The organism is Burkholderia sp. Bp9143 (assembly GCF_003853645.1).
Lineage (GTDB): Bacteria > Pseudomonadota > Gammaproteobacteria > Burkholderiales > Burkholderiaceae > Burkholderia.
The window spans coordinates 1-43,447 of sequence record NZ_QTPO01000063.1 but is presented as its reverse complement, the minus strand read 5'-3'; the positions used below and the strand labels follow the sequence as shown (position 1 = coordinate 43,447).

General features: G+C 65.1%; 29 protein-coding genes and 2 pseudogenes. 21 read left to right on the top strand and 10 right to left on the bottom strand.

Annotated elements, in window-relative coordinates; genetic code table 11:
• Positions 1-208 precede the first annotated feature (208 nt).
• The 4 genes from ansP to aspA form a co-directional block, all read right to left on the bottom strand.
• Positions 209-1,699, bottom strand: a complete 1,491-nt coding sequence (gene ansP / locus DIE23_RS33875; protein ID WP_124616597.1) for an L-asparagine permease — start codon at positions 1,697-1,699, stop codon at positions 209-211.
• A 679-nt stretch (positions 1,700-2,378) separates the two neighbouring features.
• Positions 2,379-3,080, bottom strand: a complete 702-nt coding sequence (locus DIE23_RS33870; protein ID WP_124616595.1) for a DUF6781 family protein — start codon at positions 3,078-3,080, stop codon at positions 2,379-2,381.
• Entirely contained in the window at positions 3,065-4,963 is a 1,899-nt protein-coding gene (locus tag DIE23_RS33865) for a phosphate acyltransferase (RefSeq protein WP_124616593.1), read from the bottom strand. Before DIE23_RS33865 ends, DIE23_RS33870 begins: the two co-directional genes overlap by 16 nt.
• 154 nt (positions 4,964-5,117) lie before the next feature.
• Positions 5,118-6,518, bottom strand: coding sequence for an aspartate ammonia-lyase (gene aspA / locus DIE23_RS33860; protein ID WP_409364267.1), 1,401 nt, complete (start codon positions 6,516-6,518; stop codon positions 5,118-5,120).
• 1,067 nt (positions 6,519-7,585) lie between these two features.
• On the opposite strand from aspA, the gene DIE23_RS33855 reads away from it, so the two are divergent.
• The 11 genes from DIE23_RS33855 to DIE23_RS33805 all read left to right on the top strand — a co-directional run bounded on the left by DIE23_RS33855 (position 7,586) and on the right by DIE23_RS33805 (position 25,376).
• Positions 7,586-9,154, top strand: a complete 1,569-nt coding sequence (locus DIE23_RS33855) for a sugar ABC transporter ATP-binding protein (RefSeq protein WP_124616589.1) — start codon at positions 7,586-7,588, stop codon at positions 9,152-9,154.
• 28 nt (positions 9,155-9,182) lie between these two features.
• Positions 9,183-10,211, top strand: coding sequence for an ABC transporter permease subunit (locus DIE23_RS33850; RefSeq protein WP_124616587.1), 1,029 nt, complete (start codon positions 9,183-9,185; stop codon positions 10,209-10,211).
• 78 nt (positions 10,212-10,289) lie between these two features.
• Positions 10,290-11,234 (top strand): ABC transporter substrate-binding protein, encoded by a 945-nt coding sequence (locus DIE23_RS33845; RefSeq protein ID WP_124616585.1) that lies wholly within the window; start codon positions 10,290-10,292, stop codon positions 11,232-11,234.
• 134 nt (positions 11,235-11,368) lie between these two features.
• On the top strand, positions 11,369-12,280 hold the full coding sequence (locus DIE23_RS33840; protein WP_124616583.1) for a carbohydrate kinase: 912 nt from the start codon (positions 11,369-11,371) through the stop codon (positions 12,278-12,280).
• Between the two features lie 23 nt (positions 12,281-12,303).
• Positions 12,304-13,929: an alpha-glucosidase gene (locus DIE23_RS33835; RefSeq protein WP_124616581.1), complete on the top strand. Its 1,626-nt coding sequence runs from the start codon at positions 12,304-12,306 to the stop codon at positions 13,927-13,929.
• A 113-nt stretch (positions 13,930-14,042) separates the two neighbouring features.
• A complete protein-coding gene (glgB, locus tag DIE23_RS33830) occupies positions 14,043-16,211 on the top strand; it encodes a 1,4-alpha-glucan branching protein GlgB (protein ID WP_124616579.1) in 2,169 nt (722 codons plus the stop codon).
• A 4-nt stretch (positions 16,212-16,215) separates the two neighbouring features.
• Entirely contained in the window at positions 16,216-18,276 is a 2,061-nt protein-coding gene (glgX, locus tag DIE23_RS33825; RefSeq protein ID WP_124616577.1) for a glycogen debranching protein GlgX, read from the top strand.
• 75 nt (positions 18,277-18,351) lie between these two features.
• A complete protein-coding gene (locus DIE23_RS33820; RefSeq protein ID WP_124616575.1) occupies positions 18,352-19,983 on the top strand; it encodes an alpha-D-glucose phosphate-specific phosphoglucomutase in 1,632 nt (543 codons plus the stop codon).
• A 65-nt stretch (positions 19,984-20,048) separates the two neighbouring features.
• Entirely contained in the window at positions 20,049-21,320 is a 1,272-nt protein-coding gene (gene glgC / locus DIE23_RS33815; protein WP_124616573.1) for a glucose-1-phosphate adenylyltransferase, read from the top strand.
• 53 nt (positions 21,321-21,373) lie between these two features.
• Positions 21,374-22,837 carry a glycogen synthase GlgA gene (gene glgA, locus DIE23_RS33810; protein ID WP_124616571.1) on the top strand — a complete coding sequence of 488 codons (1,464 nt, stop codon included), beginning with the start codon at positions 21,374-21,376 and terminating at the stop codon, positions 22,835-22,837.
• A 79-nt stretch (positions 22,838-22,916) separates the two neighbouring features.
• A complete protein-coding gene (locus tag DIE23_RS33805) occupies positions 22,917-25,376 on the top strand; it encodes a glycogen/starch/alpha-glucan phosphorylase (protein ID WP_124616601.1) in 2,460 nt (819 codons plus the stop codon).
• Between the two features lie 67 nt (positions 25,377-25,443).
• On the opposite strand, the gene DIE23_RS33800 is transcribed toward DIE23_RS33805, so the two are convergent.
• The 3 genes from DIE23_RS33800 to DIE23_RS33795 are packed head-to-tail and all read right to left on the bottom strand — an operon-like array spanning position 25,444 to position 27,961.
• A complete protein-coding gene (locus tag DIE23_RS33800; RefSeq protein WP_260436307.1) occupies positions 25,444-26,430 on the bottom strand; it encodes a succinylglutamate desuccinylase/aspartoacylase family protein in 987 nt (328 codons plus the stop codon).
• Positions 26,418-27,029: a hypothetical protein gene (locus DIE23_RS40520; RefSeq protein ID WP_260436306.1), complete on the bottom strand. Its 612-nt coding sequence runs from the start codon at positions 27,027-27,029 to the stop codon at positions 26,418-26,420. Before DIE23_RS40520 ends, DIE23_RS33800 begins: the two co-directional genes overlap by 13 nt.
• Positions 27,026-27,961, bottom strand: a complete 936-nt coding sequence (locus DIE23_RS33795; protein ID WP_124616569.1) for a hypothetical protein — start codon at positions 27,959-27,961, stop codon at positions 27,026-27,028. The genes DIE23_RS40520 and DIE23_RS33795 overlap by 4 nt, the downstream gene beginning before the upstream one ends.
• Positions 27,962-28,392: 431 nt before the next feature.
• Here DIE23_RS33795 and DIE23_RS33790 point away from each other — a divergent pair, with 431 nt between their 5' ends.
• Both DIE23_RS33790 and DIE23_RS33785 read left to right on the top strand, forming a co-directional pair.
• Entirely contained in the window at positions 28,393-28,896 is a 504-nt protein-coding gene (locus DIE23_RS33790; RefSeq protein WP_185646592.1) for an Lrp/AsnC family transcriptional regulator, read from the top strand.
• 246 nt (positions 28,897-29,142) lie between these two features.
• A complete protein-coding gene (locus DIE23_RS33785) occupies positions 29,143-30,909 on the top strand; it encodes an EAL domain-containing protein (RefSeq protein WP_124616565.1) in 1,767 nt (588 codons plus the stop codon).
• A gap of 47 nt (positions 30,910-30,956) precedes the next feature.
• Here DIE23_RS33785 and DIE23_RS33780 read toward each other — a convergent pair.
• Positions 30,957-31,507: pseudogene (locus DIE23_RS33780) on the bottom strand (YitT family protein).
• A 469-nt stretch (positions 31,508-31,976) separates the two neighbouring features.
• On the opposite strand from DIE23_RS33780, the gene DIE23_RS33775 reads away from it, so the two are divergent.
• From DIE23_RS33775 to DIE23_RS33740, 8 genes are all read left to right on the top strand, one after another.
• Positions 31,977-33,227, top strand: coding sequence for an ROK family protein (locus tag DIE23_RS33775; protein WP_124616563.1), 1,251 nt, complete (start codon positions 31,977-31,979; stop codon positions 33,225-33,227).
• Complete coding sequence (locus tag DIE23_RS33770) at positions 33,214-34,767, top strand: sugar ABC transporter ATP-binding protein (protein WP_124616561.1); 1,554 nt, start codon at positions 33,214-33,216, stop codon at positions 34,765-34,767. Before DIE23_RS33775 ends, DIE23_RS33770 begins: the two co-directional genes overlap by 14 nt.
• 42 nt (positions 34,768-34,809) lie before the next feature.
• Complete coding sequence (locus tag DIE23_RS33765; protein ID WP_124616560.1) at positions 34,810-35,820, top strand: ABC transporter permease subunit; 1,011 nt, start codon at positions 34,810-34,812, stop codon at positions 35,818-35,820.
• A gap of 102 nt (positions 35,821-35,922) precedes the next feature.
• Complete coding sequence (locus DIE23_RS33760) at positions 35,923-36,870, top strand: ABC transporter substrate-binding protein (RefSeq protein WP_124616558.1); 948 nt, start codon at positions 35,923-35,925, stop codon at positions 36,868-36,870.
• A 33-nt stretch (positions 36,871-36,903) separates the two neighbouring features.
• Entirely contained in the window at positions 36,904-38,511 is a 1,608-nt protein-coding gene (pgi, locus tag DIE23_RS33755) for a glucose-6-phosphate isomerase (RefSeq protein ID WP_124616556.1), read from the top strand.
• Positions 38,512-38,523: 12 nt separating this feature from the next.
• Positions 38,524-39,456 (top strand): carbohydrate kinase, encoded by a 933-nt coding sequence (locus tag DIE23_RS33750; protein ID WP_124616555.1) that lies wholly within the window; start codon positions 38,524-38,526, stop codon positions 39,454-39,456.
• A complete protein-coding gene (gene zwf / locus DIE23_RS33745; protein ID WP_124616553.1) occupies positions 39,453-40,925 on the top strand; it encodes a glucose-6-phosphate dehydrogenase in 1,473 nt (490 codons plus the stop codon). The genes DIE23_RS33750 and zwf overlap by 4 nt, the downstream gene beginning before the upstream one ends.
• Positions 40,926-40,967: 42 nt before the next feature.
• Positions 40,968-41,987, top strand: a complete 1,020-nt coding sequence (locus DIE23_RS33740) for a hypothetical protein (RefSeq protein WP_124616551.1) — start codon at positions 40,968-40,970, stop codon at positions 41,985-41,987.
• Positions 41,988-42,131: 144 nt separating this feature from the next.
• Here the strand turns inward: DIE23_RS33740 and DIE23_RS33735 are convergent, their stop codons facing one another.
• A complete protein-coding gene (locus DIE23_RS33735; RefSeq protein ID WP_124616549.1) occupies positions 42,132-43,067 on the bottom strand; it encodes a LysR substrate-binding domain-containing protein in 936 nt (311 codons plus the stop codon).
• A 242-nt stretch (positions 43,068-43,309) separates the two neighbouring features.
• Positions 43,310-43,447: pseudogene (locus DIE23_RS33730) on the bottom strand (choline ABC transporter permease subunit); the annotation flags it as partial.

Genomic DNA, 43,447 nt, shown 5'->3' with positions numbered 1-43,447 from the left:
TGCCTGTCCTGCGGAACACGCCTTCCGCGTCGTGGGCCTTCTGGGCGAGGCTGGCAGGGTTCTGCGTGTCGAGCCACGCCTTGACTCGCGAGTAGGGCTGGCGAACCTGATCGCCCGCCAGCATTTCGTCAAACGGTGCCATGGAATTTTTCTCTTTTATCGCGTTCGGCTGTAACCTTCATTGGTCCGGATACCGTTGCGTGTCGTATTAGTTGTCGCCCTTTTCGAGCACGTTCTGCGTGAGCGTGACCGACGGAATCGTCGGCTTGAGCAGCACACGACGTGCACGGCCGCTCACCCAGCGCCAGCCGATGACAAGCAGCAGTGCGACTACCGGGATCGACGCCACGGTGCAGGTTCCATTCGGATAGTCGAACGCCATCAGCACCAGCACGCCGAGCAGGAACAGCAGCGTGAGCCACGACGTGACCGGTGCGCCGGGCATCTTGAATGGCACGTCGTCCACGTCACCGCGTTTGACGGCCGCGCGGAACTTCATCTGGCAGACGATGATGAAACCCCACGTGCTGATGATGCCGAGCGACGCAACGTTGAGCACGATCTCGAACACGCTCGACGGCACGAGATAATTGAGCAGCACGCCAACCACGTAGATCGCGACCGTCACGAGAATGCCGACATAGGGCACCGACTGCGCGCTCATCCGCGACAGCGCCGCGGGCGCGGAGCCGCCCATCGCGAGCGAGCGCAGCACGCGCCCGGTCGAATACAGCCCGGAGTTGAGACTCGACAGCGCTGCCGTCAACACCACCAGGTTCATCACCGAACCGACGCCCGGCACGCCGAGCGCGCCGAAGAACGTGACGAACGGGCTCTGGCCCGCCTTGTAGGCACTCCACGGCAACAGGCAGACCAGCAGGACGACCGACGCGACGTAGAAGATCGCGATGCGCCAGATCACGTTGTTGATCGCGCGCGGCAGCACCTTGCGCGCGTCCTTGCATTCGCCGGCGGCCGTGCCGACCAGTTCGACGCCCGCGAACGCGAACACCACGCCCTGCACCAGCACCAGCGCCGGCATCAGTCCGTGCGGAAAGAACCCGCCGTTGTCGGTGATCAGATGCATGCCGGTGTCGTGGCCGGCGACCGGCATGCCGGTGCCGAGGATCACCGAACCGATCGCGAGAAACAGCACGATCGCGGCGACCTTGATCAGCGCGAACCAGAACTCCATCTCCGCGAACCACTTCACGCCGATCAGATTCATCGTCGCGACGATGCAGAGCGCGACGAGCGCGAAGATCCATTGCGGCACGCCCGCGAACGGCGCCCAGTAATGCATGTAGAGCGCGACCGCGGTGATGTCGACGATGCCGGTCATCGCCCAGTTCAGGAAGTACATCCAGCCTGCTACGAACGATGCCTTCTCGCCGAGGAATTCGCGGGCGTACGACACGAAGCTGCCGCTGCTGGGGCGATGCATCACGAGTTCGCCGAGTGCGCGCAGGATCAGAAACGAAAATGCGCCGCACACCAGATAGACGATCGCGAGCGACGGTCCGGCGGCCTGCAGCCGGGCGCCGGCCCCGAGAAACAGCCCGGTGCCGATGGCCCCGCCGATCGCGATCATCTGCACCTGTCGATTGCCGAGGGTCTTGTGATAGCCGGCTTCGTGTGATTCGAGCCAGCTGCGTTTGTCGGTTTCACCCGTTGTCGACGGTTCGGGAATCGATGCCATGACTGTATCCTCCAGTAATCCAGGAAATTCAATTCTTAAAGGTGCCGGCCATTTTTCCTATCATCATAGGTAGACGCATACAGCCGGATTTGCACCGTCATATCGTGATTGAGGCACGTGGACAGTCGCGAGCAGGAACATCTTATTGAAGCCTATTCAGTCGAAATTCGCCCCACAATTCCTATGCAAAAAATGACTGAACTGCTTTGAAATCCGGCATAGCGAATATCCGGAAGGCGACCCGAAGGCACGCGATCAACAGCGGTCTGGCGGCCTGTTGGCCGCAACACGGAGCATCCGATCGAACGAAATGTCCGCCGCCGCATTCGATCCGGCAATGTAAAGAGCGAACTTCGCGCCCTTCCCGGCAACGCGAAATTTGCATATGGCGTTATACCGATCAATATGGAATCAATCGGACGACAAGATCTCGTCGAGCCTTGATCACATTGAAAGAAAGGAGCGCCTCGAACCTGATCGAGAGGCCATCGAGCTTTACCCCTCCCGGGGAGCACGACGAGGCGAAAGTGACGATGCTTCGATCGATCGCCGTGCCTGAGCGACGTGACGGTATCGGCAACACGCGTCCCGATGCGCAGCGAATCGGCGGTCAGTGATATCAGGAAAAGAAGCACGCCTGCACTGGCGTGCATTCACCCAGGGATTCGCTCGTGACCACTCACGCCGCACTCGACCTGGGCAACGGCGGATCGCTCAACCCGATCAGCACACCGCTCACCAGGTGCGTGTAGTAGTCGAGCATGGTCTGTCCGGCGCGATTGGTCGCATGGAACCTTTCCGGTCTGCTTCGTGCCTGTTCGGCCAGTTGATACAACCCCGCAGCCGCCGTCGCTCCGGACGCGGATCCATTGAGCATCCATGCGTGAAACGCCTGGCTCCACGGCGCCTTGATCGATTCCTCTGCGGCATCGACGGCCCGATCGATCGCATCGATCAGCACGGCGTCAAGTTTTTCGACGACTTCCACGGCATGCCTGAACTGAGACGCATGCAAATCGACGCCATGCGCAATGAGCTGCCGCAGTGCGCGACAGTTCGCCTCGACGATCTGCGCGACTGCAGCATCCATTCCTTCGATCGCCTTTTGCAGCAATGTCCCAATCGTGACCACGCCGTGGCAATTCCGCGACGCGCCAACCAACGCGGCTTGTGCGACCGCGTCCAGCGCTGTACCGACACGCTTGACCGAAAATTCGAGCCCAAGCACCCTTCCGAGAATCGCCACCCGGACTGCTCGACTCAATGCATCGCCTTGGTTCGTGCCGGCCACGGAGAACTGGCAAATCAATTCCCGATGTTCATCCCCGCCAGGCCCCGCCGCTCGTCCCATCGGAAATTCGCCTTTTATGAACGTGTCCAATTGGACACATCGTCACCCACGGCAAGTGCAGTCGCGTTGACGATTTGCCGGATCGTCGCCGCCGGTGTCAGGATGTGAACACGCCACCGCGCGCCGAGGACAGCCTGGCCGGCCGAGATTCCCTGACCCGTTGAAATGCGCATCACATTGCGAATGACGTCGGCCATTTCACCATCATGCATCACGAGCATGTTGGCACTTGCGTCGACATTCAACTCGGAGAGAGTCTGATCGAAGGTTGCGCATGGGAACGCCGAGCCGCTCGGCTCCCCTCCGCCGCTCGCCATTCCTGAAACGCGCTCATGGATCAGGGTCAGCGCTTCGCGCATCTTCTTTTCGCACGTCGCCTCCCCCGCGCTCGAACCCAGTCTCGGCACCAGCATGACCTGCGGCGAGATTCCCAAGCGGCGCACTTCATCGACCCCGAGCCACGCGATGTCGGCGATTTGCCCGGCACCTGGATTGCTGTTCAAAAGTGCATCGCAGATGAACAAGGGGCGCTCCGGTAACATGAGGGTCTCCATTACCGCGAGCGTGTCGACGCCTTTGCGACGTCCGATCACGTCTCGCACGGCAATCAGATGACCCGCTCGGCGTCCGGTCGTCCCGCACAGCATCGCGTCTGCGCGCCCGCTCCTGAGCAGCATCGCGGCAAGCAGCGTGCGGCAGCTGCGCAGCTCGACTGCTGCAAGGACGGGCGAGATGCCGTCGCGCCGACGCAGCATGCAGTAGCGTGTCACGGCATCGTCGTGGATATCGGGATCAAGCGGGTCGACGATCTCGCAGTTCACCCCCGGATCGAGACCGAGCCGGCAACGATCGATCACGTGCGCGATCACATCCGGCCTGCCAAGCAACACCGGCCTGGCGACGGACTCGTCGATCGCGCACTGGGCAGCACGCAACACGCGCTCGTCCTCGCCCTCCGCGAATATCACTGACTTCACGTTGGCGTGCCGACCGGCAATCGCCGTCGGCGCCGTTGGACTCGAACTGCCCACGACCTGCGAGAGACTTCGCCGATAGGCTTCCATATCCGCTATCCGTCGCCGTGCGACACCGCTTTCGGCAGCCGCCTTCGCAACGGCAGGCGCGACCACCTCGATCAACCTTCGGTCGAAGGCTTTCGGAATCAGGTAGCGGGGCCCAAAGCGCAAGTCATGCGCATCCTCTATTGCGGCAACCTCCTTCGGTATCTCCGCTTGCGCGAGCGACGCGATCGCGTGGACCGCGGCCAGCTTCATCTCCTCGTTCACCGTCATGGCGCCGGTATCGAGCGCGCCCCGGACAATGAACGGCACGCACATCGCGCCGCTGATGTGGTTCGGGTGGCGCGCGTGACGGGTCGCGATGATTGCGTCCGTCCGTACCGCGAGCACGGCCTCAGGCGCGACCTCGGGCATCGCATCCGATATCGCGATGATGATCGGGTTGACTGCCATGACCTTGACCAGATCGGCCATCGCCACGTTCGCCGCCGACACCCCGACGAGGATGTCGGCGCCCGGCATCACGTCGGCTATCGCGCGCGCCCCGGTACCCCGTGCAAATCTCGCCAGTCCCGGATCCATTCCCGCCACCTGGCCGATGTACACGACACCGGTCGGATCGCCGACAAAGATGTTTTCCCGCCGCAGCCCGAGGCTCACCACCAGATCGAGATAGGCGAGTGCACCTGGCCCCGTACCCGAGCAGACGAGCCTCGCTTCACTCACGCGCTTGCCGATGTATTCAAGCGCGTTCAGCGTCGCCGCCGCGGCAACGATCGCGACACCCTGTTGCTCGTCGTCAAAAGCAGCCATCCTGACCGGGTCTCGACGCGCCTGACCGATGTAGACGCCATCTGGCGCATGGGTGCGCGCCACGTTGCTGCCTTCCAGCATTGCCACCTCTTCCCCTATCAGGCATCGTCCATGCCAGTTGAGACGTGCTCGACCGATTGGGACCTTGTCCCAACCGATACGCGCGATGCCCGTTACGGATAATCGATCATCGAACTTCGGCGATGGCGAGGGCCGTCGGCCTGCCCTTTTCCGGTCAAGGCTGCCCAGCAGGCACCTTGGTCGGTCTGGTCAACCGCTCGGGGCGCAAAACCTCATCGAGCTGCTCCTTCGACAACAGCCCGCGCGCCAGCACGATCGTCGCGACGCTGCCGCCCGTTGCGTGTGCCTCCTGGGCGACCGATGTCGCATTGGCGTAGCCGATATAAGGATTGAGCGCGGTGACGATCCCGATCGAATTCTCGACCGTGGCGCGCAAATGCTCACGATTTGCGGTAATCCCCGTCACGCAGCGGTTCGCCAGCGTCAGGCATGCATTCTTCAGGTGCGTGACGCTCTTGAACAGACTGTGCGCGATGATCGGTTCGAAAGCGTTCAGTTGAAGCTGCCCGGCCTCCGCCGCAAAGCTGACAGTCAGATCATTGCCAATGACTTCGAATGCCACCTGGTTCACGACCTCCGGGATGACCGGATTGACCTTGCCAGGCATGATGCTCGATCCGGCCTGGACCGGCGGCAGGTTGATCTCGCCAAGGCCCGCTCGCGGGCCGCTCGACAGGAGCCGGAGGTCGTTGCAGATCTTCGAGAGCTTGACCGCCACGCGTTTCAGCACCCCCGAGAGTTGAACGAATGCACCACAGTCTTGTGTCGCCTCGATCAGATTCGGCGCAGTGGCGAGCGGAATGCCGGTCAGCTCGACGAGCCGGGCGAGCACGAGCGGCGCATAGTCGGGATGTGCGGTGATGCCGGTGCCGATTGCCGTCGCCCCCATGTTGATCTCGCAGATCAGCATGACTGCCTCGGCGAGCCGCTCCTGATCCTCACCAAGCATCACGGCATAGGTGCCGAACTCCTGGCCGAGCGTCATCGGTACCGCGTCCTGCAATTGCGTGCGCCCCATCTTGAGCACATCGGCAAACTCTTCCGCCTTTTCCTCGAACGCTTCGCGCAGCACACGCATCGCGTCGATCAGCCCCTGGATGCCGAGATAGGCAGCGATTCGCAAGGCCGAAGGGTAGACGTCGTTCGTGCTCTGCCCGATATTCACATGATCGTTCGGATGCAGGTGCTGGTATTCGCCACGCGCGTATCCGAGCCGCTCGAGCGCCCGGTTCGCGATGACCTCGTTCGCGTTCATGTTCGTCGACGTGCCGGCGCCGCCCTGGATCACATCGACCACGAACTGGTCGTGCAGCGCGCCGGTTCGCACGTCCCGACACGCATCGACGATTGCATCGCAGCGTGCATCATCAAGGAGTTCCAGTTGATGATTCGCCAGCGCTGCCGCTTCCTTGATGAAGGCGAGCGCGTTGATCAGGTCGGGATAGATCGAAATCGGCGTGGATGTAATCGGGAAATTCCTGACCGCTCTAAAAGTATGGACACCGTAATAAGCACCGGACGGAACTTCGCAGTCGCCCAGCAGATCATGCTCCATTCTCGTTGGTAAGTCCGACATTGTTCCCCTCCGCTTTTGACGATCACTGGTTTCCGGAGACTAACCAGCCGAATTTCGATCGAGCGAGAACTATGCGCAATCGGAATATGGACACAGCAAATCGTGCAAGGGCAGTCGATTCCTTCGACAGCGTGATCTGACCGCGGGAGCATTCCGCGTCGACGCAGATCCGGCAATCCGGTGCCAGTCGAATGCGCCGACGTGAAGCGGCGCCCGCATCGGTATGCAAACCCGTCGGCATGACTCACCGGCCACGCCGACACCCATCCTCATCGAAAGTCAACGAGGAACCGCAAACCCGTCGATCGCCTTGTCGTCAATCCAACGCATGGCACTGCGTTCAGGTGACAACGTCCATGCTATTTTCGACTGACCTATAACCGATCCTTGCATAAGACCGTCGGTGAACCCGCGCAGATTGCAACCATACAGCGGCACGTCATCGGCTCCGGGGCGGGCTGCGCACCGCCCTCGCCATCGGCATCCGATCGCCCGGGCGACACGGGCACCCGCCGCAAACGTCCACGCCACAAGCCCCTGAGTGATTTCCGTCGCCGCGCACGCGTTCCCGACTCCCATGAGTAGCCGCCAAAAAGTCATCACCTCGATGTCCACGGTGCGCTGTCAAATGCAAAACCTTCCATCGTCTTCCTAAGGATGCGCATTCACGACTAGAGCTTTCCCTAGACTTGAAGTCTCATTCCATTCGCGATTAAATAAATCACCGTGATTTAATTAATCGAAAGAACTCCAACCGGAGGAGACGAGTGACGCACCATCAGGCTCGGGGCCGTCGTACGACGCCCATCGGCCATATCGACACGCGCGTGATGCAACGCCCGTGCGATCGACGGCCACACATGTTCGCTTCGATCGGCGCGCGCGGCGACAACCCGCGCACGTCCGGCCGCGCTGGCGCATATGCGCGGCCCGCACACGTCCGATACGTCCCCCCGCATCCGCGCATCCCCACCCGCTGCGCTGACGGCCTTCGCGCCGGACGCTGACGATCACGGAAACATCAGAAAAACGGAGCGAGACAAGTCATGTCCCAATCGGTATCCAGGCCCGCATTGCTGGAAATGCGCGGCATCAGCAAGACCTTTCCGGGGGTCCGCGCCCTCGACAACGTGTCCCTGTCAGTCAGGGCCGGCGAGATCCACTCGCTGATGGGGGAAAACGGCGCCGGCAAGTCGACGTTGATGAAGATTCTTTCCGGCGCGTACCAGGCCGATCCGGGCGGCGAAATTCTCGTCGATGGCATCCCGTCGGTCGTCGACGGCCCGCTCGCCGCGCGCGCGCTCGGAATCGCGGTGATCTATCAGGAACTCAGCCTTGCGCCGAACCTGACGGTTGCGGAAAACATCTTCGTCGGCCGCGAGTTGCGGCAACCCGGCCGCGGCTTCCGGACCATCGACCGCGCCGCGATGGAACAGGGCTGCGAAGCCGTGCTGACACGCCTGGGCGCCTCGTTTGGCCCGCGCGCGGTGGTGGACACGCTGTCGATCGCCGAACAGCAGCTCGTCGAGATTGCACGCGCCATTCATGCGCGTGCCCGCATCCTCGTGATGGACGAGCCAACGACGCCCTTGTCGTCGCGCGAAACCGACCGGCTGTTCGAACTGATCCGGCAACTGCGCGCGGAAGGTCTCGCGATCATCTACATCAGCCACCGGATGGCCGAGATATATGAACTGTCCGATCGTGTGTCGGTGCTGCGTGACGGCACCTACGTCGGCACGCTGGAGCGCGATGCGCTCTCCGCCGACAGTCTCGTCCAGATGATGGTCGGACGCGACCTGTCTGGCTTCTACAAGAAAGAACACATCGCATACGACCCGGGCAACGTCGTGCTGTCCGTGCGCGACATCGCCGACGAGAAGCGCGTGCGCGGCTGCAGCTTCGACCTGCACGCCGGCGAAGTCCTGGGCATCGCCGGGCTGGTCGGGGCCGGACGCACCGAGCTCGCCCGCCTGATTTTTGGCGCCGAGCCGCGCACGCGCGGCGAGATTGCGATTGCAGGGACGCCGCTGGCGATGCGTTCGCCGCGGGAAGCCATCGATGCGGGCCTCGTCTACCTGACCGAGGACCGCAAGCGTCTCGGCCTGTTTCTCGACATGAGCGTCCACAACAATATCAACGTGTCGGTCTGCAATCGCGATGCGCGCCGCGGCGGCGTGCTCGATCTCGCCGAAGGTGCCCGACGTGCGCGTGACGCCATCGCGTCGCTGTCGATCCGCGTGCCGCACGCAAAAGTCAATGCGGGTGCGCTATCGGGCGGCAATCAGCAGAAGGTGCTGCTGTCGCGCCTGCTCGAGACGAAGCCACGCGTGCTGATCCTCGACGAGCCGACCCGCGGCGTCGACATCGGCGCGAAATCCGAGATCTACCGAATCATCAACGAACTGGCGCGTTCCGGCGTCGGCGTGATCGTCATTTCGAGCGAATTGCCCGAAGTGATCGGGGTAGCCGACCGCGTACTCGTCATGCGCGAAGGCGAATTCGTCGGCGAACTCGGTGGACATACCGGCAAGGCCATCACCCAGGAAGGCGTGATCGGATTCGCTACCGGATCGCGCCCGGCAGCGAGCGACGCCGCACAACCGGCGGCATGACGAGATTCCACACTAAACGGAGGAGAAAATGAGCAACACGAGCAAAGGGCCGATCGCGTCGGCCCCGCAAACGTCGAAACAGCCTGGGCAACGCAAGCCTGCCGCGCGCCAGCAACGCATGCAGAGCCTCGTTCGCACGGCCGGCATGCTGCCGGTACTGCTGCTCCTGTGCATCGGCTTCGGGTTCCTGACCGACGGCTTCTTCACGCTGCAGAACCTGTCGATCGTCACGCAGCAGGCATCGATCAACATCGTGCTCGCCGCCGGCATGACCTTCGTGATCCTGACGGGCGGCATCGACCTGTCGGTCGGCTCGGTGCTCGCCGCCGCGGCGGTCACCGCGCTGCTCGCGTCGAACCTGCCGAACTGGGGCTGGCTCGGCGTGCCGGCCGCACTCGGCGTCGGCCTCGCGTTCGGTGTGGTCAACGGCGGCCTGATCGCGCTGCTGCGCCTGCCGCCGTTCATCGTCACGCTCGGCGCACTGACTGCCGTGCGCGGCATCGCCCGCCTGATCGGCAACGACACGACGATCTTCAATCCGCAACTGCCGTTCGCGTTCATCGGCAACGGTTCGATCCTCGGGGTGCCGTGGCTCGTCGTGATCGCTGGCGCGGTGATCGTCGCCTCGTGGTTCATCCTGCGCCGCACAGTGCTCGGCATGCGGATCTACGCGGTGGGCGGCAACCCGGAAGCGGCGCGCTTGTCAGGCATCAACGTGCGCTTGATCCAGCTCTTCGTCTACGCCGCGTCGGGCCTGCTCGCCGGCCTCGGTGCCGTGATGTCGGCCGCGCGGCTCTATGCGGCCAACGGCCTGCAGCTCGGCCAGTCGTACGAACTGGACGCGATCGCCGCGGTGATCCTCGGCGGCACCAGCTTCGTCGGCGGCGTCGGCTCGATCGTCGGCACGCTGATCGGCGCGCTGATCATCGCCGTGCTGACCAACGGGCTCGTGCTGCTCGGCGTGTCCGACATCTGGCAATACATCATCAAGGGGCTCGTGATCATCGGCGCGGTGGCGCTCGACCGCTACCGCCAGCGCGACTCGGCCCGTACCTGAACAACGTCCGATACCAACCGGGGTGGCGGCGGATCACGCCGCGCTCCATGTCATCACACCATTCACGGGAACAACGACATGTTCAACCCTAAAGCCGTCCTGACCGGCATCGCCTGCGCCGTCGCCCTTTCGGCCGCCGCGGCGCACGCGGCCGACAAGCCCCTGAAGTCGATCGGCATCACCGTCGGCTCGCTCGGCAATCCTTACTTCGTCACGATCGCGAAAGGCGCCGAGGCGCGTGCGAAGCAGATCAATCCGAACGCGAAAGTCACGGCGGTATCGGCCGACTACGACCTGAACAAGCAGTTCACGCAGATCGACAACTTCATCTCCGCCCATGTCGACATCATCCTGCTCAACGCCGCCGATCCGAAGGCGGTCGAGCCCGCCGTGCGGAAGGCACAGGCAGCCGGCATCACGGTCGTCGCGGTCGATGTCGCCGCGGCCGGCGCGAATGCGACCGTGCAGACCAACAACGTGAAGGCCGGCGAGCTCGCGTGCGACTTCCTCGCGAAGAAGCTGAACGGCAAGGGCAACGTGATCATCGAGAACGGCCCGCAGGTGTCGGCCGTGATCGATCGCGTGAACGGCTGCAAGAGCGTGCTCGCGAAGAATCCGGGCATCAAGCTGCTGTCGAGCGACCAGGACGGCAAGGGCTCGCGCGAAGGCGGCATGAACGTGATGCAGGGCTACCTGACGCGCTTTCCGAAGCTCGACGGCGTGTTCACGATCAACGATCCGCAGGCCGTCGGCAGCGATCTCGCGGCGAAGCAGCTCAACCGCACAGGCATCGTGATCACGTCGGTCGACGGCGCGCCCGACATCGAGACCGCGCTCACGAGCAACACGCTCGTGCAGGCTTCGTCGAGCCAGGATCCGTGGGCGATGGCACAGCAGGCCGTCAACGTCGGCTACGGGATCATGAACGGCCAGAAGCCGGCCAACCCGATGATCCTGATCGAGCCGGCACTGATCACCCGCGACAACGCGAAGAGCTACAAGGGCTGGACCTCGCCACGCTGAGCGAGAACACACGCGCATCAGGATCCGGTCCGATGCCCGCCCGTCCGCTGCCTGCACCGCCCGTTCGCGGGCGACGCAGGTGAGCGTGCGCCGGGCCGCGCGGACCTGATCCGGTGTACCCATACGGAATCGACATGACGAACAACCTCCCCCGCCTCGTCGTCTTCGGCGAAGCGCTGACCGATTTCATCCTTGAAAGCGACGGACGCTGGCGCGCCGCCGCGGGCGGCTCCTGCTGGAACGTGTCCCGCGTTGCGGCTCGTCTGGGTGTGCCGACCGGCTTTGCCGGCACCGTCAGCCGCGACGTGTTCGGCGACACCCTCGCCTCGTCGAGCCGGGAGGCCGGGCTCGACATGCGCTTCATGCGCCAGGTCGAACGCTCGCCGCTCCTCGCGATGGTGACGTCGAAATCGCCGCCGGCGTACTTTTTCGTCGGCGACAACAGTGCCGATCTCGCGTTCGACGCCCAAATGCTGCCGGCAGGCTGGATGGAAGCGGCACGGATCGTCCACTTCGGGTCGCTCGGCCTCGTTCGGCAACCGCTCGCGACGCGTCTGCTGGAGGTCGCCGCCGCCGCCGATGCCGCAGGCAAATGCATTTCGTTCGACCCGAACTATCGCGACGTGATGGAGGGGCCCGCCTATCGGGCCACGCTGCGTGAAATGGCGGGGCTCGCGCGCTACATCAAGGTGTCCGACGAGGACTTGCGCGGACTGTTTCCGGAGCTGGACGAAGCCGACGCGCTCGCGCAACTCCGTGCGTGGGCACCCGAGGCCGCCATTCTCGTCACGCGTGGTAGCGACGGCATGCAGTTGCTCGAGCCGGACGGCACCCTGTTTCAGCCGGTGTTCGCGACTGCCGTGGCCGATACCGTGGGGTGTGGCGACGCATGCATGGGCGGCTGGATCGCGAGCCTGCTGACACGGCCGGATGCGCCGGCGGTGGACCATCTGCGGTTCGCCGCCGCGTGCGCGTCGCTGACCTGTGCACGGCACGGTGCGTATGCACCCACGCCCGACGAAGTCGACGCGAAACTGCGCGCTTGACGCAACCACAAGGAGAATCGCATATGTCCAATCAATGGTGGCGCGGCGGGGTCATCTATCAGGTGTATCCGCGCAGCTTTGCCGACAGCAACGGGGATGGCCTGGGCGATTTGCCGGGCCTGGTCGGCAAACTCGACTATATCCACGCGCTCGGCGTGGATGCGATCTGGATTTCGCCGTTCTTCCGCTCGCCGATGAAGGATTTCGGCTATGACGTGTCGGACTACTGCGATGTCGATCCCATCTTCGGCACCCTCGACGATTTCGACCGTCTGATCGAGAAAGCGCATGCGCTCGGCCTGAAGGTCATGATCGACCAGGTGCTGAGCCACTCGTCGGATCAGCACCCCTGGTTCGTCGCGAGCCGCAGCAGCCGGGACAACCCACATGCCAACTGGTATGTGTGGGCCGACCCGTGCCCGGACGGCACGCCGCCGAACAACTGGCAATCCGTGTTCGGCGGCTCGGCGTGGCAGTGGGAGCCGCGCCGCCGGCAGTACTACCTGCACAACTTTCTCGCGAGCCAGCCGGATCTCGATTTCCACTGTGCCGCGGTCCAGGACCAGGTCCTCGACAACGTCCGTTTCTGGCTCGAACGTGGCGTCGACGGTTTTCGCTTCGACGCGTGCAACTTCCATTTCCACGACCGGCAACTGCGGGACAACCCGCCCGCGGCCGCGCAAGGCACGTTCATCGTGCCGCCGGAGAATCCCTATGGCATGCAGCAGCATCGCTACGACAAGACGCAGCCGGAAAATCTCGCGTTCCTCAAGCGGTTGCGCAGCCTGCTGGACGAATACGGCGCCGCGAGCGTCGGTGAAGTCGGCGACGATGACGCGCTCACGACCATGGGGCACTACACGGCTGGCGGCGACAAGCTGCACATGGCCTACAGCTTCAACCTGCTGACGCCGGAATTCACCGCCACGCACGTGCGGAGCACGGTCGAGCGCATGGAGACCCAGCTCGCCGGGCACGGCGGCCTCGGCTGGGCCTGCTGGTCGGCCGGCAATCACGATGTGCCGCGTGTCATGACCCGCTGGGGCAACGGCGACGCGTCGCCGCAACTCGCCAGGATCGTGCTTGCGATGCTGACGACGCTGCGCGGCAGCGTCTGCGTCTACCAGGGCGAAGAGCTCGCACTGACGGAAGCCGACATCCCGTTCGAACGCCTGCAGGATCCTTACGGCATCACGTTCTGGCCGGAATACAAGGGGCGCGACGGCTGCCGCACGCCGATGCCGTGGCAGGCCGGCGCGCCGTTCGGGGGCTTCTCGCCGGTCGAGCCGTGGCTGCCGCTGCCGCCGGAACACCTGGCCGCCGCGGTGGACCGGCAGGACCGTGACGCGACCTCGGTCCTGACGTTCTTTCGCGCGTTCCTGGCGTGGCGCAAGCGGCATCCGGCACTGCGCGACGGCGACATCCGCTTCATCGCGGCGCCGGAACCGCTTCTCGTGTTCGAGCGTACGCTCGGCGACGCCCGCTACCTGCTTGCCTTCAATCTCGGCACGACGCACCAGAGCTGGACCTTGCCGGACGGCACACGCGCCGAAGCCGTCGCAGGGCACGGGCTGTCAGGTGCCGAGCTGACCGGCAATTGCCTGGAACTGATGCCGCACGCCGGATGGATCGGCGCACGCGTACCGTGAGCCGCGCGCCCGGCCGGCTGCGGCCGCTCACCGCACTCGAAGGCACCGCCGTTGCCCGCGCAACGGAAGGCGCCCGGACGAAGGAAGTCATGCAGGAACACATGGGGGATGGAATGCTGGAAAGGGAAACTGTCGCGAAGCTGATCGCAGGCGACCATGACGATCCGTTCGCGTTGCTCGGGATGCACCTGGTCGATGGTCGGGTAACCGTGCGCGCCTTCTTGCCGGACGCGGTTGCGGTCAGCGTGGTCGACCGCGCAAGCGATCGCAATCTGGCGAGACTCGAGCGTGTCGACGGCACGGCGCTGTTCGCCGGCGTGGTGCCGCGCCGGCGGCGGCCATTCGCGTATCGGCTGCGCGTCGACTGGGGCCCGCACGAGCAGGATATCGAGGACAGCTATCGCTTTGCGCCGCTGGTCGGCGAACTGGACGCGTGGCTGCTGGCAGAAGGCACCCACCATCGGCCGTACGAGACGCTCGGCGCGCATCCGGCCGAAATCGACGACGTGGCCGGCGTGCGCTTCGCAGTCTGGGCGCCGAACGCGCGCCGCGTATCGGTGGTCGGCAATTTCAACAACTGGGATGGCCGTCGCCACATGATGCGGCTGCGCCGCGAATGCGGCGTGTGGGAAATCTTCGTGCCGCATGTGGCAGTCGGCGACCTGTACAAATTCGAAATCCGGACCCGCGACGGCGAGCTGCTGCTCAAGGCCGACCCGTTCGCGTTTCGCGCCGAGATGCGTCCCGGCACCGCATCGGTCGTCCAGGGCCTGCCGCCTGCCCGCCCGGGCGATCCCGCGCGGCAGCGTGCCAATGCGCTGGCCGCGCCAATGAGCATCTACGAGGTCCATCTCGGCTCGTGGCGCCGTGTGCCCGAACAGCACGATCGCTGGCTCGGCTATCGGGAGCTGGCCGACCAGCTGATTCCGTACGTCAAGGAGATGGGCTTCACCCACATCGAGCTGATGCCGGTGAACGAGCATCCGTTCGACGGTTCGTGGGGCTATCAACCGACCGGTCTCTATGCGCCCACCTCGCGCTTCGGCACGCCCGACGATTTCCGGCATCTCGTCGACACGGCGCACGCCCATGGCATTGGCGTGCTCGTGGACTGGGTGCCGGGCCATTTCCCGACCGATTCGCACGGCCTCGCCCGATTCGACGGCACGTGCCTGTACGAGCATGCGGATCCGCGCGAAGGCTATCACCATGACTGGCACACGCTGATCTACAACTACGGCCGCCGCGAAGTGGCGAACTATCTCATCGGCAACGCACTGTTCTGGATCGAACGCTTCGGCGTGGACGGACTGCGGGTCGATGCGGTGGCATCGATGCTTTATCGCGACTACAGCCGCCCGCAGGACCAATGGATTCCCAACCATCTCGGCGGGCGGGAAAACCTCGAAGCCATCGACTTCCTGCGCAGGATGAACGCGATCGTGTGTGCCGAGCGCCCCGAGGCCGTGACGATGGCGGAGGAGTCGACGAGCTTTCCGAACGTGTCGCGCCCGCTCGACATGGGCGGCCTCGGCTTCCATTACAAGTGGAACATGGGCTGGATGAACGACACGCTGCGATACCTGCGTGAGGATTCGGTGCATCGCAAGCACCACCACGACAAGCTCACGTTCGGCCTGTTGTACGCATTCAGCGAGAACTTCGTGCTGCCGCTGTCGCACGACGAAGTCGTGCACGGCAAGGGCTCGCTCCTGTCGAGGATGCCCGGCGACGAATGGCAGCGCTTCGCGAACCTGCGCGCGTACTACGGTTTCATGTGGGGTCATCCTGGCGCCAAGCTGCTGTTCATGGGCGGCGAGTTCGCGCAGTCGTCCGAGTGGAACGCGAACGCGAGCCTCGATTGGCATTTGCTCCAGTATCCGTTGCATCGCGGCGTGCAGCAGTTCGTGCGCGACCTGAACGCGGTGCTGCGGCGCGAGCCGGCGCTGCATGAGGTCGATTTCGACGCGCACGGCTTCGAATGGATTGCCGCCGACGATCGCGACAACTCCGTGTTCTCGTTCATCCGGAAAGCAGCCGACGGCGAATGCGTGCTGGTGATCTGCAACTTCACGCCGGTGCCGAGGCATGCCTACCGAATCGGTGTGCCGCAGCCGGGACGCTATCGCGAGATCGTCAACAGCGACGCCATCTGCTACGGCGGCAGCGGCGTCAGCAACGGCGAGTGCCATACCGAGGCGATCGCGTCGCATGGACGGGACTGCTCGCTCAGCCTCGTCGTTCCGCCGCTCGCCACGATCATGCTGAAGCTCGAAGGGTGACGCCATGCAAGTCGCTGATATTCTGACGCCCGGCGTGCCCTACCCGCTTGGCGCGCACTGGGACGGCTGCGGGGTCAACTTCGCGCTGGTTGCCCCGCATGCCGAAGCGGTCGAGCTGTGCCTGTTCGATCCGGAAGGTTGCCGGGAACACATGCGCGTGGCGCTGCCGGGCCGCACGCACGATGTCTGGCACGGCTATCTCGAGACGGCCGAGCCGGGGCTCGTCTATGGCTATCGCGTCGCCGGGCCCCATGCGCCGGATGCCGGCCATCGTTTCAATCCGGACAAGGTGCTGCTCGACCCGTACGCACGCAGCGTCGTCGGTCGCTATCGCGGCGAGCCTGCGTTCCGCGGCGCGTGTGCCACCGACGCGAGCCGGGCCGATCCGCTCGACAATGGCGCCATCGCACTCAAGGCCCGGGTCGTGCACGAGCCCTACGGCTGGGGAAACGACGCGCCGCCGCGCGTACCGCTCGCCGAAACGGTGCTGTACGAGATGCACGTCAAGGGGTTCACGCAACTGCACCCGGACGTACCCAAGCGCATGCGCGGCAGCTACGCCGGCGTCGCGTGCGCTGCCTCGCTCGACTACCTGCAGTCGCTCGGCATCACGACCGTCAGCCTGCTTCCCGTGCATCACCGCGCGGACGAAGCGCGGCTTCAGCATGCCGGGCTTTCCAACTATTGGGGTTATTCGAGCATTGCATTCTTTGCGCCGGAATCGCGCTACTGGTCCGGCCGGGCCGGCACCACGCCGATCAGCGAATTCCGTGACATGGTCAAGGCGCTCCATGCACGCGACATCGAGGTCGTACTCGACGTCGTGTACAACCATACCGCCGAAACCGACGAGCACGGGCCGACGCTGAGCTTGCGCGGCATCGACAACGCGCTTTACTACCGGCTCCGGCCCGACAATCCGGCGCTTTACGAAAACTGGACCGGTTGCGGCAACTGCCTCGACCTGTCCGAGCCCCGCGTGCTTCAACTCGTCATGGATTCGCTGCGCTACTGGGTCACCGAGATGCACGTCGACGGCTTCCGGTTCGACCTCGCACCGCTGCTGGGCCGCGGCGCGCGCGACTTCTCGACGCACGCCACGCTGTTCGCCGCGATCCGGCAGGATCCCGTGCTCGCGCGCGTCAAGCTCATTGCCGAACCGTGGGATCTCGGGCCCGACGGCTATCAGCTCGGCCACTTTCCTGGCGAATGGCTCGAATGGAACGACTGCTATCGCGATGCGATGCGCGATTTCTGGCTGCGCGGCAACACGTCGCTCGGCGAATTCGCGACGCGCTTCGCGGGCTCCAGCGACCTGTTTCGATATGGCATGCGGGGGCCGGGCGCGAGCGTGAACTTCATCACGGCGCACGACGGGTTCACGCTTCAGGATCTGGTCAGCTATGACGTCAAGCATAACGAAGCCAACGGCGAGGGCAACCGCGACGGCCATACGCACAATTTCAGCTGGAATTGCGGCGTGGAAGGCCCGACCGACGACGCCACCGTCCGCACGCTGCGCGCACGCCTGAAACGCGCGCTGCTGGCCACGCTGGTGTTTTCGCAAGGCACGCCGATGCTGCTCGCAGGCGACGAGATCGGTCATACGCAGCACGGCAACAACAACGGCTATTGCCAGGACAACGCGACGAGCTGGCTCGACTGGGCGCATGGAGACCACGCACTCGCCGAATACGTCGGCACGCTGCTCGCACTGCGAAAGCGCCTCGGTGCGTTGCGTCACCCGACCTGGTACGACGGCGCGCCGCGAGCCGACGGCGTATCCGATCTCGCGTGGCTCAAGCCCGACGGCACCGCGATGACCACGCCCGACTGGGCCGACCAAGCGCGCCGCAGTGTCGGGATCAGGCTGGCCGGCGCGGACGATGGCGACCCATGCCTGCTGCTCGTCAATGCCGCGGCCGAGCCGGTCGAGTTCGGGTTGCCGCCCGGCACCTGGCGCGCGCTGCTGGACAGCGCCGAGCCCGCGGCCCCGCCGCGCACGTTATACGGGCGCGTCGTCGTGCCGGCGCACGCGGTCCTGCTGACCGCACCCGTGCACTGAAAGCGGACCGCAATTTCCCGATGCGACGTTCCGAAACCGCTTCGGAGCCGCTTCAACCGTAAAGGAGGAGAAAGAATGGCAATCCTGACGTTGACGACGCAGCCGTTTCCAGGCCAGCGTCCCGGCACATCGGGCCTGCGCAAGCGAGTGGCCGTATTCAGCCAGCCGGGCTATCTCGAAAATTTCGTGCAGTCGATCTTCGACTCGCTCGAGGGATCCCGCGGCCAGATCCTGGTACTCGGCGGCGATGGCCGATTCCACAACCGCATCGCGATCCAGACCATCGTCAAGATGGCCGCTGCGCACGGCTTTCGCAAGGTGCTGGTCGGACGCGGCGGCCTGTTCTCCACCCCGGCGATCAGCACCGCGATACGCAAGCATCGTGCTTACGGCGGCATCGTGCTGTCGGCGAGCCACAACCCGGGCGGCGCGGACGGCGATTTCGGCATCAAGTACAACATCGGCAACGGTGGCCCCGCCCCCGAGGGCGTGACCGACGCGATCTACGCGAGGACGACGGTGATCGGCACATACCGGATCAGCGACGCGTCCGACATCGACCTCGACGTGCTCGGCGAATCGCAGATGGAAGACACGTCGGTGGAAGTCATCGACCCGGTCGCCGATCATGCCGAACTGATGCGCGACCTGTTCGATTTCGACGCGATCCGCGCGCTGTTCGCACGCGGCTTCACGATGCGCTTCGATGCCATGAACGCAATCGCCGGCCCGTATGCGAAGGCGATGCTCGAGGACAGGCTCGGCGCGCCGGCCGGCACGGTGGTCAACGGCGAACCGCGCGAGGATTTCGGCGGCCTGCATCCCGATCCCAACCCCGTGAACGCCGCGGACCTCATCGCCTGCATGAGCGGCGAAGCTGCACCCGATTTCGGCGCGGCCTCGGACGGCGATGCCGATCGCAACATGATCGTCGGGCGCGGGTTCCCGGTCACGCCGTCGGACAGCCTCGCCCTCCTCGCCGCTCATGCGACGCTCGCGCCCGGCTATCGTCAGGGGCTCAAGGGCATCGCACGATCGATGCCGACTTCGACGGCGGTCGACCGCGTCGCGGCCGGACTGGGCGTGCGTTGCTACGAAACGCCGACCGGCTGGAAATTCTTCGGCAACCTGCTCGACGCCGGCGTGGCGACCTTGTGCGGCGAAGAGAGCTACGGCACCGGATCGAACCACATCCGCGAGAAGGATGGCGTGTGGGCCGTGCTGTTCTGGCTGAACATCCTGGCCGTCACGGGACAGTCCGTCGAGACGCTGGTGCGCGAACACTGGGCACGCTTCGGCCGCAATTTCTACTCGCGGCACGACTACGAGGCGCTCGACAGCAAGGCAGCCGGAGACCTGATGGAGAACCTGCGCGGCAAGCTGGCCGGCTTGCCGGGCCGAGCCCTCGGCGGCTATACGGTCTCGACGGCCGACGACTTTGCGTATACGGATCCGGTGGACGGCTCGGTTTCGCGCCGACAAGGCATCCGCATCGTGTTCACCGACGGCTCGCGAATGGTATTCCGCCTGTCCGGAACCGGAACCGACGGCGCCACACTGCGGATCTACCTCGAGAAATTCGAGCCTGATTGCGCGAACCACGACGTTCCCACCCAGGAGGCGCTGGCCGGCCTGATCGAAATCGCCAATGGCATCGCCGAAATCATGACGCGCACCGGAAGGAGCGCCCCGACAGTCGTAACCTGAACCCGTCGTCGTACAGCACATTCCCTCAATAACTATCCCGAGACATAGGATTAGGAGAGCTAAAAATGAACGAGACCATCGACAGCACCATCAGCGCCCGGCAACTCGGGAACCGTACCGTCGCACTCGTGCTCGCTGGCGGGCGCGGCTCGCGCCTGCATCAACTGACCGACCAGCGCGTGAAACCCGCCGTCTACTTCGGCGGGAAATTCCGCATCGTCGATTTCGTGCTGTCGAACTGCGTGAACTCGGGCCTGCGCCGCATCGCCGTGGTGACGCAGTACAAGTCGCATTCGCTGCTGCGTCACCTGCAGCGCGGCTGGAGCTTCCTGCGCGGCGAGATGAACGAATTCGTCGACCTGCTGCCGGCCCAGCAGCGCGTGGGCGAGGCGCACTGGTATCGCGGCACCGCGGACGCCGTCTTTCAGAATCTCGACATCATCCGCTCGTATGCACCCGAGTACGTGCTGGTGCTGGCCGGCGACCACATCTACAAGATGGACTACTCGCAGATGCTGCTCGATCACGTCGAATCCGGCGCCGGCTGCACGGTCGGCTGTATCGAGGTGCCACGGGCAGAGGCGACCGCGTTCGGCGTGATGGCAGTCAACGAAACGCGCAAGATCGACGCGTTCGTCGAAAAGCCCGCCGATCCGCCCGCGATGCCCGGCAAGCCCGAGGTGGCGCTCGCGAGCATGGGCATCTACGTGTTCAATGCGCAGTACCTGTACCGGCTCCTCGAGGAAGACCTGGCGAATGCCGAGTCGAGCCACGACTTCGGCAAGGACATCATTCCGCGCGTCGTCGCCGACGGCGGCGCCGTCGCCCATCCACTCAATCTGTCGTGCGTCCCTGCGGCCAGCCGCGAGGCGCCCTACTGGCGCGACGTCGGCACGGTCGATGCGTTCTGGGCCGCGAACCTCGATCTCGCGTCGACCACGCCGGAACTCAATATCTATGACAGCGACTGGCCGATCTGGACACACCAGGAACAGCTTCCGCCAGCGAAGTTCGTGCACGACCAGGATGGCCAGTCGGGCGTGGCCTTCAACACGCTGGTGTCGGGCGGGTGCATCGTGTCCGGTTCCCACGTCTCCAACTCGGTGCTGTTTTCGAAGGTCCGCATCCATTCGTTCTGCACGATCGACCAGGCAGTCATCCTCCCCGGCGCCGATATCGGCGCGAACTGCCGGCTGAGCAAGGTCGTCATCGATCGCGGCTGCCAGATTCCCGAAGGCACCGTGATCGGTGAAGACGCCGAACTCGACGCCGGGCGCTTTCACCGCACCGACGGCGGTGTGGTGCTGGTGACGAAAAACATGCTGAAGGGCTTGTGATGCGTGATCGCGCACCACGATACGCCGGGCAAACCCATCCAGGAGGACCCATCATGCGCGTGCTACACGTTTGCACGGAAGTCTACCCACTGCTGAAAACCGGCGGTCTCGCCGACGTGACCGGGGCGTTGCCAGCCGCACAGGCCGCGGCAGGCTGCGATGCGCGCCTGCTGGTCCCCGGCTTCCCGGCGTTTCGCGACGGCATCCGGAACCGCCAGCTCGTCGCCGAACTGCCATCGTGGGCCGGGAGCGGCGACATTCGCCTGTATCACGGCCTGCTGCCCGACAGCGACGTCGCGATCTATATGGTCGACGCACCCGGGCTGTACGATCGGCCCGGCGGCCCCTATGCCGACGCCAACAAGCATCCGTACGGCGACAATCACCGCCGATTCGCGCTGCTCGGCTGGGTGGCCGCGCGCGTCGCGCACGGGCTCGATGCGTTCTGGCGCCCGAACGTCGTGCACTGCCACGACTGGCATGCCGGCCTCGCACCGGCCTATCTGCGGGCGGCTGAACTGGCCACGGGACACCGCGCCGCAACGAGCGTGCTCACCGTCCACAACCTCGCGTACCAGGGCGTATTTCCCGCCCATACGTTCGGCGAGCTGGACCTGCCGGGCGCATTCTTCGACGTCAACGGGCTGGAGTTCCACGGCCAGGTGTCGTTCCTGAAAGCCGGCCTGTACTACGCCGATCGGATCACAACCGTCAGCCCGACCTATGCGAGCGAAATCCAGTCGGTCGAGCAGGGCTGTGGACTGCACGGCTTGCTCCTGCAACGCGCCGGCAACCTGTCCGGCATCCTGAACGGTGTAGACGAATCGGTCTGGAACCCGGCCACCGACCCGCTCATCGCCGCGACCTACTCACCGACCACGTCGGCCGCGCTGCCCGGCAAGCTCAAGTGCAAGGCCGCGCTGCAGCAGGAAGTCGGGCTTGCCGTCCAGACCGCCGCGCCACTGTTCGGCATCGTGAGCCGCCTGACCGAGCAGAAAGGCCTGCCGCTGATGCTTGCCGCGTTGCCCGAACTGGTGCGTCGCGGCGGGCAGCTCGTGCTGCTCGGCAGCGGCGACGCCGAACTCGAGCGGGCCTTCCGCGAAGCGGCGGCGGCGCATCCCGGCTCCGTGGCCGTCGTGATCGGCTATGACGAAGCCATGTCGCATCGCATCGTCGCCGGCAGCGACGTGATCGTCGTGCCGTCACGGTTCGAGCCCTGCGGCCTTACGCAACTCTACGGCCTGAAATACGGCACGCTGCCGCTCGTGCGGCGGGTCGGCGGCCTCGCGGATACGGTGGTGGACTGTTCGCTCGAGAACATCGCCGACGCAACGGCGACCGGCTTCGTGTTCGACCGATTCGACGCAGCGGATCTCGACGCCGCGATCCGCCGCGCGTTTGCGCTGTTCGGCCGCAAGGCCGACTGGAAGCAGGTGCAGAAGGCCGCGATGCGCCAGGACTTCGGCTGGGATCGCACTGCCGCGCAATTCCTGTCGATCTATCGGAACCTCGCCTGACCGCGCGATCCGCGCATCAGGCACGCAGGCGGCCGCGACCCGCGACGCGGCCCCGCCGCATCAATCACATGAGCACGCCATGAACCTCAACGAATTCAAGTACGACAAGCTGTCGAGCGATGTCACCGCGCTCAAGCACTCGATCTCCAACAAGCTGATCTATGCGGTCGGCAAGGACCCTGTCACCGCCCGCCCGCAAGACTGGCTGCAGGCCACCGCGCTCGCGGTACGCGACCGCCTGGTCGAACGCTGGATGCAGACCACGCGCGCCCAGTACGCGCAGGACGTGAAGCGCGTGTATTACCTGTCGATGGAATTCCTGATTGGCCGCAGCTTTACCAATGCGCTGCTCGCCCTCGACATCCATGCCAATGTGAAACAGGCGCTGGCCGAACTCGACGTCGACTTCGGCCGGATCACGGACTTCGAACACGACGCCGCACTGGGCAATGGCGGCCTCGGCCGGCTTGCCGCATGCTTCCTGGATTCGATGGCCACGCTCGGCGTGCCGGGCTTCGGCTACGGGATCCGCTACGACTACGGGATGTTCCGGCAGCAGATCGTCGATGGCCGACAGGTCGAAAGCCCCGACTACTGGCTGGTCGACGGCAACCCGTGGGAGTTCCCGCGCCCGGAGGTGCAATACCAGGTTCGGTTCGGCGGCCGCGTCGAGCAGGAAGGCGACCGCACACGCTGGCTTGACACCCAGGATGTGCTCGCCATGGCCTACGACGCGATCGTGCCCGGTTATGCGACCGAAGCGACCAATACGCTGCGCCTCTGGTCCGCGAAGGCAAGCGACGAGATCAATCTGGCCGCCTTCAATCGCGGCAATTACTTCGACGCGGTCGAAAACAAGAATCACTCGGAAAACGTGTCGCGCGTGCTCTATCCGGACGATTCCACGTCCGCCGGGCGTGAACTTCGGCTCAGGCAGGAGTATTTCTTCGTCTCGGCGAGCCTGCAGGATCTGGTCCGCCGCTACCTGTCGAACCACGTCGATTTCGACAAGCTGCCCGAGCGCGTCGCGATCCATCTGAACGACACGCATCCGGTGCTGGCGATTCCGGAGCTGATGCGAATCCTCATCGACGAACACGAGGTGCCGTGGCGCCGTGCATGGGCGCTGACGCAGCGCGTGTTCTCGTACACGAACCACACCCTGATGCATGAAGCACTGGAGACCTGGCCCGTGGACACGCTCGGCCGCGTGCTGCCGCGCCACCTGAAGATCATCTTCGAAATCAACGCCGAGACGCTGGCGCAGGTCACGGCGCGATTCGGTACCGATGTCGATCTGATGCGCCGCCTGTCGCTCATCGACGAACACGGCGAGCGGCGCGTGCGCATGGCCTATCTGGCGGTTGTCGCGAGCCACAAGGTCAACGGCGTGTCGCAACTGCATTCCGAACTGATGAAACAGTCGATCTTCGCCGACTTCGCCCGCGTGTTTCCGGAGCGCTTCAACAACAAGACCAACGGCATCACGCCGCGGCGCTGGCTGTCGCAGGCCAACCCGTCGCTGTCGGCGCTGATCGACAGCCGGATCGGGCGCGACTGGCGGCGCCGGCTCGACCGGTTGCAGGCCATCGAGGACCTTGCCGACGATACCGCGTTTGCGGCCGCGTTCCGCGCCGCCAAGCTCGACAACAAGCGCCGCCTGGTGGACTGGATCGGCAAGCACCTGGGGCTGGCGATCGACCCTGCGTCGCTGTTCGACGTCCAGGTCAAGCGCATCCACGAATACAAGCGCCAGTTGCTGAACCTGCTGCACGTCATCACCCGCTACAACCGGATCCTGGCGGAGCCGGATGCGGACTGGGTACCGCGCACCGTCATCTTCGCGGGCAAGGCCGCGTCCGCGTATCACATGGCCAAGCAGATCATTCACCTCATCAACGCCGTCGCGGACAAGGTGAACAACGACCCGCGCATCGGCGACCGGCTCAAGGTGGTGTTCATTCCGAACTACAGCGTAAGCCTCGCGGAGCTGATCATTCCCGCCGCCGATCTGTCCGAACAGATCTCCACCGCCGGCACGGAGGCGTCCGGCACCGGCAACATGAAATTCGCGCTGAACGGTGCGTTGACGATCGGCACGCTGGACGGCGCCAATGTCGAAATTCGCGAGAAAGTCGGTGCGAACAACATCTTCATCTTCGGCCATACCGCGGCCGAGATCGACGCGATCCGTGCGCATGGCTATCACCCGCTCGGCTACTGCGATCGAAATGCCGAACTGAAGCATGCGCTGGAACAGATCCGGGATGGTCATTTCTCACCCGACGATCCGACGCGCTTCCATGCGATCTTCGATGCGCTCGTCAACTGGGGAGACCATTACCTGTTGCTGGCCGATTACGAAAGCTATGTCACGGCACAGGATGCCGTCGATTCGGCGTACCGCGATGCCGGCGAGTGGACGGCGAAGGCCATCGCCAATGTCGCGAACATGGGTGCGTTTTCGTCCGACCGGACCATTGCGGAGTATGCGCGCGATATCTGGCACACCCACCTCGCGGACGATCCGCTCCGCTGAGATCGCATCGCCGATCCCGGCGAGCACGGGTGGGGCGCGTGGAACGCGCCCCACCCGTGATCCATGCTCAGTCGCTCAGCAACGGCCCTTCCAGCCGCGCGGCGATCGGCGTCTCGCCGGCGATCTTGCCGATGATCTTCCCCGGCCACGCATAGGTCTGGTTGTGCCGCGCGAACAGCAGCCCGTCAGTCGTCGCTTCGACATCGACGCTCTCGCCGAGCGGATCGATGATCGTTGCGACGACGTCGCCCGCCCGTACCCTGTCGCCCAGGCGCAACCGGTACGCAACGAGTCCCGTCACGGGCGATTTGACCTGCTCCATCGCGGTGAGACTCGTTGCGTCGCAACGCCGGCGCGGCGGCTCGCCGTCGGTCGGCCCCTCGACGATGCCACGCCGCTCGAGCAGCCGGTACAGCGCGGCGGCCTGGTCCTGCGCGTCGCGCAAATCGACGTCGTTGTTGCTGCCCAGCTCGAGCGTCGTGGCCAGGCACGCGGACGGAATCGCCGCGTCGGGGAAGCGTTCGCCGAGCGCCCACCACGGCCCGCAGCATGCCTCGTCGAACGGGTGGCCGCCCGACACGTCGGCGAGCAGCACCGCCCGCACGTCGACCTCCGCCGCGATGTCGAGCGCGTCCGGCCACAGTTTCGTACCGACGTACATGTGCTTCAGCGCGTCGTTGTCCGCGTGCAGGTCGAACACGAAATCGGCGTCGTGGGCGAGCGTCAGCAGCGTGCGGCGCAGCGCGCCGACTGCCGTCGGCGTGTACCACCCGTCGAGCGCCTTGCGCATCTCGTCGCGGATCGTCGCGACGTTCGCGGCCGCGTCCGTGCCGAGCCGGCCGGCGAGCGCGTCGCCCGTCAGCTGGGCGAGATCGGGGTAGTCGCGATTGAAATTGCTGCCCGTCTCACCGTCATAGCGGCCGAGCAGAAGGCCGTCGCCGTGCTGCGACAGGCCAATCGGATTGGCCTGCGGCACGAGCACGATCTCGCCGACGATCCGCCCGCGCGCGGCCGCGTCGTCCAGCATGTCGCGCAGGCACTTCAGCGCCAGCATCCCCGGGAACTCGTCCGCATGCAGGCCGGCCTGCATATAGACCTTCGGCCGCGCGCCGGGATTGCCGTAACGGAACGTCGACACGACGTGGGACGTGCCGTCGGCGTTCGGCGGCAGCGGGAGGTCGACGCGGCAGGCCGGCTGGGCCTGCATTGCGTCAGTGATGTTTTCCATGTCTTCTCCTGATTCAGGATCGCCGCGCGGTCACCCGACCGCGCGGTGTCGGGTTCATCCGCCGTGATCGCGGATGCTCTCGATGTCGAGAATGCCGCGGCCCGCCTCGAGCGCCGAGAACCGCAGCGCGATCGGACTGTCCAGCGGGACGTCCGGATCGCCGCCGGCGTCGCGCGCCGCACACGCATCGCCCCCCCTTCGACGAGCCCGCTGAGCGCCGCCTTGGCGTACTCGACGGGCTCGTTGCGGAAGATCGTGCCGGTGTTCAGGTCGACGAGATCGCCCGGCATCGCGAACGACAGCGTCGTGCCCGGCGCGATGAAGTCGTCGCCCTGCGATTCGGTATGCATCTGGTCGATCTCGACCAGTACGACGCCGTGCGCGCCGACCACGGTCAGCATGGAGTTGTCGTGATTGGCGATCACGCCGCTGTCCTCGCAGATGCCCAGGCCGTACCGAACCCCTCCTCCGCGCACGCGACGATCAGGCGGCCGAGCCGCCGCGCCGACGAAAGGTTCTGGTCGACGATCGCGCCGCCGAAGAAGCCGAGCCCCTGCTGGATCACGAGGCCGCGCCGGCCCATGTCGGACGCGATGCCGAAGCGCAGCGCCTCGTACGTCGTGCCGCCCGCGATCATGAAGCCGGACAGCGCCGACGCGGCGCCGCTGGCCGCGATGATCGTCGCGCCCGCCGCGTATGCACGCACGATCGCGAGCAGCACCGGCGTCACCTCCCCGCGATGCAGCAACGACTCGACGAGCCGGATCTGGTTGCCGCCCGTGATCACGATCGTCTTCAGCGCGGCGATTCGCTCGACGATCGCGGAATCGGCCGCGATCCGGTCGATGTTGTCGATCGTCACGTCGAAGTCGATCGCATCGATCCCGTGCCGCGCGAACGCTTGCCGGTAGGCGCGCCCCTCGTTGCGCGGATCGGCCGACGCCGACGCGATGATCCCGACCGGCCCTTTGCAGCCCAGCAGGATGTCACCGAACAACGGCGAACCCGCGCGCAGCGGCGACGAGCCGAGCAGCATCAGTTGCGAACCCGGGCCGGCCTTCACGCCATAGTCGCGCGCGAGCGCGGAACGGCGGTTGGCGGCGAGCTGCGCTGCGTTCAGCTTGCGGCTCGACAGCGCCGCGCGGAAGTTGATCGCCGTCATGCGCAGCACGTGGTCGCGCTCGCCGATCAGCGCCTGCGAGATCTCGCGCACGCGCTCGAACTCGACCGTCGTCGCGACACCCGCGCGTGGATCGACCACACGCGCGCGATCGACCGTGTTGCCAGCGTCGACGACGAGTGCATCGATCGGCTTTTTGCGCGCCAGTCGCTGCCTGATGGATGGAGCATTGCGCATCGCCATTTCTCCGAAAACGCTTCCATTGATCCGATAACCTTGCAGGAAAATAACCACATCGGACCAATAGAAAATCCCGTCGAAATAAATCCCTCATTCGGCAATTCATGCATTCGGCGCGCACCCCGGGAACAGAATCTTCTGCGGCGCATCGGTGCGCACCGATCGCCTTCCCACACCGCACACGACATGAAAAAATGCATACCCGACACTGCGCGCATTCATGACATTTTCTCGACATGCCAGTCGAATTTTGCATGTCGCTTTTCTTTCCCTGATGGTTCGGGTAAATAGCTTTCGACATCGTCGCGATTCGTCTCGCCGCCCCCTTGAAACTGGCGGCTTGCGCTTTTTCGCGGCGGACGTATGATCCGCATCAGCGCGATAGCGCGTCACGTATGAATCGGTGTGTAACGATCGGGAGTGTGGTGATGAAGGATGATGAGGGCACCGTCGCTCTGAATCAGACAGATCTACGCATCCTGAGGCGGCTTCAGCTGGACGGCCGCGCCACGAATCAGGAGCTCGCCGACACGATCGGCCTGTCCGCGAGCGCATGCCTGAACCGGATCCGCCGGCTCGAGCGCTCGCAGATCATTTCCTGCTATCAAGCGCACATCGCCTTATCGAAGGTGTGCCGGCACGTCGACGTGATTGCGGCGGTGACGTTGAAGAACCACGCACTCGAGGATTTTCACGTGTTCGAGGAGATGGTGCTGTCGATGCGCTTCGTCGTCGAATGCACGAAGGTCAGCGGGCCGATCGACTATCTCGTGCATTTCGTGTGCCCGGATATCTCCGCGTACCAGATGTTGTCCGACGAGTTGCTGAAGATCGGCCCGCAGGTCAGCAACCTGTCGAGCTATATCGTGCTGAAGTCGATCAAACCCTTTCGCGGCGTCGCGCTGGAGGATCTGGTCAATACGGAAGCCTGACGACATGAATCGACATGCCGGCTTCCGGCACCGCGTCGTCAGGCATCAGGTCTCCTGGTCGAAAAGTGCACGAACGTGGCGGATCCGACCTACGTTATATCTAAAGGCCTGCACGGCACCCACTTCAGTCAGCCATATAATCAGTCATACGAATCATTTAAAAGCCATCCAGATCGTCGAGCACGGTGTTTCGACGACACCGACGCACGCGGCCCGACCAGCCGAAAAGCCACACTCGTTAGCAAAATGAAAAGCCAACTTCATGCATTGCCCGCCAGCGTGGAGAACGTCACGGAGCGAAAGCGCGCGCAGTCGCCGCTCGCCGAGCAATACGAGCGATTGCGGGCCACACTGCATTCGATCGGCGACGCCGTGATCACGACCGACGCTGCCGGCCGCATCCAGTACCTCAACCCTGCCGCCGAGAGATTGACCGGCTGGACCAACGCCGACGCCTCCGGACAACCTTCGGAGCAGGTGTTTCACATTGTTGACGCGTTCAGCATGCAGCGGGCCCGGAGTCCCGTGCAGGCTTGCCTGATGGAAGGTCGCGACACCGACGTGATCGAACATGCGCTGTTGATCAGCCGTGACGGACACGATTACCACATCGAGAATTCGGCCGCACCGATCAAGGACGCCGCCGGCGCAACGCTTGGGGTCGTGCTCGTGTTCCGCGACGTATCGGAACAGTTTCAAATCAGTCGCGAGCTGACCTACCGGGCAACGCACGATACGCTCACGGGCCTCCTGAACCGTGACGAGTTCGCCAACCGTCTCCGGTGCGCACATGAATCCGCGATGAACCTTGGCGCCGAACATGCGCTGATGTTCATTGACCTCGACCAGTTCAAGATCGTCAACGACGCGGCCGGCCATGCGGCGGGCGATCGCATGCTGAAGCAGATTTCCGAACTGATCCAGAAACTGATCCGCAAGCGAGATACGCTTGCACGACTCGGCGGAGACGAGTTTGGCTTGATTCTCGAGGACTGCTCGATCGACGCGGCATTCGGGATTGCCCAAAAAATATGTCAGCGGGTCGATGCATTTCGCTTCGCGCACGGTACCCGGCATTTTCAGGCAGGCGCAAGCATCGGTCTCGTTCCCATCGACCGACGCTGGCACAACACGGCAAACATCCTGCAGGCCGCCGACAGTGCCTGCCATGCGGCGAAAACAGAAGGACGCAACCGCGTTCACCTGTTTTTCTCGGACGATCGGAAGATCGTCGCTCACCAGAAGGATATGCAATGGGCCCGGCGCATCGAGCAGGCGCTCGACGAAGGCCGCTTCGAGTTGCACTGGCAGCAGATTCGGTCGCTGAACCATCCTGAAGGCTTGATTCATGGCGAGATATTGATCCGAATGCGCGACGATGACGGCGCACTGATCCCGGCGGCAGCGTTCCTTTCCTCCGCAGAGCGGTTTCATTTGATCACGCGAATTGACCGCTGGGTCGTGCGGCAAGTGTTCGAATGGATGGCACGCCATCGGGATGCACTCCGACACGTCGGCAGCATCGGAATCAATCTTTCGGGGCAGTCGATCGGTGATCGGAATTTCCATCGATACGTTCTCGACCTGCTCGGCGACATCCCGTTCGACCAGGAAAAATTGTGCTTCGAAATCACTGAAACCACGGCGATCACGAATCTCGGCGATGCAATGGCGTTCTTCGACTCGATGAAAGGCTGCGGGATTCGCTTCGCGCTCGACGATTTCGGTAGCGGAGCCTCATCGTTCGGGTACCTGAAGATTCTGCCGGTCGATTACCTGAAGATCGACGGGCAGTTCATTCGAAACCTGGTTTCCGATCCGGTCGACCAGGCGACCGTGCGCTGCATCCAGACAATCGCCCACGCCACCGGCAAGCGGACCGTGGCCGAATTCGTCGAGACGGAGAGCGTCGAGCGGCTATTGCGCGAGATCGGCATTGACTACGCGCAGGGATTTCTCGGGCATCGTCCGGCCACGCTCGACGAGATGCTCGAATTTTCGGTGTCCGACTGACCACGGCTTCGGTTGACCGTGCCTCGTCCAGGCCGCCAAGGCTGGCATCACTGCGTGATACCGGTATAACGTCCCGGGCGGTGCCATGCCACGATCATTCCGCTCACTGCCACGGCACTGAGCGCCGACCAACCAACACGGCCGGCCGGTATCGTCAACATGGACACCAGCAGAATGGTGGCGTCAATGCACAACTGCGTAATGCCCGCGTTGATGCCGCGCTCGCGTTGCAGCCATAGGGTCACGATACCTGTCCCGCCGACACCGACACCGTGCCGCGCAAGCGCGAGAATGCCCATGCCGCACAACGTACCGCCGGTAAATGCTGCAAAAAGCGGACTGACGTACGCAATGGTCAGGGTTCCAGGCATCGCCATCAACGCAACGGTGATGCCGCAACTCGCGACCGTCGATTTGATCGCAAAGCGCGCCCCATCACAAAGTAGGCGAAGATGAAGAACGGGATATTCACGAGCGTGAATATCAGGCCGACCGGCAGCGGAAAGATAGACGCCGCAAGCAGCGCAATGCCCGCAATTCCGCCCGTGACAAGCCCGGCGGCCTTCAGCAGCACCAGGCCGGTGACGACGAATGCCATGCCGACGATCATCGCGTAGAGATCCTCGAACAAGGAGTGAGGCGTGCCGGTTCTTTCCTGGGGCGCGGCAAAGCCCAATGCCGAGGCAGATTCAGATTTCACGATGTCAAACGTTCACGTCCGATGGCGATTCGATCCCTCCCAGTTCGAACGCGCCGCTTGCTTCAAGTGCGCGCCGCTGTCTTGGATCGGCTCGCCGCGAATTTCCGACCGAGGATACGTCCGCAAAATAATCCGGGCAGCTGCTCACGCACTGTTGCCAGGCCGTCGTCTCGCGGTCAAGGTCGCGTGACCCGAGACGTTTCTTGCCGCCATCCCGCATGGTTGCCGAGGGCGGCTCGAGCGGCAAACCCGGACCCATTCCGGGATTTCCCTAGGCTGACATTTCGCGCGGCTCAGGTTTAAATAAATCACCATGATTTAATTAATAGTACGGCTAGCAAGCCCCCCCCGTACAGGAGACATCGTCATGAGGAGTCTGCACATCGGCCAGGGCAGCAATTCGGTCAACGTGCGCCGCTACAACGAGCGCCTGCTGCTCAAGGCGCTGCGGCGCGCCGGCAACGCGTCGAAGGCAGACCTCGCCCGCCTCGCGAATCTGACCGGCACCGCGGTCGGCAGCATCATCGCTTCGCTCACCGACGCCAAGCTGATCGAGTTCACCGGCCGCCGCGTCGAAGGCCAGCGCGGTCAGCCGGCATCGCTCATCCGGCTCGCCCCGAGCGGCGCGTTCGGTATCGGCGTGCGGCTCGACCGGATGCGTATCGAAACCGCGCTCGTGAACTTCGCGGGCGACGTGATCGGCCGCCGTTCGCACGACACCCTGCTTCCACCGCCCGCGACCGTACTCGAGATCGTGCGCCGCGATATCGACGCGATGCAGGAACTCCTGCCCACGCGCGACCGCGAGCGACTGACCGGCGTCGGCGTCGCGCAGCCGTTCAACCTCGGCAGTTGGCTGCGCGAACTCGGCCTGCCGGCCGACGCGTTCCGCGCCTGGGCCGAAGTCGATTTCGCCGCCGAGCTCGGCCGCGCGATCTCGCTGCCGGTGTTCAGCGAGAACGACGGCAATGCGGCCGCGATCGCCGAGCTGTTCTACGGCTGCGGCCGCCAGCGCGACGATTTCATCTATCTGTTCCTCGGGCCCGTGATCGGCGGCGGGATCGCGGTCGACGGCGACTGCCTGCGCGGCAGCACCGGCAATGCCGGCGACTTCGCGGTGATGCCGGTGCCGCCGAGCCGTCTGCCGTCGGCACCGGCGCCGCGCGGCGCATGGGACATCCTGCTCACGCGCGCGTCGCTGAGCGCGCTGATCCGCCATCTGCGCCACAGCGGCGAGGCCGTCGAATCGCGTGCGGATCTCGAAGCGTGCATCGCGCGCGGCGTACCGGCCGTCGGCGAATGGATCGACGACTGCGTCGACGCGCTCGCACCCGCCTTGCGGGCAGTGCTGTCGGTAACCGATTCGCCGGTCGTCGTCCTCGACTCGGACACCGACGCCGGACTGCTCGATGCACTGATGAAACGCCTGAGCGCGGCGCTCGCGGACATCACGCCGGAAGCCCGCGGGATGCCGGTGTTCATCCGCGGCTCGTTCGGGCCGGATGCCGGCGCGATCGGTGCGGCGACGCTGCCGATGTTCTTCAACTTCTCCCCGCGCGCCGGCATCCTGAAAGGCGAAAGCGTGGATACCCAGGAGGCGACCTATGTCTCGTACTGAGTCGTCCCGTCCGCTGCTCGAAATGCGCGGGATCAGCAAGACGTTCCCGGCCGTGCGTGCGCTCGACAACGTGAGCCTCACCGTCTACGCCGGCGAGGTGCACTCGCTGATGGGCGAAAACGGCGCGGGCAAGTCCACGCTGATGAAGATCCTGTCGGGCGCGTACCAGGCCGACGCGGGCGGCCAGATCCTGATCGACGGCGAGCCGATCGTCATCGGCGGCCCGCTCGCCGCGCGCGACGCCGGCGTCGCGGTGATCTACCAGGAGCTGTGCCTCGCGCCGAACCTGACCGTCGCGGAGAACATTTACGTCGGCCGCGAATTGCGCCGCGGCGGCACGCGCTTCGGCACGATCGATCGCGTGGCGATGGCCCGCGGCTGCGAGGACGTGCTGAAGCGTCTCGGCGCGAGCTTCGGCCCGAACACGCTGGTCGGTGCGCTGTCGATCGCCGAGCAGCAGCTCGTCGAGATCGCGCGCGCCGTGCACACCAAGGCGCGCATTCTGGTGATGGACGAACCGACCACGCCGCTGTCGTCGCGCGAAACCGACCAGCTGTTCGCGCTGATCCGCCAGCTGCGCGAGGAAGGCCTCGCGATCATCTACATCAGCCACCGGATGGCGGAGATCTACGAATTGTCCGATCGTGTGTCGGTGCTGCGCGACGGCACGTATGCGGGCACGCTCGATCGTGAATCGCTGTCTGCCGACCGGCTCGTGGCCATGATGGTCGGCCGCGACATTTCGGGTTTCTACAAGAAGGAACACGCGCCGTATGACCCGGGCCACCTGATGCTGTCGGTGCGCGACGTCGCCGACGACGGCCGCGTGCGCGGCTGCAGCTTCGATCTGCACTCGGGCGAAGTGCTTGGCATCGCGGGGCTCGTCGGCGCGGGCCGCACCGAGCTCGCGCGGCTGATCTTCGGCGCGGAGGCGCGCACGCGCGGCGACGTGAAGCTCGGCGACCGCGCGTTGGGCGCACATTCGCCGCGCGAATCGATCGACGCCGGCCTCGTCTACCTGACCGAAGACCGCAAGCGCCAGGGCCTGTTCCTCGACATGAGCGTGCGCGACAACATCAACATCGCGGTCGCGAACCGCGACGCACGCACGGGCGGCGTGCTGGACCTCGCGCGTGGCGCAACGCGCGCGCGCGACGCGATCGCCGCGCTGTCGATCCGCGTGCCCCATGCGAACGTGAACGTCGGCGCGCTGTCCGGCGGCAATCAGCAGAAAGTGCTGCTGTCGCGACTGCTTGAAACGAAGCCGCGCGTCTTGATCCTCGACGAACCGACACGCGGTGTCGACATCGGCGCGAAATCGGAGATCTACCGGATCATCAACGCGCTCGCGAACGAAGGCGTCGGCGTGATCGTGATCTCGAGCGAGCTGCCCGAGATCATCGGCGTCGCAGACCGGGTACTCGTGATGCGCGAAGGCAGGATCGCCGGCGAACTCGGCGGACACGGCGAGCCCATCACGCAGGAAGCCATCATTGCCCTCGCCACCGGTTCGCAAACCGAACAGGAACATGCGCACTGAGTCGCATCGCCCGATCACGTTACCTCGAGACAAGATACCGACATGAACCAGCCCAATTTGCCCGCCTCCCCGGTCGGAGACCGCGCGCCGCAAGCTCGCCGTGATCGCCGCGCCCGCATCCAGTCGCTGATGCGCACGGCCGGCATGCTGCCCGTGCTCGTCCTGCTGTGCATCGGCTTCGCCTTCATGACCGACGGCTTCGCCAGCTGGCAGAACCTGTCGATCGTCGCACAGCAGGCGTCGATCAACATCGTGCTCGCCGCCGGCATGACGTTCGTGATTCTCACCGGCGGCATCGACCTGTCCGTCGGCTCCGTGCTCGCCGCCGCCGCGGTCGGCGCGCTGATCGCGTCGAACATCCCCGGTCTCGGCTGGCTCGGCGTCCCGGTCGCGCTCGCGATTGGCCTCGCGTTCGGCCTCGTCAACGGGGCGCTGATCTCGTTCCTCCGGCTGCCCCCGTTCATCGTCACGCTCGGCGCGCTGACCGCCGTGCGCGGCATCGCCCGCCTGATCGGCAACGACACGACGATCTTCAATCCGCAACTGCCGTTTGCCGCCATCGGCAACGGCTCGATCCTCGGCGTGCCGTGGCTCGTCGTGATCGCGCTCGTCGTCGTCGCCGCGTCGTGGTTCATCCTGCGCCGCACGGTACTCGGCATGCGCATCTACTCCGTCGGCGGCAATCCGGAAGCCGCGCGCCTGTCCGGCATCAACGTGCGCGCGATCGAACTGTTCGTGTACGCGGCATCCGGCCTGCTCGCCGGCCTCGGTGCACTGATGTCCGCCGCGCGGCTCTATGCGGCCAATGGCCTGCAGCTCGGCCAGTCGTACGAACTCGACGCGATCGCCGCGGTGATCCTCGGCGGCACCAGCTTCGTCGGCGGCGTCGGCTCGATCGTCGGCACGCTGATCGGCGCACTGATCATCGCCGTGCTGACCAACGGGCTCGTGCTGCTCGGCGTGTCCGACATCTGGCAGTACATCATCAAGGGCCTCGTGATCATCGGCGCGGTCGCGCTCGATCGCTACCGCCAGAGCGGCGCCCGCACCTGAGCGGGCCGCATCCGGAATCGTTGTGAATTCCCGATAAAACCGGTGCGCACGATGGGTCCGCGTGCGCCCTTGCCCTTCCGGACCCAATGGAGACAACGCGACATGTTCAAGATCAGGAGCAAAGCGCTTCAAACCGGCCTCGCCTGCACGCTGGCCTTCGCCGCCTGCGCCGCGCACGCGGCCGACAAGCAGTTGAAGTCGATCGGCATCACGGTCGGTTCGCTCGGCAACCCGTACTTCGTGACCGTCGTCAAGGGAGCAGAAGCCCAGGCCAAGGCACTGAACCCGAACGCCAAGGTCACCGCGGTATCGGCCGACTACGACCTGAACAAGCAGTTCACGCAGATCGACAACTTCATCTCCGCGCACGTCGACATGATTCTGCTGAACGCGGCCGACCCGAAGGCGATCGAGCCCGCCGTGAAGAAGGCGCAGGCCGCCGGCATCCCGGTGATCGCGGTCGACGTCGCGGCCGCGGGCGCCGATGCGACCGTGCAGACCAATAACGTGAAGGCCGGCGCGCTCGCGTGTGAGTATCTCGCGAAGAAGATCGGCGGCAAGGGCAACGTCGTGATCGAGAACGGCCCGCAGGTATCCGCGGTGGTGGACCGCGTGAACGGCTGCAAGACCGTGCTCGCGAAGAATCCGGGCATCAAGGTGCTGTCGTTCGACCAGGATGGCAAGGGCTCGCGCGAAGGCGGGATGGCCGCAATGCAGGGCTATCTGACGCGCTTTCCGAAGCTCGACGGCGTGTTCGCGATCAATGATCCGCAGGCGGTCGGCAGCGATCTCGCCGCGAAGCAGTTCAACCGGGCAAACATCGTGATCACGTCGGTCGACGGCGCACCGGACATCGAAAGCGCGCTGAAGTCGAACACGCTGGTGCAGGCGTCCGCGAGCCAGGACCCGTTCGCGATGGCGAAGGAAGCGGTGACGATCGGCTACGGGATCATCAACGGCAAAAAGCCCTCGACTCCGATGAACCTGCTCGAGCCGACGCTCATCACGCGCGACAACGTGAACAGCTATCGGGGCTGGAGTTCGCACTAATCCCATCGACCTCACTCCTGGCCTGACACGACCATGACCTCACCGATCCAGACGCCCGCGTGGCGAGCCCTCGCCGACCATCGCGACGCGATCGCCGGCACCGCGGCCGCATCGATCCGTGCGCTGTTCGAGCGCGACCCGGCGCGCGCGGCGCGCTTCTCGCTCAACACCGCCGGCCTGTTCGTCGACTACTCGAAGAACCCGGTCGACGACGACACGATCGCGCGCCTCGCCGCACTCGCGAGCGAAGCGGGAGTCGACGCCTATCGCGATGCGATGTTTGCCGGCGAACGGATCAACCGCACCGAAAACCGCGCGGTGCTGCACATCGCGCTGCGCGATCGCTCCGGCAACGCGCGCATCGTCGACGGGGTTGACGTGTCGCGGCAGGTCGCGACCGTGCAGGCCAGGATGCGGCGCTTCTCCGACGCCGTGCGCGACGGCACTTGGCGCGGCTACACCGGTCGCGAGATCACCGACGTCGTCAACATCGGCATCGGCGGCTCGGATCTCGGCCCGAAGATGGTGTGCGAAGCACTGAAGCCGTACGCGCACGAGCGTCTGACGATGCACTTCGTGTCGAACGTCGACGGCGCGGACATCGTCGAGGCGCTGAAGCACGCGAACCCGGACACGACGCTGTTCATCGTGTCGTCGAAGACGTTCACGACGCGCGAGACGCTCGCGAACGCGCACACCGCGCGCGCGTGGCTGCTCGCGTCGGGCGCGCCGGAAGCGGCGATCGCGCAGCATTTCGTCGCGGTATCGACGAACGCGGATGCGGTCGCGAAATTCGGCATCGACACCGACAACATGTTCGAGTTCTGGGACTGGGTCGGCGGCCGCTACTCGCTGTGGTCGGCGATCGGGCTGCCGATCGCGGTGATGGCCGGGATGGACGCGTTCGAGCAGTTGCTCGACGGTGCGCACGCGATGGATCGCCACTTCGCCGAAGCACCGCTCGAACGCAATCTGCCGGTGCTGCTCGCGATGATCGGCATCTGGCATCAGAACTTCCTCGGCACGACGAGCCAGCTCATCGCGCCGTACGACAACTATCTGCACCGACTGCCCGCCTACCTGCAGCAGCTCGACATGGAAAGCAACGGCAAGTCGGTGACGCTGGCCGGCGAGCGCGTCGACTACGCGACCGGCTCGGTGATCTGGGGCGAACCCGGCACGAACGGCCAGCACGCGTTCTTCCAGTTGCTGCATCAGGGCACCGCGATCATCCCGACCGATTTCATCGTCTGCATGCGGCCGCATCATACGCTCGACGAGCATCATGACATCCTCGTCGCGAATTGCTTCGCGCAGTCCGAGGCGCTGATGAACGGCTCGCATTCGACCGCCGAGCCGCATCGCAATTTCGAAGGCAACCGGCCGACCAACACGATCTGCATCGACACGCTCGACCCCGCATCGCTTGGCGCACTGATCGCACTCTACGAGCACAAGGTGTTCGTGCAGGGCGTCGTGTGGCGAATCAATTCGTTCGACCAGTGGGGCGTCGAGCTCGGCAAGAAGCTCGCGGTCGAGATCGAGAAGGAATTCGGCGCATCGGGCGACGTCGGGTCGCACGACGGCTCGACGAATCAGTTGATCAACCGTTTCAAGGCGCGGCGCAGCGACCTGATTTGACGGACGCCACAGATGAATCTCCCCCGACTGGTCATATTCGGCGAAGCACTGACCGACTTCATCCGCGACGACGCGACCCACTGGCACAGTCTCGCCGGCGGCTCGTGCTGGAACGTCGCACGCGTCGGCGCCAGCCTCGGTGTGCCGACCGGGTTCGCCGGCACCGTGAGCCGCGACGTGTTCGGCGACGAGCTGATGCACCGGAGCGCGCAAGCCGGCCTCGACATGCGCTTCACGCGCCAGGTCGACCGGCCGCCGCTCCTCGCGATGGTGGTGTCGAAGCAGCCGCCGCAGTATTTCTTCATCGGCGACAACAGTGCGGACCTCGCGTTCGACCCTGCCGAGCTGCCGGCCGGCTGGCTCGACGCCGTCGAGATCGTCCATTTCGGCTCGCTCGGCGTCGTGCGCGAGCCGCTCGCGTCGCGACTGATCGCGCTCGCGCACGACGCGCGGGCGGCGGGCAAGCGGATCGCGTTCGATCCGAACTTCCGCGCGCCGATGGCCGGGCCGTCGTATCGCGACACGCTGCGTACGATGGCCGGTCTCGCCGACTACATCAAGGTGTCCGACGAGGACCTCGCCGGCCTGTTCCCCGAACTCGACGAAGCGGCCGCGTTCGCGCAGATCCGCGCGTGGGCGCCGAACGCCGCGGTGCTGCTCACCCGCGGCGCATCAGGGATGGAGCTCTTCGACGGCGACGCGTCGATATTCCAGCCGGCGTTTCCGGCCAGCGTCGTCGACACGGTCGGCTGCGGGGACGCGAGTATCGGCAGCTGGATGGCCAGCCTGCTGATGCGTCCCGATGCGCCGGCGGCCGACCATCTGCGCTTCGCGGCCGCATGTGCGGCGGTCGTCGCGTCGCATGCGGGCGCGTACGCACCGACGGTCGACGAAGTCCTCGCGATGAGCGCGTCGACGCCCGCGCCGGCAGGAGCCACGCCATGAGCACGCGCGCACCCTCCTCGTTCGAGCGCGATCCGTTCGCGTTCGTGCTGTTCGGCGGCACCGGCGATCTGGCGATGCGCAAGATCCTGCCGGCGCTGTATAGCGCGCACCGCGACGGGCTGCTCTCGCCCGAAGGCCGGATCGTCGGCGTCGCGATGACGCCGCTCGACCACGACGGCTATCTGCGCTGGGTCGACGAAGCGGTGCGCCCGCACATCAAGGACGCACAGTTCGACGACGATGCATGGCGCGGCTTCGTCGAGCGGCTCGCGTACGTCGAGCTCGACGCGAGCGCGCCCGGCGCGTTTGCGCGCCTCGGCCAGGCGCTCGAGCAAGCGCCGGGGCGCCGGATCTTCTATCTGGCGACCGGACCGTCGCTGTTCGAGCCGATCTGCCGCTCGCTCGCGGCCGCGGGCCTCGCGCCGCCGTCGTCGCGCGTCGTGCTCGAGAAGCCGCTCGGCTACGATCTCGCGTCGTCAGCCGCGATCAACGACGCGGTCGGCTCAATCTTCTCCGAAGAGCAGATCTACCGGATCGACCATTATCTCGGCAAGGAAGCGGTGCAGAACCTGTTCGCGCTGCGTTTCGGCAACGTGATGCTCGAACCGCTGTGGCGTCACGAATGGATCGACAACATCCAGATCACGGTCGCCGAGGAACTCGGCGTCGGCGGGCGCGGCGCGTTCTACGACCAGACCGGCGCGCTGCGCGACATGGTGCAGAACCATCTGCTGCAACTGCTCGCGATCGTCGCGATGGAGCCGCCGCAATCGATGGAAGCCGACGCGGTGCGCAACGAGAAGCTGCGCGTGCTGCGCGCACTGAAGCCGCTGTCCGCGGACGCGCTGCATCAGAGCGTCGTGCGCGGCCAGTACCGCAGCGGCGCAGTCCTCGGGCAGACGGTGCCGGGCTATCTCGACGAGCCCGGCATCGCGCCGGACAGCACGACCGAGACGTTCATCGCGCTGAAGGCCGAGGTCGACAACTGGCGATGGGCCGGCGTGCCGTTCTTCCTGCGCACCGGCAAGCGGCTTGCGGAACGCGTCGCGGAGATCGTCGTCACGTTCAAGCCGGTACCGCATTCGGCGCTGGGGCCGGCCGCGCTGCGCCCGGGCTCCAACCGGCTGACGATCCGGCTGCAGCCGGACGAATCGATCCGGATGGGCGCGCTCGCGAAGCAGCCGGGGCTCGGGATGACGCTGCAGGGCGTGTACCTCGACCTCGCGTTCGACCGCTTCTTCCGGCAGGACCGGATGGAAGCGTACCAGCGCCTGCTGCTCGACGTGATCGCCGGGCGCCTCGCGCTCTTCGTGCGGCGCGACGAGCAGGAAGCCGCGTGGCACTGGGTCGCGCCCATCCTCGGCATGAACAACGCGCCGAAACCGTACACCGCCGGCAACTGGGGGCCCACGCAGTCGAGCGCGCTGCTCGCGCGGCACGACACGTGCTGGCGCGAGGAAGACAACTAGGAACCGAATGCGGCACCGCCCGCGACCACACACAAAGAACCTATGGAAACAATCTGGCACCTCGAATGGACGCACGGCGCGTTCGACGTCCATGCGAAAGGCGGCATGCTCGGCGGCGTCTCGTTCGCGCTCGACGGCCGCACGATCAGGCCGTTCTACGAAGCGCCGTGGCTCGGCCGGCCGGAGCCGCAGCCGGCGGGCCTGCTCGGCGCGATGCGCAGCGAATTCCCGTGTGTGCCGTTCGGCGTGCCGTATGCACCCGACGGCCTGCCCGACGGCTGGCGCGAAGCGGCCGCGACGCCGATGGCCGCGCACGACGCGAGCGACGACCTGCAGCACGGCTACGGCTGCGTCGGCACGTGGTCGCTCGTGAAGCAGACCGCGCTCGACATCGAGATCGCGATCGACTACCCGGAGCACTCGCCGATCAGGCGGCTCACACGCATCGTCCGCGCGGATCCGTCGCGCGCGGCGCTCGACATCGTGCTGCGGATCGACGCGCGCGCCCCCGCCCGCCGCCCGGCAGGCCTGCATCCCAATCTCGCGTTGCCCGAACTCGCGGGCGCGTTCCGGATCGAGCCGGGCGCATTCCGTTTCGGTATCGTTCACCCGGCGGGCCCTGAGCCTGGCGTGTCGCGTGCACGCGCGGGCGCGATGTTCGACGCGCTCGACCGCGTGCCGCTCGCCGACGGCGGCACCGGCGCATTCGATCGCCTGCCGCTTGCCGACGCGACCGAGGAAATCGTGCAGCTGTGCGGTATCGACGGCGCCGTCACGCTAACCGACGACGACGCACGCACGCGCTACCGGCTCACGTGGGACGCGGACGCGCTGCCGTCGCTGCTGCTGTGGATCAGCAATCGCGGCCGCACGTACGCGCCATGGAACGGCCGCAATCTGTGCGTCGGCATCGAACCGGTCGCGAGCGCGTTCGAACTCGGCTGCGCAGCGTCACTGGCATCGAATCCGATCAACGCGCATGGCGTGAACACCGCACTCGCGCTGCGTCCCGACGCACCGACCGAAATCGCGTACCGCTTCGAAGTGCTCGACACGCAGTGACGCGGCACGGGCCAAACGCCGCACGCATTCACAATGTGCACGGGGCGTGCACTGGCCATTCACTCCGTATCCGCCGCGCCCGGGGAAAAGCGGATCAATCGGCGATCGAGCGACGGCGGCACTGCGGACTGGCCACGACCGTGATCACTCGACCGACTGCCCGGCCGGCAGGGACGAACCCCGGACGAGATGCAACCACAGCGTCTCTGCCGCCGCCCCAACCTTGCGGCTCGAACGATACAAGCGCACTTCGAGTTCCGTGCCCCAGCACACGCCGCCTGCACGCACGAGGCTGCCGTCGATCAACTCTTTCGTCATGCAACTTTCCGGCAGCCAGCCGATCCCGTGCCCGGCCATGACCATGCCCTTCAATGCCTCGGACATGTGCGTCTCGAAGCACCGGTGCAGCGCATACGATTCGGACGCGTTCAGCAGCAGCATCTCGACGACGTTTCCGAGGAACGCGCCAGACGAATACGCGAGGAGCGGCAGCGGCGCGTCCTGCGTGCCCGGCAGTGCGAATACCGGCTTGCCGCGCGCGTCGGGCGTCGACACCGGCAGGATCCGTTCGACGCCGAGCGTGACGAACGGGAAGTGGTTCGGATCGAGCACGATCGGCAGTTGCGGATGGTGATAGCCGAGCAGCAGGTCGCATTCACCCGCGACGAGTTGCTGCACGCCTTCGGGCACGTTCACCGCGTTGACGCGGGTGGTCACGTGGCCGACTTCGCCGTTCAGCCGCTTGAGCCATTCGGGGAACAGCGTGAACACGAGCGTATGCGCGACCGCGAAGCGCACCACCTGGTCGCTTGCCGCGAACTGGTCGTAGCCGTTCACGAGGTTGCGTGCCGCATACATGCTGCGCAGGATGTCCGCGGCCAGCCCGCGGAACATCTGGCCGGCCGGCGTCAGCGTGATCGGGTTGATGCTGCGGTCGACCAGCTTCGCGTCCATCCAGGATTCGAGTGCGGCGATTCGTCTGCTGAATGCCGACTGGGTAAGATGCCGGGTACGTGCCGCACGTGAAAAACTCTTCGTGTCGGCCAGACTCAGGAAATCCTCAAGCCACTTTGCTTCCATTTCATGCTTCCAGAGACGCTTGCACAAACCGACATCAAACTACGTCGATGCGCGCGTCCGCCCATCCATAGCCGCGGATTGCACGCGACATCGATCGTTCGGGACGATGAAGTTCGCTTTCGGAAAGGCGCACGGCGTTATTAAATAAATCATGTTGATTTATTTAATAACGCCGTGCGATCCTTGTCAGCCTAGGGAATTCCCGACACCGCTCGACAGAAACGTTCAGTCCCTCGTTCGAATCAGTTTCGGACAGCCTCCGCCTGCCTCCGAAACAGCTGCTTCAGGCCCGCGAACAGCGGTGCTTTCGCGGTGCCCGGCGCGCGGCCGAAGCTCTCGGTGATGCGGTCGAGAATGATCGCGAGCAGCACGACCGACAG

Excerpts from the sequence above, each read along its gene's own strand:
- glgB (WP_124616579.1), top strand. The coding sequence starts at position 14,043 with ATGCTGGAAAGGGAAACTGTCGCGAAGCTGATCGCAGGCGACCATGAC.
- pgi (WP_124616556.1), top strand. The coding sequence starts at position 36,904 with ATGACCTCACCGATCCAGACGCCCGCGTGGCGAGCCCTCGCCGACCAT.
- DIE23_RS33765 (WP_124616560.1), top strand. The coding sequence starts at position 34,810 with ATGAACCAGCCCAATTTGCCCGCCTCCCCGGTCGGAGACCGCGCGCCG.
- zwf (WP_124616553.1), top strand. The coding sequence starts at position 39,453 with ATGAGCACGCGCGCACCCTCCTCGTTCGAGCGCGATCCGTTCGCGTTC.
- DIE23_RS33800 (WP_260436307.1), bottom strand. The coding sequence starts at position 26,430 with ATGCTGGCGCTGAAGTGCCTGCGCGACATGCTGGACGACGCGGCCGCG.
- DIE23_RS33760 (WP_124616558.1), top strand. The coding sequence starts at position 35,923 with ATGTTCAAGATCAGGAGCAAAGCGCTTCAAACCGGCCTCGCCTGCACG.
- DIE23_RS33740 (WP_124616551.1), top strand. The coding sequence starts at position 40,968 with ATGGAAACAATCTGGCACCTCGAATGGACGCACGGCGCGTTCGACGTC.
- DIE23_RS33835 (WP_124616581.1), top strand. The coding sequence starts at position 12,304 with ATGTCCAATCAATGGTGGCGCGGCGGGGTCATCTATCAGGTGTATCCG.
- DIE23_RS33790 (WP_185646592.1), top strand. The coding sequence starts at position 28,393 with ATGAAGGATGATGAGGGCACCGTCGCTCTGAATCAGACAGATCTACGC.
- DIE23_RS33840 (WP_124616583.1), top strand. The coding sequence starts at position 11,369 with ATGACGAACAACCTCCCCCGCCTCGTCGTCTTCGGCGAAGCGCTGACC.
- DIE23_RS33735 (WP_124616549.1), bottom strand. The coding sequence starts at position 43,067 with ATGGAAGCAAAGTGGCTTGAGGATTTCCTGAGTCTGGCCGACACGAAG.
- DIE23_RS33785 (WP_124616565.1), top strand. The coding sequence starts at position 29,143 with ATGAAAAGCCAACTTCATGCATTGCCCGCCAGCGTGGAGAACGTCACG.
- glgX (WP_124616577.1), top strand. The coding sequence starts at position 16,216 with ATGCAAGTCGCTGATATTCTGACGCCCGGCGTGCCCTACCCGCTTGGC.
- DIE23_RS33845 (WP_124616585.1), top strand. The coding sequence starts at position 10,290 with ATGTTCAACCCTAAAGCCGTCCTGACCGGCATCGCCTGCGCCGTCGCC.
- DIE23_RS33865 (WP_124616593.1), bottom strand. The coding sequence starts at position 4,963 with ATGCTGGAAGGCAGCAACGTGGCGCGCACCCATGCGCCAGATGGCGTC.
- DIE23_RS33850 (WP_124616587.1), top strand. The coding sequence starts at position 9,183 with ATGAGCAACACGAGCAAAGGGCCGATCGCGTCGGCCCCGCAAACGTCG.
- DIE23_RS33775 (WP_124616563.1), top strand. The coding sequence starts at position 31,977 with ATGAGGAGTCTGCACATCGGCCAGGGCAGCAATTCGGTCAACGTGCGC.
- glgA (WP_124616571.1), top strand. The coding sequence starts at position 21,374 with ATGCGCGTGCTACACGTTTGCACGGAAGTCTACCCACTGCTGAAAACC.
- DIE23_RS33805 (WP_124616601.1), top strand. The coding sequence starts at position 22,917 with ATGAACCTCAACGAATTCAAGTACGACAAGCTGTCGAGCGATGTCACC.
- DIE23_RS33795 (WP_124616569.1), bottom strand. The coding sequence starts at position 27,961 with ATGCGCAATGCTCCATCCATCAGGCAGCGACTGGCGCGCAAAAAGCCG.
- DIE23_RS33855 (WP_124616589.1), top strand. The coding sequence starts at position 7,586 with ATGTCCCAATCGGTATCCAGGCCCGCATTGCTGGAAATGCGCGGCATC.
- DIE23_RS33770 (WP_124616561.1), top strand. The coding sequence starts at position 33,214 with ATGTCTCGTACTGAGTCGTCCCGTCCGCTGCTCGAAATGCGCGGGATC.
- DIE23_RS33750 (WP_124616555.1), top strand. The coding sequence starts at position 38,524 with ATGAATCTCCCCCGACTGGTCATATTCGGCGAAGCACTGACCGACTTC.
- ansP (WP_124616597.1), bottom strand. The coding sequence starts at position 1,699 with ATGGCATCGATTCCCGAACCGTCGACAACGGGTGAAACCGACAAACGC.
- glgC (WP_124616573.1), top strand. The coding sequence starts at position 20,049 with ATGAACGAGACCATCGACAGCACCATCAGCGCCCGGCAACTCGGGAAC.
- DIE23_RS33820 (WP_124616575.1), top strand. The coding sequence starts at position 18,352 with ATGGCAATCCTGACGTTGACGACGCAGCCGTTTCCAGGCCAGCGTCCC.
- aspA (WP_409364267.1), bottom strand. The coding sequence starts at position 6,518 with ATGGAGCATGATCTGCTGGGCGACTGCGAAGTTCCGTCCGGTGCTTAT.